The 57671-nt window shown below is 38.2% G+C and carries 48 protein-coding genes and 1 pseudogene (2 of these 49 cut by a window edge); 23 read left to right on the top strand and 26 right to left on the bottom strand.

What is annotated here, in order from left to right:
• A protein-coding gene (locus IGL07_RS00845; RefSeq protein WP_002356164.1) for a substrate-binding domain-containing protein crosses the window boundary here: on the bottom strand, window positions 1-602 show its 5' portion. It extends 406 nt beyond the left edge of the window; the window shows 602 of its 1008 coding nt (coding positions 1-602); the start codon lies at window positions 600-602; the stop codon falls past the left edge of the window.
• Window positions 603-743: 141 nt separating this feature from the next.
• Between IGL07_RS00845 and add the strand changes: the two genes are divergently transcribed.
• The 3 genes from add to IGL07_RS00830 all read left to right on the top strand — a co-directional run bounded on the left by add (window position 744) and on the right by IGL07_RS00830 (window position 2311).
• Window positions 744-1775 carry an adenosine deaminase gene (add, locus tag IGL07_RS00840; protein WP_025189456.1) on the top strand — a complete coding sequence of 344 codons (1032 nt, stop codon included), beginning with the start codon at window positions 744-746 and terminating at the stop codon, window positions 1773-1775.
• 178 nt (window positions 1776-1953) lie between these two features.
• Window positions 1954-2190 carry a DUF4314 domain-containing protein gene (locus tag IGL07_RS00835; protein ID WP_010816976.1) on the top strand — a complete coding sequence of 79 codons (237 nt, stop codon included), beginning with the start codon at window positions 1954-1956 and terminating at the stop codon, window positions 2188-2190.
• A complete protein-coding gene (locus tag IGL07_RS00830) occupies window positions 2180-2311 on the top strand; it encodes a DUF6900 domain-containing protein (protein ID WP_255201671.1) in 132 nt (43 codons plus the stop codon). The genes IGL07_RS00835 and IGL07_RS00830 overlap by 11 nt, the downstream gene beginning before the upstream one ends.
• A gap of 112 nt (window positions 2312-2423) precedes the next feature.
• On the opposite strand, the gene IGL07_RS00825 is transcribed toward IGL07_RS00830, so the two are convergent.
• The 3 genes from IGL07_RS00825 to IGL07_RS00815 form a co-directional block, all read right to left on the bottom strand.
• Window positions 2424-4226 carry an HsdM family class I SAM-dependent methyltransferase gene (locus IGL07_RS00825; protein WP_010816975.1) on the bottom strand — a complete coding sequence of 601 codons (1803 nt, stop codon included), beginning with the start codon at window positions 4224-4226 and terminating at the stop codon, window positions 2424-2426.
• 27 nt (window positions 4227-4253) lie between these two features.
• Window positions 4254-7250 carry an Eco57I restriction-modification methylase domain-containing protein gene (locus IGL07_RS00820; RefSeq protein ID WP_010816974.1) on the bottom strand — a complete coding sequence of 999 codons (2997 nt, stop codon included), beginning with the start codon at window positions 7248-7250 and terminating at the stop codon, window positions 4254-4256.
• A gap of 77 nt (window positions 7251-7327) precedes the next feature.
• Entirely contained in the window at window positions 7328-7531 is a 204-nt protein-coding gene (locus tag IGL07_RS00815) for a helix-turn-helix domain-containing protein (protein ID WP_010816973.1), read from the bottom strand.
• 1226 nt (window positions 7532-8757) lie between these two features.
• Between IGL07_RS00815 and IGL07_RS00810 the strand changes: the two genes are divergently transcribed.
• The 8 genes from IGL07_RS00810 (at window position 8758) to IGL07_RS00775 (ending at window position 14280) form a co-directional block, all read left to right on the top strand.
• Window positions 8758-9990 (top strand): DNA primase family protein, encoded by a 1233-nt coding sequence (locus IGL07_RS00810; protein ID WP_202578060.1) that lies wholly within the window; start codon window positions 8758-8760, stop codon window positions 9988-9990.
• Window positions 9991-10176: 186 nt separating this feature from the next.
• Complete coding sequence (locus IGL07_RS00805) at window positions 10177-10323, top strand: hypothetical protein (RefSeq protein ID WP_202578059.1); 147 nt, start codon at window positions 10177-10179, stop codon at window positions 10321-10323.
• Window positions 10324-10607: 284 nt separating this feature from the next.
• Entirely contained in the window at window positions 10608-10730 is a 123-nt protein-coding gene (locus IGL07_RS00800) for a hypothetical protein (RefSeq protein ID WP_438747237.1), read from the top strand.
• 134 nt (window positions 10731-10864) lie between these two features.
• Window positions 10865-11467 (top strand): hypothetical protein, encoded by a 603-nt coding sequence (locus IGL07_RS00795; protein ID WP_438747236.1) that lies wholly within the window; start codon window positions 10865-10867, stop codon window positions 11465-11467.
• Between the two features lie 61 nt (window positions 11468-11528).
• Window positions 11529-11975: a phage major capsid protein gene (locus IGL07_RS00790; protein ID WP_010816967.1), complete on the top strand. Its 447-nt coding sequence runs from the start codon at window positions 11529-11531 to the stop codon at window positions 11973-11975.
• An 8-nt stretch (window positions 11976-11983) separates the two neighbouring features.
• Window positions 11984-12382 (top strand): phage major capsid protein, encoded by a 399-nt coding sequence (locus tag IGL07_RS00785; protein ID WP_050560573.1) that lies wholly within the window; start codon window positions 11984-11986, stop codon window positions 12380-12382.
• Window positions 12383-12672: 290 nt separating this feature from the next.
• Window positions 12673-13506: a recombinase family protein gene (locus IGL07_RS00780; RefSeq protein WP_218160764.1), complete on the top strand. Its 834-nt coding sequence runs from the start codon at window positions 12673-12675 to the stop codon at window positions 13504-13506.
• 93 nt (window positions 13507-13599) lie between these two features.
• Complete coding sequence (locus tag IGL07_RS00775; RefSeq protein ID WP_202578058.1) at window positions 13600-14280, top strand: DUF4368 domain-containing protein; 681 nt, start codon at window positions 13600-13602, stop codon at window positions 14278-14280.
• Between the two features lie 97 nt (window positions 14281-14377).
• Here the strand turns inward: IGL07_RS00775 and IGL07_RS00770 are convergent, their stop codons facing one another.
• Together IGL07_RS00770 and IGL07_RS00765 are read right to left on the bottom strand one after the other, a co-directional pair.
• Window positions 14378-14986, bottom strand: a complete 609-nt coding sequence (locus IGL07_RS00770) for a class I SAM-dependent methyltransferase (RefSeq protein WP_002356162.1) — start codon at window positions 14984-14986, stop codon at window positions 14378-14380.
• A gap of 14 nt (window positions 14987-15000) precedes the next feature.
• Entirely contained in the window at window positions 15001-15588 is a 588-nt protein-coding gene (locus IGL07_RS00765) for an SGNH/GDSL hydrolase family protein (RefSeq protein WP_002356161.1), read from the bottom strand.
• A gap of 154 nt (window positions 15589-15742) precedes the next feature.
• On the opposite strand from IGL07_RS00765, the gene coaA reads away from it, so the two are divergent.
• The 5 genes from coaA (at window position 15743) to IGL07_RS00740 (ending at window position 20174) form a co-directional block, all read left to right on the top strand.
• Window positions 15743-16666, top strand: coding sequence for a type I pantothenate kinase (coaA, locus tag IGL07_RS00760; RefSeq protein WP_002356160.1), 924 nt, complete (start codon window positions 15743-15745; stop codon window positions 16664-16666).
• Window positions 16667-16977: 311 nt separating this feature from the next.
• Entirely contained in the window at window positions 16978-18540 is a 1563-nt protein-coding gene (guaA, locus tag IGL07_RS00755) for a glutamine-hydrolyzing GMP synthase (protein WP_002356158.1), read from the top strand.
• Between the two features lie 138 nt (window positions 18541-18678).
• On the top strand, window positions 18679-19020 hold the full coding sequence (locus IGL07_RS00750; protein WP_025189454.1) for a hypothetical protein: 342 nt from the start codon (window positions 18679-18681) through the stop codon (window positions 19018-19020).
• A 150-nt stretch (window positions 19021-19170) separates the two neighbouring features.
• Entirely contained in the window at window positions 19171-19716 is a 546-nt protein-coding gene (locus IGL07_RS00745; protein WP_010816962.1) for an ATP:cob(I)alamin adenosyltransferase, read from the top strand.
• 14 nt (window positions 19717-19730) lie between these two features.
• Window positions 19731-20174, top strand: coding sequence for a MepB family protein (locus IGL07_RS00740; protein ID WP_010816961.1), 444 nt, complete (start codon window positions 19731-19733; stop codon window positions 20172-20174).
• A gap of 49 nt (window positions 20175-20223) precedes the next feature.
• Here the strand turns inward: IGL07_RS00740 and IGL07_RS00735 are convergent.
• The 3 genes and pseudogenes from IGL07_RS00735 to IGL07_RS00725 form a co-directional block, all read right to left on the bottom strand.
• Window positions 20224-21492: pseudogene (locus tag IGL07_RS00735) on the bottom strand (RidA family protein).
• 428 nt (window positions 21493-21920) lie between these two features.
• Window positions 21921-24428, bottom strand: a complete 2508-nt coding sequence (locus tag IGL07_RS00730; RefSeq protein ID WP_010816958.1) for an EndoS/ChiA family endoglycosidase — start codon at window positions 24426-24428, stop codon at window positions 21921-21923.
• Between the two features lie 210 nt (window positions 24429-24638).
• Window positions 24639-25655: an NADP-dependent oxidoreductase gene (locus IGL07_RS00725; protein ID WP_002419416.1), complete on the bottom strand. Its 1017-nt coding sequence runs from the start codon at window positions 25653-25655 to the stop codon at window positions 24639-24641.
• Window positions 25656-25834: 179 nt separating this feature from the next.
• On the opposite strand from IGL07_RS00725, the gene IGL07_RS00720 reads away from it, so the two are divergent.
• Window positions 25835-26170, top strand: coding sequence for an ArsR/SmtB family transcription factor (locus tag IGL07_RS00720; RefSeq protein WP_002356136.1), 336 nt, complete (start codon window positions 25835-25837; stop codon window positions 26168-26170).
• A complete protein-coding gene (locus IGL07_RS00715) occupies window positions 26167-26847 on the top strand; it encodes a type 1 glutamine amidotransferase domain-containing protein (RefSeq protein WP_002359260.1) in 681 nt (226 codons plus the stop codon). Before IGL07_RS00720 ends, IGL07_RS00715 begins: the two co-directional genes overlap by 4 nt.
• Before the next feature lie 90 nt (window positions 26848-26937).
• Here IGL07_RS00715 and IGL07_RS00710 read toward each other — a convergent pair whose 3' ends face one another.
• The 6 genes from IGL07_RS00710 to IGL07_RS00685 form a co-directional block, all read right to left on the bottom strand.
• The gene (locus tag IGL07_RS00710; protein WP_002356134.1) at window positions 26938-28389 is read right to left on the bottom strand and encodes a YfcC family protein; all 1452 of its coding nucleotides are present in this window, start codon (window positions 28387-28389) and stop codon (window positions 26938-26940) included.
• A 47-nt stretch (window positions 28390-28436) separates the two neighbouring features.
• The gene (locus IGL07_RS00705) at window positions 28437-29129 is read right to left on the bottom strand and encodes a Crp/Fnr family transcriptional regulator (protein ID WP_002363490.1); all 693 of its coding nucleotides are present in this window, start codon (window positions 29127-29129) and stop codon (window positions 28437-28439) included.
• Window positions 29130-29153: 24 nt separating this feature from the next.
• Window positions 29154-30086, bottom strand: coding sequence for a carbamate kinase (arcC, locus tag IGL07_RS00700; protein ID WP_010816957.1), 933 nt, complete (start codon window positions 30084-30086; stop codon window positions 29154-29156).
• A 105-nt stretch (window positions 30087-30191) separates the two neighbouring features.
• Window positions 30192-31214 (bottom strand): ornithine carbamoyltransferase, encoded by a 1023-nt coding sequence (argF, locus tag IGL07_RS00695; RefSeq protein ID WP_160747730.1) that lies wholly within the window; start codon window positions 31212-31214, stop codon window positions 30192-30194.
• 26 nt (window positions 31215-31240) lie between these two features.
• On the bottom strand, window positions 31241-32467 hold the full coding sequence (arcA, locus tag IGL07_RS00690; RefSeq protein WP_002356129.1) for an arginine deiminase: 1227 nt from the start codon (window positions 32465-32467) through the stop codon (window positions 31241-31243).
• 296 nt (window positions 32468-32763) lie between these two features.
• Window positions 32764-33276, bottom strand: a complete 513-nt coding sequence (locus IGL07_RS00685) for an arginine repressor (RefSeq protein WP_025189452.1) — start codon at window positions 33274-33276, stop codon at window positions 32764-32766.
• A 218-nt stretch (window positions 33277-33494) separates the two neighbouring features.
• Here IGL07_RS00685 and IGL07_RS00680 point away from each other — a divergent pair, with 218 nt between their 5' ends.
• Together IGL07_RS00680 and IGL07_RS00675 are read left to right on the top strand one after the other, a co-directional pair.
• Window positions 33495-33974 carry an arginine repressor gene (locus tag IGL07_RS00680; protein WP_002356125.1) on the top strand — a complete coding sequence of 160 codons (480 nt, stop codon included), beginning with the start codon at window positions 33495-33497 and terminating at the stop codon, window positions 33972-33974.
• 130 nt (window positions 33975-34104) lie between these two features.
• Entirely contained in the window at window positions 34105-35055 is a 951-nt protein-coding gene (locus tag IGL07_RS00675) for an alpha/beta hydrolase (RefSeq protein ID WP_016614437.1), read from the top strand.
• A gap of 176 nt (window positions 35056-35231) precedes the next feature.
• Here the strand turns inward: IGL07_RS00675 and serS are convergent, their stop codons facing one another.
• From serS to IGL07_RS00655, 4 genes are read right to left on the bottom strand one after another with little or no spacing between them, the layout of a single operon-like run.
• On the bottom strand, window positions 35232-36503 hold the full coding sequence (gene serS / locus IGL07_RS00670) for a serine--tRNA ligase (protein ID WP_002356123.1): 1272 nt from the start codon (window positions 36501-36503) through the stop codon (window positions 35232-35234).
• Between the two features lie 26 nt (window positions 36504-36529).
• Complete coding sequence (gene sdaAA / locus IGL07_RS00665; RefSeq protein ID WP_002356122.1) at window positions 36530-37423, bottom strand: L-serine ammonia-lyase, iron-sulfur-dependent, subunit alpha; 894 nt, start codon at window positions 37421-37423, stop codon at window positions 36530-36532.
• A gap of 14 nt (window positions 37424-37437) precedes the next feature.
• Window positions 37438-38133 carry an L-serine ammonia-lyase, iron-sulfur-dependent subunit beta gene (sdaAB, locus tag IGL07_RS00660; RefSeq protein WP_025189275.1) on the bottom strand — a complete coding sequence of 232 codons (696 nt, stop codon included), beginning with the start codon at window positions 38131-38133 and terminating at the stop codon, window positions 37438-37440.
• The gene (locus IGL07_RS00655) at window positions 38120-39226 is read right to left on the bottom strand and encodes a PTS sugar transporter subunit IIC (RefSeq protein WP_010816955.1); all 1107 of its coding nucleotides are present in this window, start codon (window positions 39224-39226) and stop codon (window positions 38120-38122) included. Before IGL07_RS00655 ends, sdaAB begins: the two co-directional genes overlap by 14 nt.
• A gap of 316 nt (window positions 39227-39542) precedes the next feature.
• On the opposite strand from IGL07_RS00655, the gene IGL07_RS00650 reads away from it, so the two are divergent.
• Window positions 39543-40163, top strand: a complete 621-nt coding sequence (locus tag IGL07_RS00650) for a helix-turn-helix transcriptional regulator (RefSeq protein WP_002383467.1) — start codon at window positions 39543-39545, stop codon at window positions 40161-40163.
• A 58-nt stretch (window positions 40164-40221) separates the two neighbouring features.
• Here IGL07_RS00650 and IGL07_RS00645 read toward each other — a convergent pair whose 3' ends face one another.
• The 7 genes from IGL07_RS00645 to fss1 all read right to left on the bottom strand — a co-directional run bounded on the left by IGL07_RS00645 (window position 40222) and on the right by fss1 (window position 54604).
• Complete coding sequence (locus tag IGL07_RS00645; protein ID WP_010816954.1) at window positions 40222-41007, bottom strand: hypothetical protein; 786 nt, start codon at window positions 41005-41007, stop codon at window positions 40222-40224.
• Between the two features lie 152 nt (window positions 41008-41159).
• Window positions 41160-41921 carry a formate/nitrite transporter family protein gene (locus IGL07_RS00640; protein WP_002389593.1) on the bottom strand — a complete coding sequence of 254 codons (762 nt, stop codon included), beginning with the start codon at window positions 41919-41921 and terminating at the stop codon, window positions 41160-41162.
• Between the two features lie 176 nt (window positions 41922-42097).
• On the bottom strand, window positions 42098-45148 hold the full coding sequence (locus IGL07_RS00635; RefSeq protein ID WP_173958999.1) for a glycosyl hydrolase family 28-related protein: 3051 nt from the start codon (window positions 45146-45148) through the stop codon (window positions 42098-42100).
• The gene (locus IGL07_RS00630) at window positions 45145-45384 is read right to left on the bottom strand and encodes a hypothetical protein (RefSeq protein WP_002356115.1); all 240 of its coding nucleotides are present in this window, start codon (window positions 45382-45384) and stop codon (window positions 45145-45147) included. The genes IGL07_RS00635 and IGL07_RS00630 overlap by 4 nt, the downstream gene beginning before the upstream one ends.
• Before the next feature lie 336 nt (window positions 45385-45720).
• The gene (locus IGL07_RS00625; protein WP_010816951.1) at window positions 45721-47226 is read right to left on the bottom strand and encodes a helix-turn-helix domain-containing protein; all 1506 of its coding nucleotides are present in this window, start codon (window positions 47224-47226) and stop codon (window positions 45721-45723) included.
• Window positions 47227-47308: 82 nt separating this feature from the next.
• Window positions 47309-48220 (bottom strand): diacylglycerol/lipid kinase family protein, encoded by a 912-nt coding sequence (locus tag IGL07_RS00620; RefSeq protein WP_002373761.1) that lies wholly within the window; start codon window positions 48218-48220, stop codon window positions 47309-47311.
• A gap of 285 nt (window positions 48221-48505) precedes the next feature.
• The gene (fss1, locus tag IGL07_RS00615) at window positions 48506-54604 is read right to left on the bottom strand and encodes a fibrinogen-binding MSCRAMM adhesin Fss1 (protein WP_010816950.1); all 6099 of its coding nucleotides are present in this window, start codon (window positions 54602-54604) and stop codon (window positions 48506-48508) included.
• 710 nt (window positions 54605-55314) lie between these two features.
• Here fss1 and IGL07_RS00610 point away from each other — a divergent pair.
• Together IGL07_RS00610 and IGL07_RS00605 are read left to right on the top strand one after the other, a co-directional pair.
• Window positions 55315-56802 carry a helix-turn-helix domain-containing protein gene (locus IGL07_RS00610; protein WP_010711885.1) on the top strand — a complete coding sequence of 496 codons (1488 nt, stop codon included), beginning with the start codon at window positions 55315-55317 and terminating at the stop codon, window positions 56800-56802.
• Window positions 56796-57671, top strand: the 5' portion of a protein-coding gene (locus IGL07_RS00605) for a helix-turn-helix domain-containing protein (RefSeq protein WP_010711884.1). 609 nt of this gene lie beyond the right edge of the window; 876 of the gene's 1485 nt are visible here — the first part of the coding sequence; it begins with the start codon at window positions 56796-56798; its stop codon lies off the right edge, out of view. Before IGL07_RS00610 ends, IGL07_RS00605 begins: the two co-directional genes overlap by 7 nt.

Raw genomic sequence — 57671 nt, 5'->3', positions numbered from 1 at the left:
GCCGTCACTCGTTCCGTTAAACGATAATAGCCGGCACTTTCACGCAACATGCCAATATGCTGATGGCCTTGTTGAATCAAATGATGGACCGCTTGATAAGCACCTTCGTACTCTTTAACGATTAATCGTCCACTATCTCGTGGATTAATCCCACGATCGACAAGAATGACAGGAATCGGATGTTCTCGTCGGTCTTTTAAAATATGATTTTCTGGCAAAACATTCGGCGTGGCAAAAATAATGCCATCCACCGACCGATGAATCAACTCGCTAACATATTGCATCGCTTGCTCGGAATCATGCTTTGAATTGCATAACAAAATCATGTAGCCTAACGAATTTAAATATGTTTCTACACCTTCAATCACTTTTGAGAAAAAGAAATCCGTCACATCTGGCACAATCATACCAATGGTTTTGGAATGACGGTTGATTACATTCGAAGCAAAGTAATCTGGTTTGTAATGATTTTCAGCGACTACCGCCAACACCTTGTTGCGGGTTTTTTCACTGAAACGACTCCCTTTATTATTCAGAATTTGTGAGACGGTTGTGACAGAAACACCAGCCATATCAGCAATTTCTTTAATCGTTAGTTTCATCGCGCCCCTCCCAACGTCTCCTTTTGCATTGACAGACATTTGTAGACGTGTTACAGTCTTCAAAATACTTATCGAATCTTTTACATTTTAACAAAAAAAAGACAAAAGAAATAGACTAAAAAGATTAAAAAACAAAAGAAAATGGAGGCTATTTTTTTCATGGAAGAATCCCGTGTCCGTCAATTACCAAAAATCGAGCTGCACTGTCACTTAGATGGGTCGATTCGACCAACCACTTTACGCACCATTGCTGAAAAACAAAACATTCCATTACCCCAAGACGAACAAGCCTTGAAAGAGTTAGTGGTTGCCCCTGAAAAATGCACCGATTTGAATGATTATTTAACTCGGTTTGACTTCGTGCTCACCTGTCTACAAACAGCTGAAGCTTTGCAAGCAGCGGCGTATGACGTGATTAGCCAAGCTGCAGAAGATGGCGTGGCTTACATAGAGGTGCGTTTTGCGCCTTCCCAACATACAGAAAAAGGCTTACGGTTACCTGAAATCGTGACTGCTGTTTTAACTGGCTTAAAACAAGGCGAAGAAGATTTTGGTGTAAAAAGCAATGCACTGTTATGCGGCATGCGACATGACCAACAACAAGCCATAGAAAAAATCGTTCACTTAGCGCATGATTTCAGAGAAACAGGCGTTGTCGGCTTTGATTTAGCTGGCAATGAAGTCGATTTTCCTCCATACACATTTGAAGACGTATTAGCTTTAGCCAACCAATTGTCAATTCCATTAACACTCCACGCTGGGGAATGCGGCTGTGGCAAAAATGTCGCTGACGCTGTCACTTTAGGTGCTACTCGGATTGGTCACGGTATTGCTTTGAAAGATACACCCGAATACTTGGCGCTCTTAAAAGAAAAAAAGGTTCTTTTAGAAATGTGTCCAACTAGCAACTTCCAAACAGGCACCGTCAAAACATTGGCTGAATACCCTTTTCAACAATTTATAGAGGCTGGCTTAGCCGTCTGCATCAATACCGATAATCGCACTGTTTCAGATACTACGTTAACGAAAGAATTCATGAAATTGGCCACTTGGTATCAATTAAGTTATGACGAAATGAAGCATCTCACTAAAAATGCGCTTGCAGGTGCTTTTTTGTCGCCAGACGAAAAAAAACTGTTGGACCAAAAAATTGATCAAGCATATCTATTCTAAAAAAGAACCTCCACTAAAGGGGGCTTCACTTAGGGATTTTTACAGACAGCCTAATAGCGAGCATGAAAAACTATGATTACCTTAATTGGTGGTCGTAGTTTTTTTCGTTGCAATGACTTGCTATTAATGCCCTTTAGAGTGATATATAGACTACCAAAAGAATACGGAGGATAAAATTATGTTTCCAACTCAAAAACAAATCGAGAGCGTGAAAAAACGTTATCCGAAAGGTAGTCGTGTAGAACTCATCAAAAGGGAAGAGGTCCAAGCCCCACCAAAGGGAACACGAGGTACAGTGAAAGGCGTTGATGACATTGGTTCGATCCTTGTGCAATGGGACAACGGCTCAACACTGAACGCCATTTACGGCGAAGATGTGGTGCGCATTATCGGAGGTGGACAAAATGGTAAATAAACGGAAGATTTACAACAGCGACCATAAAGACTTTCTCGACATTGCGGTTTGGTGTTTGGAAGATGCACTAATTGCTGCTTACGAGCAAGGCAAAAAGGATGGAATAATACCAAAAGAATAATTAGAAAAGCTCCGAAACAATTTCAGTAATCGGAGTTTTTCTTTTGTATTTAATTTAACCGCAAATTTTTGACAGTTTATTTAAAATCTGTGCGTTTACAATGCTTACCAAGCTATATAGCCAAAATTCGAGAGATCCATTCTTGTTGAGTTTTTGTGATTCCATATAATTCCTCAACATAATTCTCAGTCATACAAGAAATAGGAATGGATAATAATTCATCCTTACTAGGCAGTGAAAAATATTTAATCATATTTTTGGCGGTTGAATAGTAATTGTTCGAATAGGGTTTTGAAACCATCTTTAGATAATAAGAGAACATATCTGATTCAAGAATTTTTGCTAATCTCAATAAATACTCTGTAGAATCATCAAAAATAGCATATCCTGCAGCAAACACTTCATCAGCCGAGTTAGATATTCTCGTTTTCACTTTGTTTGCCATGTATGGAAGATATAACCTTTTACCATACTGATTTATTCCTTGACTTCGACCATAAGAAAACCAGTTGGGCATATTTTTATCGTGTTTCCTACTATCTAATTCTTCTTTATGTTTATTCAAATAAGCATATGCAAATGGAAATTTAGAAGAAAATTCTTCTTCAGTTATTGAAGTTGATTTTCGTGTATCCTTATCATATATATATGGAAAGATGATACGTAAGTTTGTATACTCCGTTTGTGTATTAGGTAACACAAATGGTCTTGTTATCCCACTTTCAATTTTCTCTTCAGTACCCTTATAAGTAAAGTAATAATATTTATCATCCTCATTTAAGGCGTTGAAACTATAAATATTATTACGTTGAGTAGCAACACCATTTTGAATTGCTAAATCTCCGATTTTGGTTTCAAAGTTACTTTCTAAATTATAAATAATTTCTTTATCAACAGTGTTTAGGGTTCTCCACTCATCCCCTGGAATAAATTCTGTCCATTTTTCATTACTGTCTAAAAAATTGTTATCAAGATGTTCAAATTTAACATCATCTGTTGGTTTAACTTTCTTAGTAAAAATAGTTATAGAAAAATAGTTTTGAATCCCATCGAATAAAGGTTCGCTATCAAAGTTTACTATCGAAATATTTGAAGAGTGTTCTCGTAAATACTTCCTTAAATTTTTACCATTCAAACTTCGTAAAAAAGTATTAGGCGTAATATAGTTTCCAACTCCCCCTTTTTTTAAAAGATTGATTCCAATCTCAAAAAAGGGAATATACAAATCTGACACGCCAAATGATGTTTCAAATGTTTTGATTTTTCTTTTAATCTCATCAGAAAGATGTTTAGCCCGAACATATGGTGGATTACAAATTATGCTATCTACTGAAGATATCCCAAAAAGTTGTTTAAGCTTATCGTTTGATAGCTCTAATGAATTAAATTGAGCGATATTCGTTTTAGTTGGAAATTTATCCCCTTCTTCTAAGCACATAATATCTAACAATAATCTTACGAAAAGAACGTTGTCTTCAATTAAGTCAATGCCAAAAATATTATTTTCAATAATGCTTGATACAGAGCCTTTATTTTTTCTTCTTAGTTCCTCAATTCCGGCAATTAGAAAAATGCCACTCCCTACTGCAGGGTCAAAAAGATAGAACCTTTCTTTATTCTCGGCTTTTGATAGAGAATCCTGAATCATTTTTTTTGCAACTCTTTTTGAGGTATATGCGATTCCATTTTCTTTCTTGGTTTCATCGTCAAAAACAAAAATCGATTGTTCAATTAAATCGTAAACAGAGGGTTCATTACCCTTATATTTTTTTTCTAATTCACTATAAAAATCTGTATCAACGCCGTAAGAAAAAACTTGTTTATAGTTTTCCCTTGATGATAAGATTTCTATATGGAGATTTTTTTTATCAATAAAAAATTGAAATATTGATGCAAGTTTTTTCTTTCTAGTCATGTCTCATTATCCTATTACTTCCCTGAACTATTTGTATTTTTGTACCCAGTCTAAATCTGAATTATAAATATTTACATTAGAAACTATGGTTTCAAGAGATGCAACTTGTTTCTTACTAATGCCGTAGTAAGATTCAACTGTGCTTTCTAATTTTTTTTGCAATCTAAATATATCTTTTTGTGAAATTTTCAAACTTTCTCCGTATCTTTTATTGTACAGACCAATTTCATAAATGATATCATCATAAATTTTAGCTAAGTTATAAATTCTATCTTTAGTTAGTTCTGGTATAATTACTTCTCCCAAAAATTGTTTGTTCAATTTTCTATAATCGCCTGAAGCTTCTCCAGAAACAGGTATGGCAAGAAGAGAGAATATTTTAGAATTCATTAAAGCACACAACGCTTTTAGCTTTTGTGTATTGTCTACTTTTGATACTACGGCATTAACGTTAGAATTATCTCCAAACATTGGAACATTGCAAAACGATGCAACAACCTTTTTGTGGGTCATTGGGATAAAAATTTTTGCCTTACTATAACTATTGTGGTTCTGTTCTCGTGTAAATCGATAAAACTCCCCTTTATCAGCACGCTTCTTGGTTTTCGATTCTCTGAACATATCTTGAAAATACTGATATGCTAATGGAAATTTAACTTTCATTTCGTTTTCAGAAATAAAGGTGCCATCCATCTCATACGGGAAAATCATATAATCAAAATCTTTTACTTTTGTAAAGTCTGTAAAAGATGTTAATTGGTCATTTCTTAGCACTCTACGAACCATGTCCGATTCAATTTCAATGCTTTCATCACGTCTGTTTGTCACAAATACCGTATTCCCATCACTTTTTTCAACATCTTTAACTAAAAAGAACTTACTATCCAACACTTGCGGTCCGACAATTATATCCATGTCTTCTGTTGAATTTAGCGTAAAGAAATTATTACTTTTATTTTCAAGTAATTCTCTATATATTTTACCAGCAGCAAAGTTAGAAAAAGACCATGTGGCCGAATTCATCAACTCATTTTGTTTGAGAGTAATTTGCTGGTTATCCTCTGATATTACATCATACAAGTTGGCTCTAGTCTTATTGATATCGTTTTTTGAATATCCATACCTAATATTTTTTGAAAACATTTTCGAACCAAACATTGTAGCTACGTAAGTTGTTTTCCCTCTAAATAGCCGATTAGATTTATATTCAATTATTTCCGTTAAATATCCTCGTTCGGATAAAAATTTTCGCAATGGCACACCGTAATCTGCTTTAAAAAACCTATTTTGAATCATCGTACCAACTTTACCATTTTCATTAACCAACTCAAAAAATCTCTCTAGGAAAAACATAGATACATCTGATTTTCCCTTATTACTAATATATCGTTCCTTTAAATAAGTTAGTGTCTCTGGAAAATGTTCTTTAAAATGTTTCGGTTCAATATAAGGCGGATTGCTAACCAAATGCGTAAAACCAGAGTCATGTTCAAAAATATCTGGAAATAAATCCGCATAGTTTGTAGGAATTTGATAAATTACTTCTTTAGGTGATAAAAGCTTTGAACGATTATCAATTTCTACAACACTGTTTCCTAGTTTAAAATTACTCGAAAACTCACTTAATAAATTTTTAACTGGTTCGACTTTTTTATAATCACTCGTTACTAGCCTAATCGAAATAGTCATTTTTAATACCTCAAGTGCTACAGGATCTATGTCTACTCCAAATAAATTATTAATAATTATATTTTTTAGTTCATGATAATCAAGTAAGTCAACCATTTTTAATTTTTGAATTTTTTTTGCTATAAGTTCAAAAGCAGATACTAAAAAACTACCACTTCCAACACATGGGTCAATCAACTTAATTTTTTTAATCTCGTCTAAATTCGTGATTTCATCTAAATTTAGGACACGTTCACAAATGAATTTTGAAATATCTGAAGGTGTAGGTACAGAACCAGAAGGCGATAGTAACTTTTGTTGAACGACTATCTTATTACTTTTAATTACAATTTGTTTCCCTAAAAACATGTCATATATTTCTGCAATTATAGACGGACTAATAACGTCGAAACGATAAGGTGTATCGCCATATAATTCATTAATAAAACTAGTAAATGCTTTATCAGATAGAGAATTGATATTCAGTTTTTCTTCAAAGAGTGCACCGTCGTATCTATCAAAAAATTCATTTTGTGATGAAGACTGAAATTGTTTCCAAAACCCTTTGCTATTTTGTACAAAAGATAAAAGCTTTTGGTATGGTTCATATCCCAAATCTTCAAGTATTCGAACAAATACAATTCTATTGGTTATCACTTGAACAAAATAGTTCAAATGTTCAACCGAAATAGTGGGAGCATTTATCAACAATTGATTACCTAAAGAAATTCTGAAATCACTAATTAATTTTAAAAATTCAGAATCAAGACTACGAGAATTTTTATCTTCAATGTTTATCCCAAATTCTTCTAAATTCCAGTTTCCTTTTTGAACAATTGACTTCGAAAGGAACTGGGAATATTTATCAAAATCATTTATTAATTCATCTATTGAAAAGGAAAAAGCTTTAAATGAAGCGTTCATTTTAGGATTTGGCTTAAAAGAGGTGTCATAAACTGAAAAATATTCAAAATTTGACACTATTGAAATTGGTAAATTTGACGACCATCCATAACTTCTAATTTGAAAAGCGATTCCTTTGGATTCCCGAAAATCTTTCGGCGCAGTTTTGGCATCTAAGTACATTCTTAAAACGCCTCTATCCAATAATTGGTAATCCGGTTTAACATGTTTGCTATTTATTTCAATTAGTTTCTTTCTAGCCTCTCCTTGTATCTTTTTTTCTTCTATGATTTCCGTCAGATTCGATAAATCCCATCCGAATAATTCGAGAACTTTATTTAAAAAACCACTCCTAATTTTCTCTTCAGAAATATCCTCAGCACTATTGGAAATCATATCATTATAACTATTCCTTAATTTTTTCAATTCAAGTATAACAAGTTCCTGATTCATAATTATTATCTCCTAAAAAAGAAATCTATTTTATTACATACTATTGTAGCCAATATATTAAACATATGGCCAATGCTTTATTCTCGAACGTATGAAACGATGTCTCCAAAGTCACAATCAAGTTCATCACAAATCTTCATTAAAACGGCAAGGCTCACAATTTGGTCTTGTCGCATTTTTGTCATTGTATTAGGTGCCACGTTAATTGCTTTACGCAAGTCTGCAGCACTCATTTTTTTATCTATGAGCAGTTTCCATAACTTGGCATAAGAAAGTCCCATATTATAAGCCTCCATTACTTTTGACTTCTTATATTATAACATCCGTAGCTCATTTTCTCTATATATTTTCGCAACATCTTACGAATTATAGCTTGGCTCAAAATTGAGCTGAGCTTTTTTTCATTTTCAGGGTTCGAATCAGTAGATTTCATCGCTTATAGCTGAAAGAAGAAAAAATATTTTGAATTAGGGTTTATTTTTGGCGATTTGGTTCGCCTGTAGTTTGTAAGGGAAAATAAAATATTTTTTTGAAAACGTCCTTATTTATGTCCTGCCATGGCCTATGTGTATAAGGAATGACTGAAACGGACACCCCTTATCAAAAAAATGGTTAAGTGAATTTTCTAAAATTTATTTTTCAAAAACGTCCTTTTTCACCCTCTCCCGTGGCCTATATGTAGAGGGTGCGCAACAGGGGTTGACTTTTTCGCCTAGTAGTAGAGGAAAGTTAAAAATTTCTTCACTTCAACAGGTATAATTTTTAGAAATTCCTTTGCCTATGACATGAGGAGATGAATCAAGCATTTTCCCTCTCAACCAGAAAGGAGGTATCCGTCTATCCAAGATTTTATGAAAGGAGTAACGCACACATGCAATTTGACAACATTCCACAGTACTTAAAAGGCCATCAGCGTTTTTGTCTGTGGCGGTATGAAGTGGGCATTGGCGGTCGAGTAATCAAAGTCCCTTACAATGCCAAGACGCACAAAAGGGCTCGAACCAATGACATCAAAACGTTCACCGATTACAACACTGCCATTCAGGAGATGGGTGAGTTATGAGGGGATTGGTATCAAGCTATCATCCGACATTATCGCCATCGACCTTGACCATTGTGTCAATCAAGGAAAGCTGAATAGTACTGCTCAAAAGATTGTGAAGCACTTCCCTACTTCGCATATCGAGATTAGTCCAAGTGGTACAGGTTTGCGGATAGCCATTCTTGCTTCAACCAAAATAATCTTCAATCCAGCTATCCACCATGTGAAGAAGGGTGATGTGGAATTTTACACCGCTAACACCAATAAGTTTGTCACGCTCACAGGTAATGTCTACCAACAAGGGGATGTGGTTGAAAACAACGAGGGTGCCAATTGGTTAATTGAGAATTATCTCATGTGTAAGCTGCCAAAATCATCACCTGTGTCGATATCTCACCGACCCAGCTTACTAACCGATGATGAAGTTTTTCTCAAAGCGAAGCAGACGTGGCTTTGTGTTCAATATTGGGATTTTACAGTAATGGAAACGCAGAGAAGATTGACCGTCTATTTCGTAAGTCAGGCCTGTTCCGTGAAAAGTGGGACTCACTTCGTGGTGGTGATACTTATGACAAGCTTACCATTCTGAAGGCACTCGAAGGTAAGAAGGGGTTCTACACACCTGTGATTGTCTCAAACGCTCAAGAAGACTTTGGGGATGAACTTGCAAGTTTGCCTAACTTCACTCCAGAAGACCCCAGAGCCTATCCCTTTAATGAGATTGGTGCTGGAAAGTTATTTGCGGATTTCTTTAAAGCAACACTGCGATATGTACCTGAACGGAAGTCTTGGTTTTACTACGCCGATGGTATCTGGCAGAAAGATACAGGCGGTGTCCAAGCCAGTAAGCAGTGCATGAAGTTGGCGATGGCGTTATACACACACGCTCTCACTATTCAAGACAGTGATTTACGGCAACGATATATCGAGTATGTAACTCGTTGGCAACGACACACTTTTAGGACCAACTTGCTAAAAAACGCACAGGTTCATTACCCAATTACAACTGGTGAGTTTGATAAAGACCCGTTCATCTTTAATTGCCGTAATGGAACATTAAATCTGCGGACGTTAGCCTTTAACAACCACAGTGTAGATGACCTGTTAACCAAGATGTCGCCAGTGACTTATGACCGAAACATTCATGATGAACGTTGGACTCAGTTTATTGATGAAATTATGAGTGGTGACAAGGATAAAGCCAATTTCCTACAAAAGATATTCGGGTACGGCATTAGTGGTGATACTCGTTACGAATGTTTCTTCATTCTATATGGTTTGCTTACTCGCAATGGTAAGGGAACACTCTGCGAATCAGTTCTACAGGCGGTGGGCAGTTATGGTATCACCGCAAAAGCTGAAGCCATTGCTCAACGGTCTAACTCAAACAGTTCTGTTCCTAGTGAAGATGTGGCGAGACTGGCTGGTGTCCGCTTTGCCAATATCTCTGAGCCGAATAAAGGTTTAGTGCTTGATGCAGCTAAGGTTAAAACGATGACAGGGAATGACACCTTGAATGCTCGCTTCCTTCATGAAAATAGTTTTGACTTCAAGCCACAAATTACAGATATGACAGTATTCACCAGTGGGCGATTAATCATCATTCCCTTTGACCGTCATTTTGAAGAAAACGAACAGGATCGAAATTTGAAGCACTACTTTTCAGGTGAGAAGCAACAGTCAGCAATCCTTAATTGATTGGTGCAAGGTTTTCAATGTCTGAGAAAAGAAGGCTTACATCCGCCAGCAGTAGTCAAAAATGCCGTGAAGCAACATCAAGATGAAAGCGATAAGTTCAAGCAATTCATTGAAGATTGTACTGTCAAGGATAAAGACAGTGAAGAAAGGACTAGCGATGTTTACAGGCGCTATAAAGGTTAGTGCATGGATAATGGCTACTACTGTGAAAACAAAAAGAACTTTAATGCCAGTCTAGCCACCATCGCTACTGTGACGAAAAAACGTCCACGAGGTGGCAATGCAACCACAATGGTTATCGGCTTAAAACTGTTATCAGAGTTCTTGGAATAGCGTTGCAAGTGTAGAAAGTAAAAACAGTGTTTTTTATATTCCTGTAAGAAATTCAAAATACTATTTTTACTTACAACAATTGCTACAAAACTTTAAAGGAGGTGATGCCGTTACTTGTGTTGGCTTAACACCAATAATCTCAACGAAAGGAGGAAATCGAAATGAAAGTATTTGATGTCATCACTGATGAGACTATCAAGCGTTTAACACCACAGGATTTTGATACTGACAACTACCTGTGCGTGAACTTTGCTTTGAAGAAACATTAGCCACCATTCTGTGTCATGAAACGCAAGGATACTGCCTTTGATTACTACAAAGTAATTTATGAAACATCAACATTATTTTATCGTGATTTTGAAGACGTTTTGAAATTCGTTGATGAACACGGTATCACAAAACAATAATGACCCTAGGGGTAACAAATCCCTACACCCTTTGAAACTGTGCAGCGTGCGAGGCAGACACGAAAAAAGTTTTGAAATCAAAAGGGGGGTAGCCCCCATTAACAAATTTAACTAAGAAATGGAGAATTACTTCTATGAAACCTAGCAAAACAACTGCAAAGCTACTTAAAGGTCACAACATCAGCTTTAGTAAGCAAATCGTACTTGACCTGATTCCAAATGGTAATAAGTCGTATGCCTTGCTTGCACCACGTCACACTGAAGATACCCCTTCTCTTCGTTACTTTGTCTTGAGCAAAGGCTATGGTGATAATGAATACTTCACCTCAATTGACGAGTTGGTCTACACCTGTGTGGAAGAAAAGGTTATTTCTAGCCATCATGGAAAGACGCTTATCACAAAATATCACAAAGATAAAAACAACATCGCTTTCTATCTTGATAAAAATTTAGCTGAAGCATTGAATGAAATGCAGATTGATTTCTCACGATATTTCATCTTGGAACTCTTAAAGCCAGCCAGCGCTATTGTGCCAACTAAATTATGGAATGCTTACCTTGCGCCGTATGATACCAATGATTACTTTGTTCGTGTTCAACGCAGTGACCATTCTCGCATTGATACGCTTGACCGAATGCTTGAGATTGCCTTGTGGTATGAATCTATCACCAAAAAGCAAGCCAAACAGATTACTGACACTTACAACAAAGCAATGGAGGAACTAACAAATGAGTAACATTTCAGACAAATTCTATAACTCTAACAAGGGTGCTTACAAAAATAATTTCTGAGATAAAATGCGTGGCAAAACGTATGATGAAACCCTTGTTGAGACAAATAAAGACAAAGTAATCCATGCCCATGTTATCCCACAAGACGGATTGCAAAAATTCACTAAAGCTGTGTACAACGACAGCGTCTTTCGTCAAATTGGCACAACTCATTATGGAACAAATGGTGATTTGATGATGTATGCCTACGACAATGATACAAGTGCATTATGGGGACGTTTACCTGAATTGTTTGATGAGATTGATAGTCCTGTCAAAAAGCCAATTTTTTCCTACCGCTTGTCCCTAATGACTCACTTGCCCGAGGAAGAAGTTTATAATGAGCAGTTCAATTTTGAAACTACCATTATGACTGCGATGGGAAAAGGTTTTGCTAAAGCGGAAAATAATACCTTTATCAACGGAACTGGTGTGGATGAACTACTGGTATTCTGCATGAAACAGCTGGTGTAGAAATCGGTGTGACATCATCTGAAATCACCTATGATACTATCACCCAATTGTTCTTCTCGCTTGACAAGGACTATCGCAAGAATGCCAAGTGGCTTATGAATGATGAAACAGCAATGCAACTTCGGCAATTAAAATCTGATTCAGGAATGCCACTGTGGAATCACAATACGGATACTATCTTCTCGCATGAGGTAGTGATCATGAATGAAATACCATCCACTGGAACACCGATTGCCTTTGGTGATTTCAGACACTATGCCATCGTTATGCGTATTCCATTAACAATGAACGTGTTACGTGAGAAGTTCATCCTAAACGGGCACATTGGCTATGCGGGGTATGAGTTCTTAGATGCCAAACTGCTCCGCCAAGACGCAGTGAAACTTCTCAAACTTGAAACGGTCTAAACTCAATAACAAAACGTTATTGACCTGGCCGAACGAATCGTTCACCCTGCTACTACTTAAATATTGGATGGGGTAACGATTTGCTACCCCATCTTTTGGAAAGGAGAACTTATGAAACCACAAGCAGAAAGCCGTTTGACTGAAACTGTCATTGCAGGAACACTTTATATCGTAGAGTCGATGACTTCTTCAAGGGTATAGAGCTAATATACACTGAGCCAAAGTCTAGGCTTAATTAGCTCGATTGAGGACTGTCGAGAAAGGAGAAAAACATGAATAGATAGTCAACTATCGCCCTTGATACAAAAATCACGGCACTCTATTGCAGATTATCTCGTGATGACGAACTTCAAGGTGATAGCAATTCAATCAAAAACCAAAAAGCAATCTTGCAAAAGTATGCAGATGATAATGGCTTTTCAAACACCGAATTCTTTGTAGATGATGGCTACTCTGGGACTAACTTTGAACCTCCTGACTTCAAACGATTAGTTGAGAAAATCGACAACGATGAGGTCATCACCGTGATTGTGAAGGACATGAGTCGTCTTGGTCGTGATTACTTGAAAGTTGGTTACTATACTGAAATGGCTTTCCTTGAAGCGAAGATTCGCTTCATCGCTATCAACAATGGTGTGGACTCAAACAAGCAACAGGATAGCGATTTTACACCCTTCTTGAATATCATCAATGAATGGTATGCCAAAGATACCTCAAAGAAAATCAAAGCAGTATTCAAGGCTAAAGGCGAATCAGGTAAACCGCTAACAACACGTCCTCCTTATAGCTATTTAAAAGACCCACAAAATGAGAATAATTGGATTGTGGATGAAGCAGCTGCTACAGTGGTTAAAGAAATTTTCCATTTATGCATGAATGGTTATGGACCAACTCAGATAGCGAACGAACTCACCAGTCGCAAAATACTGAATCCAATTGCATATTTCCACTCAATTGGTTTAAGTATTTCGCCAAACGTTCCATCTATCCCATATAATTGGAATGCGCGGACAATATCTAACATACTTGAAAAACAAGAATACTTAGGACACACGGTGAATTTTCGAACAAAGAATAAATCGTATAAGTCTAAAAAGAAAATCCAGAATCACCCTAGTGAATGAAAAATCTTCAAAAACACTCACGAGCCAGTCGTTGATGAAGAAACCTTTGCGATTGTTCAAAAGATACGTGATGGTAGAAGACGGCCAACACCTATGGGAGAAATGCCTGTGCTGTCGGGAATGGTATTCTGTGCTGACTGCGGTAAAAAGCTGTATCAAGTTCGTTGTAAAACTATGAGCCAGAAAGAATACATGGTTTGTTCTACCTACCGCAAAGTCAAAAGCGGATGCAGCTCACACCAGATACGTAATGTTGTGTTTGAAGAACTACTGCTCAAAGATATTCGCAGAGTTACATCATTTGCCAAGGAACATGAAGATGAGTTTGTGGAGATGGTCACTGCTTTATCAGAAAAGGAACTCAACAAATCGCTGCGTGACAATAACAAGGAACTGGCACAAACCACCGCCCATGTTGATAAGCTAGACAGTATAATTCAAAAACTTTATGAGGATAATCTCGAAGGTAAGATTACTGATGACCGCGTTATCAAGCTATCTCGTAATTATGAGCAGGAACAAAAAGACTTTGAAGTTCGAATCAGTGAACTCCAAAGTCTGATTGATAATGCCAAAGAGAAAACGTTGAATGCTGAATCATTTCTCAAGCTAGTCAAGAAATACACTGATATTCAGAAACTGGATGCAGAAATCATCCGTGAATTCATTGAAAAGGTCATTGTGTTTAAGGCTGAGAAAGTGAACGGGCACAGGCAACAACATATTCAAATCATTTATAACTGCATTGGTGCAGTGGAAATTCCAAGTAACTAAAATAAGCAGGTTGCCCATATAAAGATATGAGATACCTACTTTTTTTTAGAAGATTATAAAATCCCTTACTGAACGCTCCTAAAGTGGCGGTTCTTTTTTACTCTGCTTCTTTAACACTTCGTAAAATATAGTAGCCTTTGTCTTTTGTCACAATTTCAACATTGCCAAATACTTCAGCCATTTTCTTTTCTGCACTAGGTGCACCTTGTTTCTTTTGAATAACCACCGTTAGTGTGCCACCAACTTTCAACAACGGAAAAGCCCCTGTTAAAATGCCATGGACAACTTTTTTGCCTGCACGAATGGGCGGATTGCTAACAATCGCCGCGTAGGTCGTTTCGTTTAAGGTTTCATACACATTGGAAGAATGAATATCCACAGTAGTAATTTGGTTGCGTTGGGCGTTCATTTGAGCTAGCCCAACCGCCCGTTGGTTGACATCCACCATTTCCACCAGTCGACCAGTCGCCGCTGCTAAGGACAACCCAATTGGTCCATAGCCACAACCAACATCTAACAAACGGCCTGCTGGTAAATTTTCCCATTCAAAGGCATCAATCAACACACGAGAACCATAATCCACTGTTCCTCTTGAGAAGACCCCGCTATCGGTCGTAAACTGAAAGGTCCGACCACGTAATGGAAAAGACCAGCTTTCTAAATCATGTGCTAATTCTGGATTTTCTGTATAATAATGATTCGCCATTTTGTTCTTCCTATCTATGCTTGTTTTGGTTTTAGTCTACCTTTTATTTCTCGAACAATCAAGGCACCTAATAATTCATAGCCCACTTGTGAAAAATGCAAACCATCTGCTTGTAAAAATTCATCCGTTCCAGGATAAACAGTCATCGCTTTATACAAATCAATAACTGGCAAGTTATGTGCCGCTCCGACTTCTTGTGCAACCTTGACCAATTCCTTGATACGCGTCTGTGGACGTTCTGGACGTCTGCCACTATCCGCATATGGTGGCGTAATTAAAATCACCTTTTCTGAACCAATTTCGTGAATCATTGTTTCAAGGTTTTCTCTAAACGTGGCTACTGTTATATTTCGATCCAGTGACGCATCATTGGCGCCAAAGAAAATCACCACCTCATCAGGTTTCTCAATTAGCACTTCTTTATTTAATCGTTTTAAACCATCTTCTGTTGTATCGCCAGGCATTCCAGCATTAATGACAGCCACTTCTTCTAGACCCATCGCAGCAATATCCCGTTTCACTAAGTCAACAAGAACAGGTGAGACAGCTTCGTCTAAATAACCAGCAGTAATGCTATCACCAAATAATACAATTTTTCTCATGGCTTTTCCCCTCTTTTCTAACAGTTTTCTCTTTTCATGATACCATTTTCATCATAAATTGGCGAAGAAGGGAATTCTTTTGTAAAATCCTGTGTTTCCCTTGTGAAATTATGGTAAAATGTACAAAGATTGAACAGGGTTTGGTGGAGGAACAATGGACGATAAAATGAATTACTACCCAATTTCCAGAGAAGAATGGCATGGGTTTTATCATGACGGCAAAGCACCGTTAACCGAAGCAGAATTGGATAACATTAAAAGTGTGAACGACCAAATTTCACTAAAAGATGTACAAGAAATTTATGTACCCTTAACGCATCTTATTCATTTGTACATGAAAGAATTTGAATCGCTAACACTTAGCAAAGGATTATTCCTACATGAATATGTCTCTGTACCACCATTCATCATTGGAATTGCCGGCAGTGTCGCCGTTGGTAAAAGCACCACCGCTCGTCTTTTGCAAAGAATTCTGGCCCGAACGTTTAAACGAAGAAACGTTCAACTCATTACAACGGATGGGTTTTTGTATCCCAATAAAGTGTTAGAAGAACAGGGAATTATGGACCGAAAAGGGTTTCCTGAAAGTTATGACATGGAGAAGCTAATTAATTTCTTAAACGAAGTCAAAAGCGGCAAAGACGAAATTAAAGCACCCGTCTATTCTCACAGTGTCTACGATGTTATCGAAGGCGAATATGAGTTGATTCAACAACCAGATATTCTGATTGTTGAAGGCATTAACACATTACAGTTACCCGCCAATCAACAAATTTATGTGAGTGATTTTTTTGATTTTTCTATTTTTGTGGATGCCGATCCAGCCTTAATTGAAAAATGGTACCTAGAACGTTTTGGGGCCTTATTAGATACGGCTTTCTTAGATCCTAATAATTATTATTACCAATATGCAATTGGCAAACGAGAAGATGCTTTCGCCATGGCACGGAATGTTTGGAAAACCGTGAACTTGCCGAACTTGGAGGAATATATCTTGCCAACGCGCGGACGTGCGGACATTATTTTGCATAAAACGGAAAATCATTTGATTGACCAAATCTATCTACGTAAATATTAAGGGTTGACGAGCTAAGAAATATCCTGTATCTTTTGTAGAAATATCCTTGAAAATTTTCAGCAGAATGCATGACTTTCAAGGAGTAAAATGTTTTAATAAGTATAGCTAGACAAAGAAGAGTACGGAACAAAAGTGAACCACTTTTTAACCGCCTGATTCTCGGCTGTTTAAAAGTAGCCCCTGCGGAATTAAGCCAAAATTTTCTAAAAATCGTAAAACAATTTTTGAAAATCCTTTCTTAATTCTTGGTGCTGACCACTTTTTAACCGCCTTTTCTTTAGATAAATTTAAATGGATAAGGGGTAATAGACGTGACTAACGTTGCCGATTTGACATCTGTCGAAAAAATTATTGTTTTAGACTTTGGTAGTCAGTTTAACCAATTGATTACTCGTCGTATTCGTGAATTTGGCGTATTCTCTGAGTTATTAAGCCACCGAACTACGGCAGAAGAAATTCGCAAAATCGCGCCTAAAGGAATCATCTTCTCAGGTGGACCAAACAGCGTGTATGACAAAGATGCTTTTAGCATTGATCCAGAAATTTATGAGTTAGGAATTCCCATTCTTGGCATCTGCTACGGTATGCAATTAATGACTCATAACTTAGGCGGAAAAGTAGAACCTGCCGCAAACCGTGAATACGGAAAAGCAGAATTAGAAATCCTTGGTGATGCGACCTTATTCCAAGGAACACCTGCGAAACAAACCGTTTGGATGAGCCACGGTGATTTAGTAACAGAAATCGCTCCTGGATTCGAAAAAGTTGGGACAAGCAATGATTGTCCAATCGCATCTATCGAAGATGCCAACCGCAAATTCTACGGCGTACAATTTCACCCAGAAGTTCGTCATTCAGAATATGGTAACGACTTATTACGTCACTTTGCTTTTGATGTGTGTGGCTGTACTGGTGACTGGAGCATGGAAAACTTCATCGATATGGAAGTCGCTAAAATCCGTGAACAAGTAGGCGATAAAAAAGTCTTACTTGGTTTATCAGGTGGCGTTGACTCAAGTGTTGTCGGCGTGCTTTTACAAAAAGCCATTGGCGACCAATTAACTTGTATCTTCGTTGACCATGGATTATTACGTAAAGGTGAAGCAGAACAAGTAATGGAAAGTTTAGGCGGTAAATTTGGCTTAAACATTATTAAAGTAGATGCGAAAGAACGCTTCTTAAGCAAATTAGCAGGCGTTTCTGACCCTGAACAAAAACGTAAAATCATCGGTAACGAATTTGTGTATGTTTTTGATGACGAAGCAACTAAACTTGCTGGGGAAGAAGGCGTTTCATTCCTAGCACAAGGAACTCTTTACACAGACGTCATCGAATCTGGTACAGAAACTGCGCAAACAATTAAATCACATCACAACGTTGGTGGTCTTCCTGAAGACATGCAATTTGAATTAATTGAACCTTTAAATACATTATTCAAAGACGAAGTTCGTGCCTTAGGAACTGAACTTGGCATGCCTGATGCAATCGTTTGGCGCCAACCATTCCCAGGACCAGGATTAGGTATTCGTGTGCTTGGTGAAATTACAGAAGATAAATTACAAATCGTCCGTGATTCAGATGCTATCCTACGTGAAGAAATCGCAGCAGCTGGCTTAGATCGTGACATTTGGCAGTACTTTACTGTCTTACCTGGCATCCGCTCAGTAGGCGTTATGGGCGATGGCCGTACCTACGATTACACAGTCGGTATCCGTGCTGTGACTTCTATCGACGGCATGACCGCTGACTTTGCTCGTATCCCTTGGGATGTTTTACAAAAAATCTCTGTGCGCATCGTGAACGAAGTTGCACATGTAAACCGTATCGTGTACGATATTACTTCAAAACCACCTGCAACTGTGGAGTGGGAATAGCACCCAACCCGCTAGAAAACCTATTTTATAGGTGTTTCTAGCGGGTTTTCTTTTGTGTTATCACACTTTCCTCCCACCATTCTCCATTTTTCCTTTGCTCCACCGCCCTCAAAGTCCTATAATTTAATCATAAGAATAGTGGCTATTAATAAAATTCATCAATTAAAAGGAAGCGATTTCAACATGTCAAAAGAAACTTTTCTTAAGTATGGTTTTGTTGTCCTCTTCATAGGAATTTTTTTACTTCGTGCCCAAAAATTTATTTCTGAGCCCCTTTCGTACCTTTTTTCGGGTATTCTTTTGCTTATTGTTGCGTATTTAATACTCGTGAAAAAAATGAACTTTTTCTCAAGTTTGCTCACTGTTACCGATCAACCTTCTTCTACCCAACAACGATTAGGTCAAATCTCTGGTCTTGTCAGTTTATTGATTGGTTTACTTTTGGTAATTCTTAGCTTCATTTTCTTTCTCCAACCTTGATTCCCCCTTGACTCTCCCTTCACTCTTGGCTATGATTACCTTAGCAAGTACAATGGTGTACTGTGAACAGTCGAGCAACGGCGCTCAAAAAGATTGGCTTTCGTGCATTCTTTTTGAGGGCTTTTTATTTTTAGAAAGTAGGGAAATTGAATGGAAAAAATGTACCGCAGTCCGTATGAAGCGTACCCGTATCTATCTTCTAAACCAGAAGATTTACGATGTGATTTTGAATTAATGACTGATGAATTAGCCTCGATGACAGGTCTTCTACGAGGATATGTGCAACAATTAGACGTCCCTGAACAGCCTGCACTAACAGAAGAACTAGCCAAAATTTGCGAGTTAATCTACCATGTCAATCCAACGACTCGAACAAAATTAACAGTCACAGAGGAAGAAATAGCCTGGCTTTTGGAACGTGTCAATGCTATGAATGAACTGACATACGAAGAAAATCGTCCTTTTGTTTTACCGATGGGCACAATCTGTTCCTCTTATGCACACATTTTAAGAGCCAAAGCCAAAGATATTGTTCGTTTACTTTATCGCATGGACTATGGTGGTAAAAAAATTGATCCGCAGCTGTATGATGTAGTCAACTTACTCTCAGGTTACTTTTTCATGTTAGCTTTGTATCTAAATAAGCTCGAAAATGGTGAAGAAGTCCCCTTTGTTTCTCGCAACTATTCTATTTAATTTGGAGGAAGATGATGAATTCATTACCGATACTTGAAAAAGCAGTGGGCGCGATCACGCTGCTTTCCGAAGAACAACAAAATGCCGAATATGAAGGCTTTTTATGCCAAGTTAATGAATCGCAACAACTTATCCGCAGTCGCTTAGCCAAAAAAACGCCGAAAAAAGAAGGCTATTTTGTAGCCTTCTGGGAAAAAAATCAACAAAATCAGAACGAAGCCTTTGATGCAACGGAAGCCCCTGAAATGTTAGCAATTGTCATTTCTGATCAAGAAAAGCAAGGTCTCTTTCTTCTGCCGAAAGAATGTTTAATCCAACAAAAAATTCTCAAAACGCACCAACAAAAAGGCAAAATGGCAGCCCGTTTTTATCCTTCTTGGTGCCAAAACCTTAATCAAACCGCCAAAAAAACACAAAAATGGCAACTAGCTTACTTTACTGATTTATCTAAATACTAAAAACGTCAGCTGGCTTCAAAAGCCAGCTGACGTTTGTTTCTTCTACTGTTTAACCAATTGGTGGCGTACCTTCTGCGTTCCCAGCAATCGCTTCGATTTGAATCTGAGCACCTTTTGGTAAATCCGTCACACCAATCACTCTTCTGGCAGGCGTGCCTTCAGGGAAGTACGTTTGGTAGACGTCATCTACTGCCGCTAGCTCTTCAATCTCTTTCACAAAAATGTTCACTTTCACCAGATCAGCTAAGCTGTGATCCACACTTTCAATAATCGCTTTGATGTTTTCTAAACATTGCGTCGTTTGTTCCTTGATTCCGCCAGCGACTAACGCATTTGTTTTAGGGTCCAATGGTAGCTGAGCTGATAGATGGTTGTAATGAGAAAAAGCAACAGTTTGTGTAGAAAATGGACACTTCGGTGCGTAATCTGTATTATTTGCTTCAATAATTAATCCATGTCGATCTTCAATCGCTTGTGGTGGCGTACCATCCCCATGAGAAACCACCGCTTCTACTTGCACCGCTGCGCCCATTGGTAAATCAGCAACAGCAATCACTGTTCGTGCTGGCATGTAATTGACCGTACGCGCAATTCCTGAATCTGGGAAAAAAGCAGCATATACTTGATTGACAGCTTCCAGCTTAGATAAATCTTTTAAATAAATGTTGATCTTCACAATATCATCAAAAGGCACATCAATACTGGTTAAAATGGCTTTTATGTTTTTCAAACATTGTTTTGTTTGCGTTTTAACACAGCCAGCCACAACTCTGCCCGTTTGAGGATCTATAGGCAATTGTGCAGACAGATTGTTATAGTGAGAAAACGCGACCGTTTGACTGGCTAGAGCATCAATTGGTGCCTGAACCGTCTGATTTGTTAATTTAATTAAATCCCCAGCTTGAGGTGCATTAGGGATAGTTCCTTCCCCATTTGAAACAAGTGCCTCCATTTGAACAGAAGCGCCTAACGGCAAATCTGCGACGGCGACCACTGTTTTAGCTGGATAATAATGGGTAAAAAAGGCCGCATAGACCTCCTCAACTGCGGCAGCATCCCGCATATCTTTGACAAAAATGGTCATTCTGACAATGTCACTCATCACATGGTTGATACTTTCAACAACCGCTTGGATATTTTTCAAGCATTGTGTCGCTTGGGCCCGAATGCCACCTTATACCAATTGTCCAGAGGTTGGCTCAATAGGTAACTGTGCCGACAAATGATTATAGTGGGAAAATGCGACTGTTTGGGCTGCGAGAGGATGCTTTGGTGCACGCTCTGTATTTCTTGCTAAGACGATATTTTCATTACTCATAACTCTACTCCCTTTTTTAGCATTCCAACAAAAATGATTCCGCTTACATTTTCAAGCATTAAACTTCCAACAAGCTCCTTTTTATTTTCCTGCTTTTCTATTAATGGTGATAGCTTTCCACCACCACTTCTTTCAGTCTACAATAAGAACAGGAACATTTCAATAAGGCATTCCTAAATTGATTGTTGGCCCTCAAACAAATCTTCTTCCGTTAAAGAAGGCTGAGGTCGGGAAAGAACCGTTTAGCTCCGAGAAATAAGAAGAAATTTCCGAAAATTGCTCTTTAATTTTTGGAGAATTTCGGCTTATTTCCGAAGGAGTTGGTTCTGTTCCCGCCGTTTATCAGGTTTTGATCCTGGGACAAAAATCCAAAGTGATTTTTGTCCCAGGATCAGTCTTTATAGATAACTCGTTAGCTTTAACTAGTTTTATTTAACCACCATATACTCACGATAATTTTCCGAGAACGTATCCATTAGCGTATAAATTCGTTCAAAATCATAGTCACGACTAGGGTCATCATACCAAACACATTGAATACTTCCAATAATTGGAAGATTTGGGCTACCTGCTGGCACATCTGTAAATGCTTTTTTCGACATATTTGCTAAAGCATCGTCATATTGATAAATGCCAGAATCAACATTGCCAGCTACCCAATACCACGCATCATTGGTATTAAAAATTTTGTGTCCTTTTTGAACAAAGTACTCAGGTTTGGCTACGTCATATCCGCTCCAACCGGCTGTCCAATAAGAAATAATAATCTCTGGGTCAAATGTACCGAAAGAATCGTCGCTGTTGTAATAAATGCCATCATTGAAGCTCATTGGCTGCATGCCCGCATCTTTAATTATTTTAGCTAAATCATTCGCATAAGCGACAAAATCTTTGTAGCGCCCAGAAGATTGCAGTTTCGCCCAGCCGCCTGTGTCGACATCATTTGCATACTCATCCCCACCAAAATTGAAAATTTCACTATGCGCGGAAAAATAAGCCACGTACTTACTGATAATCGCCTTTGTGAAATTCACTGCCTTTTGGTTTCCTAAGTCTACTGTTCGTTTTGAGCCATCAAAAGCGGGATTTTTAATCGCTAGTTTTTCCATGGCCACTAACAAGGCATCCATATGTCCTGGACTGTTAATCACGGGAATGATGTTGATGTTGCGCGCTTTCGCAAAAGCCAACAACCGATCCATTTCTTTTTGTGTTAACGCGTTGCCATTAGGATCATTGTAATATGCGTTGTTGCCTCGTTGGATTGCTTTTGAAACCCGGTTGTGGTTGTATTTTTTACCATTCACATTGACCGACATATCATCCAAGATAAACCGTAAGCCATCATTTCCTAAAATTAATTGGACATCTGTGTACCCATTTTGACTGGCTTTGGCCACTAATTCTTCCAGTTGCTCCACGGAAAAATATTTTCTTCCTGCATCAATGGAAAAGACACTTTTTAAAGGTTGTGTTTGTTTCTCTTTTAAATTATCCAAAGCTGTTTGGACCTCCGTTTGCCAAGTAGTCACTTGCGCGGCTGTATACGTTTTTCCCGCAAGTTCTGTTGCGACTGTCTCTTTTGTTGTTTGTAGTGCTTGAATCGTTTCTGGTGTATAGCTTTCTGCCTTTTCAATGGCTGCAACTGCTTGATCCAACGCACGATATAAAGTGGTTAAGTCAATGGCTAACAGGCCTTTTTCTAATTCAGCATCATAGGTATTTGAAAGCCCTTGGCCATAATCGCCACCTAAAATAGCTTTATTCACATCATAAAGCGTCGTTGCTTGTGTCACTGCTTCTGCGGCTTTATTTTGTGCTTCAAGGTCTGTGTTGGCGTAGCTAATTCGTTTTAAATAGTGTTGCGCAGCCGCTTTCATCTCTCCAAGAGAAACGCCTTTACTCTCTGCAATGGCCGTTTTTGTCCAAAGTAAATTAGAAGGTTTTATCTGATTTAAATCGTCTTCATTATAGGTGCGACCATCGCGATCTAAGGCATAGAGGAACATGCCCCCTAAATTATTTTCATAAGAATAACGAGCTACTTTATACATGTTACTTTCCATATACGGCTCTTTTGTGTCATACCAGCGGTTGCGATCTTGCTCTTCTGGGAAAGTTAATCCTGGAACAAATCGTTCCCCATTGAGAACCGGACTTAAATTATTTAATGCTCGTTGCGTGCGTTGGTCATCGCTGCCATACTGTTGATACGCGAGAAAATCGAAACAGTCACTGACATCTTGTAAAGGTGGTAAATATTCTGCATTGGTATCATACAAAAATGGACGATCCGTTCCCGACTTCGGTCCAATGTATTTTGATAATGCACGAATGACACCATTAGATAGAACAATATCTTTTTCACTTGGACGAGTTTCCATGTCAATATCTAACCCATCAATTCCTAAATCATCGACAAATTTGGTTAACAGCTCTTTCGCATAAGCATCAAATTCTGCTTCTGTAGGCGTTGTTCCTGCATAAGGAACTTTTAATAGCTCGCTATAATCAATCCCACGAACTAAACGAACACCTCGTGCATGTAATGCTGGCGCATACTCATTTTTTAACGTATCATAAAATGGCTGTGCAAGTGCTTCTTGTCCTTTTGGCACATAACTAAAGACATTCACAATGTCAATACCATAAGGAATATCGTGCATCGTTAGCCAATTTTCATCTGGCAATGTTGTATTAACTCCTTGCATCGTTTTGTCACGCCAAGCCCGATAATAAACCATAAAATGTTTCTCTTGGGTCGGCTCATTGGCTTGGCTGATCATTGGTTGATGAAACAGACTAAATAAGATAAACGCCAAGCCAACCAATAACGAAAGACCCAGCCAACTGACAATTGTTTCTCTGTTTTCTCCTTTTCTTGTCGATAAATTGTTCCCCACTTTGAACACCATTCCTTTCTGCACTCCGTTCATTTTTGTTTATCCACCTAAAAAGAAAGCGCATACACAACCATCAATAGAATAACAAAAAATAACGAATTTGCAAAATAGAAACTGGAAAAATGAGGATTTTCTATAAAAATCTTTTCCCGCCTAAAATCACTTTTGTTAGACGGCGTTTAAATGGTAAATTTTGAGACTTGCAAGAAAAACAGGCCTATTTTTCTTGCAAGTCTCCTTTACTTAGTCATGATCAACATCGGCGATTTTCACAACAATTTTCCCTTGTGCTCGTCCTGTCAATGAATAATCCACCGCTTCTTGAATTTGGCTAAAAGGAACGACTCGGTCAATTATCGGCTGTAATTTTCCCTGTTCAATGAACTCAGTGAGTAAAGCTAATTGCTCGCCATCGGGACGCATAAACAAAAAATGATAACTAACATCTGTGGCTTGCTCCAATCGATGAATCTTGCGAGTAGCTATTTTAAAGGCCCATTGCTTCCAAAGCGGCAAGCCATACTCTTTAGCAAAACGTTCGTTGGGAATGCCTGACAATGTAACGACTTTTCCCTGAGGTTTAACCACTGAGAAAGCTTTTTCTAAGATTGTCCCCCCCATTGTATCAAACACATAATCGTAGTCGGATAAAACTTCTTCAAAATTTTGTGTCCGATAGTCAATCACTTCATCTGCTCCCAACGCTTGAACCCATTCTTTATTTTTACTACTCGTTGTGGTGGCAACGTAAGCGCCCGCTAGTTTTGCTAATTGAATCGCAATGGTTCCAATCCCTCCTGAACCTGCTTGAATCAGGACTTTCTGGCCTGGCTGTACATTCATAATATCATGTAGCGCTTGATAACTTGTCAAACCGACTAACGGAATGGCCGCAGCTTCTTCAAACGTTAAATTTTTCGGCTTCATAGCTACAGCTGCTTGATCCACAGCAATATATTCAGCAAAAGTTCCCACGCGATTTTTGGGTACTCGTCCGTAAACGGCATCGCCCAGCCTAAAATTTTGAACATTTTTTCCAACAGAGACAACAATCCCAGCAAAATCACTGCCTAAAATCAGTGGCATTTGATAATTTAAAAGCATCTTTACTTTGCCATCTTTTGTTTTTAAATCAATCGGGTTGATACTGGCAGCGATAATTTTGACCAAAACATCATTGTCATGAATGGTGGGTAAGGGCACCTCCTCGATTGCTAGTTCTTTTTGTCCGTATTTATGAATTAAAGCGGCTTTCATCATTGAATCTTTCCTCTCTTTCTATCCCTTTTATCGGTTTAAAAGTTTAAACCTTTAATCAATTAGTATCTTAACGAAGAATGGGATCCACGTCAAGTTTCAGCCCTCAGCGTATTTCATTGACAAAAAACACGAAAAATGGTTTAATCGTTTAAAAATACGAACCAAAGAGGCGAAAAAATATGAAAGAATTAGAAGAAATTCAAACAGAATTTACTGCGCTTAGTGATTTTTTAATCGCATTGGGTGATGAAAAACGCCAAGCAATTATTATTGCACTGTTAGAAGACCAAGCCTGTGTTGGCCGTCGTGTCACTGAGTTAACAGAGGCGACACAGCTCTCACGCCCCGCTGTTTCTCACCACTTAAAAATTTTGAAACAAGCCAAATTAATTGATTGTCGCAGTGAAGGAACTAAAAATTATTACTCTCTTTCTCACGATACCACCAAAATTGAGCAACTCCAACAACTATTGACCCACATTACGTCGATTATGCCAGGGAGGAAGCAAGCATGAAAAAAATTCTCGTGGTCCTCACAAACGTTTCCCGTTATCACGGCACCGAAGAACCAACGGGCCTCTGGCTAGGTGAAGCCACGGAGTTCGTGGAAGAAGTAACCAAAGCAGGATTTTCAGTTGACTATGTTAGTCCCCAAGGAGGCTATGTCCCTTTGGATCCCCGGAGTATGAAATATGTAGATTCATCCATTATGGCAGTTTATGAAAGTGCTGATTTTCAAGAACGAGCGCTAGCGCATTCCCTCTCTCTTGAAGAAATTGAGCCAGATGAATATGCAGCAATTTACTTTACAGGAGGCCATGGCGTTATGTGGGACTTTCCTGATAATCCTCAGTTGCAAGCAATCACTCGTAGCCTTTACGAACAGGGCAAATACCTAACTTCTGTTTGTCACGGAATTGCTGGCCTTTTAAATGTCAAAGATGCGTCAGGAAATTATTTGATTGCAGATAAAACCATTACTGGCTTCACTACTGCAGAAGAAATTTTAGCCATGAAAAAAGCAGTTGTTCCTTTCTTAAACGAAACAATTGCCAAAGAACATGGTGCTACTTTTGCGAAAAAGCGTCCCTATAAAGAATTTGCCTATCAAGATGGCCGTATAATCACTGGGCAAAATCCTTTTTCTGTCCGCGCTGTCGCAAGATTGTTAATTCAACAACTATCAAAATGAAACAACAGCGACTACCTAAAAGTAGTCGCTGTTGTTTCATTGCTTCTTCTTTTTTCCGAAAGCCGAAGCCCTAACATAAAAAATTTTTGATTAGCTAAAGAGTAACATCGCGCCAATTAAGATAATTAGGTTAATTAAGCCTAAGACAATCATTGGTTTGGCCATGAATTTTGTCCAAGTGGCATATTGAACTTTGGAAATTTCCAAACCACCCATTACGACACCAGATGTTGGCGTGATCAAATTAATCAAGCCACAACCTGAAGCAAAAATCATAACCATCACTTCTGGACTTAAACCAATGTTTTTAGCTAACGCACCCATTACAGGAATAGAAACATATGCTAAACCAGAAGTTGAAGGAATTAGGAAAGATAAACCTAAGTATAAAACAAAGGCACCGATGACAAATAAGACTGGGGAGAGTCCTTGTAATAAGCCTGCCGCTTTATCAAGGATAAATGAATCTAAATACGTTTTAGACATCAAAACAGATGCCCCGCGAGCAACTACGATAATTAAAACAACGGATAACATATCTTTGGCACCGTCGATAAATGCTTCAATGGTTTCTTTTTCAGTAAAGCGACCAATCAAGGCAGCAATGATCCCTAAAAGGAAGAACCACATCGCTAAGTCGCCAAAGTACCAGTCACCGAAACTGTTGCCTGTTAAAACAGACGTCCAGCCTTTGAAAATCGTCACTCCAAAGTCGTTCCATGGAATTAAGGAAACAATCATAATGACAAAACAGAAAGCGAATACCATTAAGATTTTTTTATGACGATTCGTAAATGGCATTTCTTTCGACGCTGCTTGTCCATACGTTTTTTCCATATCCTCTTGTTCTTGTAAAGATAAAATTGTTGAACCTTTGTCAGCCTTCACTTTTTTCGCATAACGCATCACAATGAAAATAGAATAGCTGGTAGAGGCCGCCCACAAAATAGCACCGACAATTAAAATAATTCCTGTATTGGGCTGAATGCCAATACCTCGCAACGCATCCATCGCTACCCCTGTGGAGAAAGGGTTAACCGTTGAACCGATAACACCTGATCCTGCACCCAATAGCACAGTACCCACTGCGACAAACGTATCAAACCCAGCGGCGACCATGGTAGCACTCAATAAACCATAAAAAGGAATTGTTTCTTCTGCCATTCCATAAGTCGACCCACCAATAGAAAATAAAATCATTAAAATCGGAATGATTTTCAATTCGTTCCCTTTTAACTTTTTAACGACTGATTGAATCCCTGCTTCAAGAGCCCCAGTTTGCGTCACAATATTTAAAAAGCCACCGAGTACTAAAATAAAAATATTAATTTCAATGGCATCTTTAAACCCATTGAATGGAGCCATGATAATATCCGATAATTTGGCCCCTACCACGTGGTCAACCATTTTGCCATCAATTTCTCTTGGGGTAAATGGCTGGCCATTTAGCAAGACCGTTACGATACCTAAAACAATTAAAATAATAAATAAAATACTAAAAGACGAAAGCTGTTTTTTGTTTTTCTTCTTTTTTTCTGCCATATCCTTTTATACAGGAACCTACTTTCCTGTATCTCCCTTCTCTATGATTAATTACTCAATCGATCAATAAAGAATGGCGTATCTAGAAAAGTTAAGAATTTATGACTGTAGCTAATACGGTTCATTTGGACTAATTTTTTCATAACACTGCTTGCTGTTTCCCGCGTAGTTCCACTCATCCGTGCAATGTCATTAATGGTAATTGGACAAGCAATTGCAACGCGTTCTCTGTTGTCAATTCGTTCTCCTAAATCATTTAATAACATCGCCAGTGATGTCACAATCCGTTCACATGCATCATTGGTTGTTCCTTTTTGGATTTTGATCATGCTTTCTTTTAAAAGGACCGATTGTTCTTGAATCCAATGAATCAATTGCTGGGGATTATTTTGGAGAAAACGCTCAAACAGTTTAACTGGCACAAACACAACCTCAATATCCGTATAGGCAATCGCGGAGTCGTAATGAACCTCATCTTGAAACAGTCCGATTCTCGGAAAAAGAGCCTGCTTTTTCATAAAATGCAGATAGGAAAAATTACCACTGCGATCATTTTTTTCAATTTTAATGACACCTGAAACCAATAAAATTAAATGATTTCTCGGATCACCTGGATAAAAAAGGACTTGGCCTTTTTTATAGGAGCGAACGAAACTCTCGTTGCGCAATTCTGTTAGTTCTGATTCAGAAAAGTATTGAAAATCTTGATTATTTTTAGTGATTATTTTCTCTATCATCATCTTAATTCTCCTAAATACTATACTTTATTTTGTCACAACCGTTCCTACGATTTCATCGCCGCTCATACTTCCTAAGTTTTCCAAAGAAGTGATAATTGCTTGTTTATTGGGCTGGCTTTCTACAAACTGAATAGCGGCTTCAATTTTCGGTAACATACTACCTGGTGCAAAATGACCCGCTTGTTTGTATTCTTCCAACTCTGCTACAGTGACATTGGTTAATTGTTTTTCATCTGGTTTGCCATAATTAATGCACACATAATCCACGCCAGTTAAAATAACTAGTGCATCCGCATCCACTAATTCTGCTAGTTTTTCAGAAGCAAAATCTTTATCGATTACTGCTTCGACACCTTTTAATTCTTGTCCTACGACAGGGATGCCGCCACCACCACATGAAATGGTAATTATATCATTTTTTATTAAGGTATTAATAGTCTCAGCCTCGTGGATGTCAATTGGCTTAGGACTTGGAACGACTTTGCGCCAGCCACGCCCTGCATCTTCTTTAAAAATAGCACCTGCTTGTATTGCTTCTTTGGCCTCAGCTTCTGTTAAAAATGGACCGATCGGTTTTGTTGGATTTTTGAATGCCTCATCTGCTGGATCTACGACCACCTGTGTTAAAACAGTAGCTACTTGTTTCTTGATTCCTGCTTTGTTTAATTCTTGATTAAGCGCATTGGACAACCAGTAGCCGATACTTCCTTGTGTCATAGCAACACACGTATCTAGCGGCATTGCTGGATTTTTTTCAGAATCAGCTGCTTGTTGTTGCAATAATAGATTTCCGACTTGTGGACCATTGCCATGTGAAACAATCAACCGATGCCCTTGTTTAATTAAATGAACTAAATAGGCAGATGTTTGAACTAATGCTTGCTGTTGTGCGTGTGCGCTAGCATCATTTGAAAGGATGGCATTTCCGCCTAGTGCAACGACCATTTTTTTCCCCATTACAAATCCTTCTTTCCTATCATAATAAAGAATAGGCCGCCCTTCAAAAGAATCTCTTAAAGGGCGAAACGACTATTCTTTTTTCAATGTTTTTTCAGTTGCTTCCTACACACGAGGAATGAATAAGTTGCCTAAAGTAGCTGCCATGATCGCTTTAATAGAATGCATTCTGTTTTCTGCTTCTTCAAATTGACGACCATATTTACTGCGGAAGACTTCATCCGTGATTTCCATTTCAGTAATGCCGAATTTTTCAGCAACCATTTCTCCGTATTGTGTTTTCGTATCATGAAAGGCTGGCAAACAGTGTAATACGATTAAATCGCCATCCATGTTTTCGGTTTTTTCTAACATAGCCATATTAATTTGATAAGGTTTCAACAGATTGACACGTTCTTCAAATTTATCTTCTTCACCCATGGACACCCAAACGTCTGTATATAACACGTTGGCTCCTTTAACACCTTTAGCAACGTCGTCTGTAATCATTAATTCTGCACCAGATTCTTTCGCAAATTCTTTTGCATAATTAACGACTTCATCAGAAGGGAACAATTCTTTTGGTGCACAAATGCGAACATTTACGCCTAAAATAGCACCTGTCACTAACAAGCTGTTTGCCATGTTGTTACGGCCATCGCCGACATATACTAAAGTGATTCCTTCTAAACGACCAAAGTTTTCTTTCACTGTCATAAAGTCCGCAATCATTTGTGTTGGATGCCATTGATCCGTTAAACCATTCCAAACAGGAACACCAGAATATTTCGCTAAATCTTCCACTACTTCTTGACTAAACCCACGGAACTCAATCCCGTCAAACATACTACCTAAAACAATCGCTGTATCTTCAACAGATTCTTTTTTACCTAATTGAATATCGTTGGCGCCTAAATACTCAGGATGTGCCCCTAAATCAATCGCTGCTGTCGTGAATGCAGAGCGTGTCCGTGTCGAAGTTTTTTCAAATAAAAGAGCGATATTTTTTCCTTCTAAATAGTGATGTGGAATCCCTTTTTTCTTCAATTCTTTTAAGTGAATACTGAAGTCTACCAAATACTCTAATTCTGCTCTTGTAAAATCTTTTTCTGCTAATAAACTACGTCCTTGAAATACTGAATTCATGATGATTCCTCCTATTTTTGGGTGTTTTTTTAAAGATCTTCACGGTAAAGTGGCATGCTCATACAACGAGGGCCACCACGGCCACGTACTAGTTCACTTCCTGGAATGTAATTCAATTTCACGCCTGCTTCTTCTAGCGCTTTATTCGTAATCGTATTCCGATCGTAAACAACAACTTCCCCAGGGGCAATTGCTAATGTATTTGAACCGTCGTTCCATTGTTCACGGGCTGCTGCTGTTAAATTTCCAGCACCGCAACGGATTAATTGAACATTGTCTAAATGCAAGTATTTGCATAAAATGTTATCTAATGTATCTTTTTCTTTTGTAATTTGGATGTCTCCATCTGCTTTTTCAGTGATCGAGTAAACAACCAAACCACCTTCGATTTCTGGATGAATCGTAAATTTATCATAGTCAATCATGGTAAAAACGGTATCTAAATGCATGAATTTACGATGTTCACCGATATCAAAAGCCAAGATATTTTTGAACCCTAATTTTTGTTCAAAAATATTTCTCGCAATTTTTTCAATTGACGCGGCATCCGTTCTTTGAGAAATCCCAATGGCCACTACTTCTTTTGAAAGAATTAATTCATCGCCACCTTCAATTCTGGTTGATTCTGAACGATCATAGACTCTAGGAACCTCTTTTCCAGCAAAACGAGGATGATAATCAAAAATGTATTGCCCAAAAATGGTTTCCCGTTGTCGAGTTACTGAATACATATGATTTAAAGAAATCCCGTGCCCCATTGTCGCAAAGTTATCACGCGTGAAGTATAAGTTAGGCATTGGATCAATAATGAATGGATAATCCGCTTCAACCATATCTGTTAAAAATTCTTGCTCATATTTAGGTAATTCTTGTTTTTGAATGCCTGCAATCGCTTTTTGAATCAGTTCTTCGTTGTCGTCAATTTCTAACATTAGCTCTCTAACTTTTTCTTTTGCTGATTCGCTGCGAATATTGGCTTCTTCTAAGAATTGGTCAATAAATTGTCGGCGGACCTCTTCATTAATCAACGCTTCAGCAGCTAAGTCCTCTAAATAGACCACTTCGATATCTTTTGATCGTAACAACTCTGCAAATGCATCATGTTCTGCTTGTGCTTTTTCTAAAAACGGAATATCATCAAACAACAATCTCTCCAGATAATCTGGCATTAAATTTTCTAATTCCTTACCTGGACGATGTAACATCACTGTTTTCAATTTCCCGATTTCAGAAAATACATTAATTGGATGACTCATGTGAAATAACCTCCTCAACTTAATTACAAACACAGAATAACAGACCTGATTAACCTAGGACGTGAGCCATTTGCCAAACAAAATACCAAATATACAACGGTATTCTTTCTTATGCATATTTTCAACCTAAAAGAATGCGCTTTCATAGATATTCTAAAAAAATAATGCATAATTAAATAAAAAAAAATGCATTTATTCAAAAAAAATTATTTCTCCATGCATTTCATAAAGTTATAATCTTATAGAGGTAAAAGTAAGGGAGCCAGAAGTCAAAACTACTTCTGGTTCCCTTACTTTTATGCGTTACTTTTTGACAAAAGTGTTGGCTGAATAAATTGTTGAAAATACTGCTCTAGTTCTTGTGCTTTTTCCTCGGATGATGAAACAATAATAACAGTGTCGAAGCCAGCGACAGAACATTTCTTTTCACACAAAGACACTTCATCAAGTACAGCTGAAAACAATGTTGCGTTGTCTGGTAATGTATGAACCACTAGTAAAAAGGCGACACGTTCAACTTTGGTCACTACCTCACGAATTGCTTGTATCAACTGTTCTTTTTTTCGTTCTTCTAAAGAAGTGAATTGTTCAAAAATCGTTAACCGCATCTCGCCAGACTCATCTAATGCTTTGACGACTTTTAATTCCCATAAATCCCTTGAAATCGTTGCTTGTGCGACATTTATCTCGCGCTTTTTTAATTCTCTTAACAACTCATTTTGACTATGAATTACAGTTGTTTGAATGATTTCTTTAATCAAACTTTGGCGTGTTTGCTTATTCACAAATAACACCCTTCCTCCAGACATTTACAAAGCAATACTAGCAGAATCTCTCTTATTAGAATAGAAAAAGGGTCGTTTAGCTAAAAGGTTCTCATTGATTTTGTCGGATATTTCGCATTTAAAAAAGTGAGACTTGCACAATTTAGTAAAACGTTGTACAGTGATTTTAGGGAATTACTGGCACCGTTTTAAATAACAGCAATGATGTTTTTTTGCATGATTAACTGAACTGGAGGAAAGTAATGAACCGATTAAAACGCCAAACGATGATTAAGCGATTGGTCACAGAAAATGAAATCCATACACAAAGTGAATTACTAGCATTATTGGAAAAAGAAAATATTCACACCACACAAGCAACTATTTCTCGTGACATTCGTGAGCTGAATTTAAACAAAGTAGACAATGGTCAAGGAGAAGCCTATTATCGTATCTTGAATAATTCTGCCCTTCGTCCAAAATATAAAACAGATGAAGAACGTCTTGTTGACATTATTATTGAAACTGGTGTTTCTTTAACACAAATAGAGTTCACAAATCTTTTAACCGTCTTACCTGGCAACGGGCAAGCCATTGGGGTTTTAATTGATCGCATACGTATCCACAACCCTCATATCTTGGGCTGCATCGCTGGGGATGATACCATCTTAATTCTTTCAAAAAATAAAGAAGATGCCCTTGAAGTTAACAACTATTTCCAGCAGTATTTGTACCACCCATAATTCGTCACTTAGTAAAATCGACTATTTTTTGACATCATTGCTATTTTTATTAAAGATAAATAAAAAAAGGCGTCTCAGTGAAAGCTGAGGCGTTTTCTCATGAGTTTTTCTTTTGAACACCGTCTTTTTTTTGTATAATAATCAAAAAGCAAAGAAAGGGTTTCTTATGACTGAACAATTCATACTCACTTCAAACGATCAACAAACTCAGCTCAATGTACGTCATTGGCCCTGTCCTTCACCCAAAGCCGTAGTTCAATTGATTCACGGCATGGCAGAGCATATCCAACGTTATGATGAATTTGCTCGTTTTTTAAATCAATTAGGGTTTGCCGTAATTGGTCATGATCATCTAGGTCATGGCGAATCTGTACAACCAAGCGCACCGATCTATGGTTTTTTTGGAGAACAAGGGCCTGAAAATGTCGTTACAGATATTCATCAAGTGAAACAATGGGCTATGAATCACTATCCACAATTGCCCTATTTTATGATGGGTCACAGCATGGGGTCTTTCGCCTTGCGCAACTATCTGCAAGACTATCCTGTGACTATGCAAGGAGTCATTTTCATGGGCACTGGAACAAGTCCGTTACCTTTAACCGCCGCATTGCCTTTTATTAAAAAAATGGCCGAGAAACAGCCGAAAAAACCAGCTCCGTTCATTGATAAGCTGGCATTTGGTTCTTTTAGCAAAAAATTTCCTGAAGCAAGTTCCTTTAATTGGCTTTCTAAAAATCAAGCCAATGTGGCTGACTATGAAAATGACCCATTAATGGGCTTCGTATTTACCAATAATGGTTTTGCTACCCTTTTTTCACTTGTTAAACGAGCCAATCAAAGGAATTGGTACCAAGCGATCCCAAAAGAATTGCCTATTTTAATCATTAGTGGCGCTGAAGACCCAGTTGGTGATTTCAGCAAGGGGCCAGCGAAAATTCAAAAGCAATTAAAGCATGCAGGTTTTCAACACGTGACGTTACGACTATTTCCCACATTGCGTCATGAAATTTTATTAGAAACGGAAAAAGCAACAGTTTTTCAAGAAATTGGGCATTGGTTAACGGATTTAACGAATTAAAAAGAGCGTGGGACAAAAATCACTTTGGATTTTTGCTCCACGCTCAAAAACTGATAAACGGCGGGAATAGAAGCAACTCATTCGGAAATAAGCCGAAATTATCCAAAAATCATAGAACAATTTTCGGAAATTCCTTCTTATTTCTCGGAGTTAAACACTTCTATCCCGACCTCTTTTTAATCTATTTTCGTTAAACCGCCCATATAAGGACGTAGAACTTCTGGAATCGTTACGGTGCCATCTTCATTTTGATAATTTTCCAAAATGGCCGCCACTGTTCGACCAACAGCAAGTCCTGACCCATTAAGAGTATGGGCATATTGAACATGACCTGTTTTATCACGATAACGAATCAACGCCCGACGTGCTTGGAAGTCTTCACAGTTTGAACAAGAACTAATTTCTCGATACGTTTTCTGTGCCGGAATCCAAACTTCTAAATCATAGGTTTTCGCTGCCGAGAAGCCCATGTCACCTGTCGAAAGAGTAATCACTCGATAAGGGAGGCCCAATTTTTCTAAAATGTCTCCAGCATTGTTGGTCATTTTTTCTAATTCTTCATAGGAGTGTTCTGCATCACTAAATTTAACCATTTCTACTTTATGGAACTGGTGTAAACGAATTAATCCTCGGGTATCACGACCTGCACTACCCGCTTCCGAGCGAAAAGAAGGACTTAAAGCAGTAAAATAAATCGGTAACTCTTGCGCATCTAAAATTTCATTATTATAGTAGTTAGTTAACGGGACTTCCGCTGTGGGGATCAGCGTCAAATCACTTTCTGCAACTTGGAAGACATCTTCTTTGAACTTAGGAAACTGACCGGTGCCAAACATTGCTTTGCTATTGACCAAATAAGGAGGAATCACCTCGGTATAACCATGTTCATTAACATGTTGATCTAACATAAAATTATAGACCGCTCGTTCTAAACGAGCCCCTAAGCCTTTGTAATAAAGAAAACGGCTACCAGATACTTTCGCGCCTCTTTCAAAATCTAAAATTCCTAAGGCTTCACCGATTTCCCAATGTGGTTTCGGTTCAAATGAAAAAGTTTTCGGCGTACTCCACCGCCGAACTTCTACGTTGGCGGCTTCGTCTGCGCCAACAGGCACGCTCTCATGAGGTAAGTTAGGCAGACGTTCTGCAATTGCTGTGCATTGTTCTTGCAAATGAACAACTTCTTGGTCTAAAACTTTAATTTGCTCGCTAACTTCTTGCATATTTAGCAACTGTTGTGAAGCATCTTTTTGTGCACGCTTTAATTGTGCAATTTCTCCTGATACCTGATTACGGTGTTTTTTCAGTTCTTCAACTTTAACAAGTAACGCTCTTCGTTCTTCATCTAAAGCCAAAAAGCGTAATAAAACTTCCTCGTCCACACCACGTGTTTTTAACTTTTTCTGCACTACTTCTACATTTTGGCGAATTTTTTTCATATCCAGCATCTTATTTCCCTCTTCATGATTAAATTTTAAACAATGGTGAATTTTACTTTTTCAAAAATTTCATTCTTCATTCGTTGGCCAGTCGCTGTGCCAGCTAAGCCACCTAAACCCGTTTCTCTCAATTCTCGTGGTAATTGACGGCCGACTTTATTCATGGCTTCCACCACTTCATCTGCTGGTATTTTATTTACAATTCCAGCTAAAGCCATATCTGCAGCGATTAACGCATTGCCTGCACCTACTGTATTTCGTTTGACACAAGGAATTTCGACTAACCCAGCCACTGGGTCACAAACTAAACCTAATAAATTCCCTAAAGCCATGGCAAAAGCTTCAGAAGATTGGCGTGGTGTTCCGCCAGCCGCTTCAACAGCTGCAGCGGCGGCCATCGCTGAAGCACTGCCTACTTCGGCTTGACATCCACCAACAGCACCAGCAATCATCGCATTGTTGGCTGTGACCATCCCAAATAAAGAACTGGTAAATAAGAAACGAATTTGTTGATCACGCGTTAAATTCAAGGTATTTTTAATCGCTGTTAAAACCCCTGGTAAGGTGCCACTTGCACCAGCGGTTGGCGTTGCGCAAACGACGCCCATTGCTGCATTGACTTCATTAGTACCTAGTGCGGCTTGAACTGCAGACATCATTAAATCACCTGATAACGTTTTGCCAGCTGCGCGGTATTTTTTTAAACGAGCCGCATCACCGCCCGTTAACCCAGTAGGAGAAAAAACGCCTGCTCCTTCTTGCGAGCGTTTGACAGCAGCATCCATGACATCCAAATTTTGACCCATCTGTGTCCAAATTTCTTCATAGCTTTTTTGGCTACGCTCCATTTCTTGCTCAATCATCAAATCAGAGATTTTTTTTCCTGTTTTTTCAGCTTTATCGATAAATTCTTCAATCGAAAGGTACATATGTCAAACTCCTATCATAATAAGATTATTTTCGATGTGTCATCTAGTGAAAACAGTTGTTCTTTCACCGAGGAAATTGGTGCCGAATCTAAGTCAAAGATGAATAAAATTTGATTCCCTTCCACATAACGAGACACCGCATTCACTTGAATATTATTTTTTTGTAACGTATCTTTAAAAGCTTGCATCGCCTGCTCGTCTTGATTAATGACTAACAAAATAGGTAAAGGACCATGTAGTTGAACATTGAAACCATCTAATTCAATGTATTTCACCTCGATAGTGCCGCCACCTACAGAAATTCCTGTTAAATGAATTTCGTGCGCTGCATCACTGAGTGTCACACATGCTGTATTAGCATGCTTCACTGGACTTTCTTCACTCATTTCTAAAAATTGAATCTCGATTCCTTGTTCTTCCGCAAGTTCAATGGATTGTGTTACGTTGGCATCATCTGCTGCTAGTCCAAGAATTCCGCCAATAATTGCAAAATCAGTTCCATGTCCTTTATGCGTGTCTGCAAAAGATTCATAGTATTTAATCACAATTTTTTCTGGCGTTCCGCCGAATAACTTTCTTGCCGCTAAGCCAATTGCTAAGGCCCCAGCTGTATGCGAACTAGAAGGACCAATCATAATAGGACCAATAATGTCAAAACAACTTTTGTAGTTCATTACTTTGTTCACTTTTTTAGGTTTATTGATGGCCATAGCTGTGTTCATACGTAACTCCTCCTTTGGTTTTTACTGCTTCTTTTTCTTTTTCACTGGTTACTTCCGTCGTTCCTTCAAATTCTGGTGTATTATCCACCGCTTCAATTCTGTAACGTTTAAAGACCAGCGCACCTAAAAATCCAAACATCAGACTGACCACTGTGATAATCGCTACTGCTAGTAAAGTCGTTTGAATGGCATTGTTACCTAATGTCACAAGTAAACCAGCCCACGGCGTTGCCATTCCTGTCACAGGTACTTTTAAGCCAAAGAAAGTCACTACAATACCACTAACCATTCCTGAAAATAAATTCGTTGCGTAAATAGGTATTGGATTGGAGCTGATGATATCGACTTGTGTTAATGGCTCAATTGCCACAGCTAACGGGGTTGAAGCTGTGCCTAGTTTTAACTTTTTAAATAGCGCCGCATTGACAATGGAACTGCCGTAACAAGTCAACGCACCGACAGCCATTGGTACACCAGTCAAACCAATCAAGGCAGTTAAAACCATTGAACTTAACGGTGTCATACCAACAATCGGGATAATAGCACCTAAAATTGCGCCCATCACATATGGATTGCCATCTACTGCACTTAAAATCGTGCCCCCAATAACTTCTAGGACACCTAATACAACGGGTTGAATAAAACCAGCAACTAACGAAGCAGCGACTGGAATGACTAAAATAACGACTAATAAGTCAATCCCTTCTGGAATACGTTTTTGCATCTGCTCAACAATAAAAGATAAAAGATACGCGGTAATAAAAGCTGGTAACAAGCTGACTTTAATCAATGACAGACCTAAAATAATTGAAAAAACTGGACTAATCCCGAAAGCCAGCGGCACAAGAGCTCCAGCTGCTAAACCACCTAGACTACCCATAGTTTCACCAATTTGCGACACATAATCTAAATGAAAAACGCCGCCTACTGCATACCGCAAAAATGCCTCTGGTAGAAAGGTGGCACAAGCTGCACCAGACAAAGCACTTAAAGATTTTTTCCCTCGCGGTGCTTTAAAAGAGAATAGGGACATGCCACATAAAACTAAGACTAACATCAAGATTCCTGATAACGTTTTCATTTTTTTGCCTCCAACTATATTTTTTTATAACGGATGGTACTTCTGAATAAAATTTTTATTGCTCAACAAGTGAAAGAATGAGCGAGCATTCCGATGAACTAAAGTACAATGAGTAATAAAAATTTCATTCCACATTCAGAGTATACGACTAAACAAAAGTTTAGTCAATGTATTTTTTTAACGTAAAGAATCTTATTGCTTTTCCATTAAAAAAGTATTACACTAAAATTAATTTCAGTGTAGGGGAGGATATCACTTGGAGTCATATTTACGTTTAAGTGAAGTAGATAAACAAATCTTACATTCACATGCCTTAATGCTTGATGGATTAGGGAACTTCTTTGGTAGTACCCATGAAGTCATTCTTCATAGTTTAGAAAATTTGGAAAGTTCAGCTATCAAAGTCATCAATGGCCATTTCAGTAACCGCAAGGAAGGTGCCCCCATTACTGATATGGCGTTAAAAATGTTAAGTCAAGTAGAGTCGGAACATGATTACGCTGTGAAACCCTACTACAATAAAAATCAAAAAGGGGTTATTTTAAAATCTTCCACCATTCCAGTTATCGGTGAAAATGATCGTATTATTGGATTGATCTGTATCAATATGCATTTAGAAATGCCATTAATTGATTACTTGCAAGACTTATTACCTTCAGGACAACAAAATGATATGTCCCAAGAGCTTAAAAATTCTGAACATTTTTCTGACAATATTGACGAATTAATCACTACTTCACTGACAAAAGTAAAACAAGCAGTAGAAAGCGATCCAAATGTATCACATTTGAATCAAAATAAAGAAATTGTTATTCGTTTATATGATCAAGGAATTTTTAATCTCAAAGATTCTGTCATAAAGATTGCCGATCGATTAGGTATTTCAAAAAATACCATCTATTTACATATCCGCAATCATAAAAAAGAAGAAGCTTAAAACATCAAAGCCACCAACGCTAACTAGCGTTGGTGGCTTTAATCACTTCTCTTCTATTTTAATTTGGTAAATCAAACAAGTAAGGTGTCCCTATTTCTCCATTTAACGTAACATCTAAGCGATTTTTTGTGCCGGGAACTAAATTACTGGCTGTGAAATTCCCTTGGGCATCCGCAGTAAAACTTGCTAAAATCACCCGCGCATCATCTGCACGTGACACTAAAATAGTTGCATTCGGTGCTGTTTTACCAGAAATTGTCCCTTGTTTCGGATCAATCGTAATATTGCTAAAAGAAAGCGCTGCTTCTTGTCCTGAACTTGGAATATCAATTTGGACAGGTGCACTATTCTGTTGATCAACGGTTGCGATTAATTGAGTAGTCGCTCCCGCTCTGGGACTAATTACTGTAAAATTGCCATTGGCATCCGCATAAAAAACACCTGCTTGTGCAGAAGCATCACCGACTACCGTTGCTGTAATGGTTGCATTAGGTAATGTAGTACCATTAATTTCATTTCTTTCAGGATTGAAAACAACATTGGTAATTGTAATGTTTGTATCAGGTGCTTGGTTTTGAGGGACTTCATTCGTTTCATCAGTTCCTGCAGAAGGCTGCGTGGCATTTTCTGACGGATTTTCCCCTGTCACATTAGAATTTTGACCCGTGACAGACGAATGACTACTTTTCATTTCTTGTTGGCTAGAGGATTTCTGCGTGGCTTTCTTTGTTTCTTGCTTTGGCTTAGAATCATTTGTGCTTGCTGTTTTTTTGTTTCCACATCCTACTAAACTTAAAGACAATACACTGAACGTTAACATACTGAACAAAGCAATTTTTTTCATTTTTCGTTACCTCCAGAAATCTTTTTGTAACATTAATGTAACATTGTTTTAAAAATCTAGCAATAATTTTTCAACCGTTTTCCTTTTTATTTTAAAAAAAAACTGCACAAAGGCATTTAGCCTTTGTATAGGTTTTTATCTGCTAATTGGATTTAATGTTTGCGATAGCTTAAATAGTAAAAGCCAGAAACAAAAATGGCACCACCAATGATATTACCTAAATAAACAAAAATAAAATTACGGAAAAAGTCTCCCCACTGAACGCCGCCTTCAAAAATTGCGGCTGGAATGATGAATGCATTCGCCACACTATGCTGAAAGCCAATTGCAACAAAAATCATTACTGGAAACCAGATGCCTAACAGTTTCCCCGCTGCATCTTTCGCACCATAACAAAGCCATAAGGCCAGCCCTACGAACCAGTTACAGCCAATACCTGAAATAATTGCTTGAAGCCAAGTTGCTGCAACTTTATGTTCTGCAAGAGAAAGAACCTGATTTAAATAGGCGCCGCTACTGGTTAAACCTAAATAATGGCCAAAAAAATAGGCAACAAATAGGGCGCCAACCATATTTGCCAATGTAATTGTGACCCAGTTCACGAGCAATTCTCTGAAAGAAACCTTTTTAGCAAACCAAGCCGTACTCACCGCCATCATGTTTCCTGTGATTAACTCACCACCAGCCATTAAAATAACAATTAGACCAATTGGGAAAACCGCAGCTCCCACTAAAGCTTGAACACTGGCTAAATCTGCTGGAATAGAGGCGGAAACACGCACATAAGCCAAATAGCCGAGGGAAATCATAGCCCCGCCGATAAATCCTAAAATGAGTTTTGCTACCAAAGGCTTTTGAATTTTTTTCTGACCATTTTCAATACTGATACTTAAAATTTCATCTGGTGTATACAAACATTTCACTTCCTTTGTTTTTTGTCCTCCTTTACTTTACCCTTATATCACAGAAATTCAAGTACTTTTGTGTATTTTTTCACTAAAAACTGTAGTTCTTTTAATTTTATATGAAAACATCCTGAAACAAGTCCTATTTCTTGTTTCAGGATGTTTACTTATCCGTTTTTAAAGAGTTATCTTTTCACTTTAAAACAATAGGTTGCTATGGCTAACGATAAAAAGCTCAGGCCTAGGAAGCTCCCAACTGCTGAAGATTGTTCCCCTGTTTTGGGGAATTTTTTCTTGGCAATTTTGGTCGTATTATCCGCTTTTTTAACTGTTCCTGACGATTCTTGATTCGTCTGCATCTGTCTAGTTGTTTGGTTTTCTGCTGCAGATTCCTTTTTTTGACTAGCCTTGGCAGAGGGCTTTGAATTACTTTGAGCGTCATTAGGATCTTGATTCGACTCTTCCGCGTAAATGACAGAATTCTGGCCTTTGTTTTGGCTGCTTTCGTTTACAGTGCTTGGGGTGCTACTCTCACTTGTACCGTTGGTTGCGCTGGTCGTACTTGAAGCACTACTTTCGCTGGTACTACTTGTTTTACTGGTTGTACTTGGTGTGTTGCTTTCATTTGTATTGCTTGTTTCACTTGTCGTACTTGAGGTACTACTTTCGCTGGTACTACTGGTTTCGCTGGTTGTGCTTGGCGTGCTGCTTTCGCTGGTACTACTGCTTTCACTTGTCGTGCTTGAGGTGCTGCTTTCGCTGGTATTACTGGTTTCGCTGGTTGTTCTTGAGGTGCTGCTTTCGCTGGTACTACTGCTTTCACTGGTTGTACTTGGCATGCTGCTTTCGCTGGTACTACTGCTTTCATTTGTCGTGCTTGGCGTGCTGCTTTCACTGGTATTACTGGTTTCACTGGTTGTGCTTGGCGTGCTGCTTTCGCTGGTATTACTGGTTTCACTGGTTGTGCTTGAGGTGCTGCTTTCGCTTGTGTTACTAGTTGTCTCTGTTGATTTTTCAACTAACAGAAGTAACGCCGTTTTTATGGTTTGTGTTAATTGATTAATACGCTTTTGTGCATCTGCAGGCGTTTTAAAGTCACCAAGTGTTGGCTCCAATAATTCTTCATCTGACCAAGCAAGCAATTTTTTTAACTGTTTAGGACTTTCTTCGCCAGTTGTTGTATCTATTAAGGCTTCTTGCATGGCTTGCCAAGAGTCTGTGGTATATACAGATTCGTCTAATTTATGGACGATTGCCAGTTTAGTTTCTGCTTCTGCACGCTCTAGCGTGATATCGGCTTTTTTGACTAATACTTTCATTGCAGATTGCAAATTAGCTGTTAACTGATCCACTTGTTCTTGGGTTTTGTCCCCACTCTCCTGACCTTCTGCTAACAATTGTGTCGCCTGCTGATAATAGGAAGGAACAATCGTTTTAGGCCCAATGGCAGTGAATAACTGCCAAGAGTAAACCGTATATTGGTTTGCTTCACCAATCGAAGCATAAACGGTTTGTAGTTGGGACAAATCAAGCTTTTTTGCCGGGGCCTCTACCGTCACCGGTACGTTCACTGTTACCAATGAACCTGTTTCATAAGTTAATTGAACAGTCACTTTTTGTTGGCCGATTTCATTTAAGACCTCTGGATTGACGATTTTAGCAGTTGGGACTGCTTCATCCGCGTCATTTGTATTAGCAACCAGTTGCTGCGGATCGATCGATTGTCCTTGCACAATCGTTGTAGTCACAGGGGTTGCTAAAGTATTTCTAACCGGAATTGGCGTATTTTTATATTGCTCATAAAGCGTTGGTGAAATTAATGATTCCCATGTTGCTGGCATTAAGCGATAGTCCGCCTCTGTCCAATTTTCTACCAATAATTGGCCGTTTTTAAGGCCATCATCTCGAGTATTGTCTTTCACAAAACTCGTTTCTGGTCGGAACCCACCGCCACTAGCGATTAACAATTCCCGACGTCGATTTTGCGGAATATTATGGTAGTTAACAAACTGATTGTTGATAAATACGCCATTGAACACATTGTTATTTCCTGTATGTCGATTGTATTCCATCCCAATTGCATATTGATTGTCCCAATACTTCCAATCAAAAATGTTATTAGCCACTAACCAGTTAGAGAGTTCTGAAATAGCCCCCTCTGCTTGCGTTTCTGCCAAACCGATCTCTGGTGTTCCATACATAATGAGACCTGTATTTCGCAAATAATTATTCATAATCGTAATATTACGGCCTGATTTAAACTTAAATCCGCCAGCTGGACCATTTTGTAGTCCGCGTAAATGATTCCCTACTACCGTGATGTTTTGGGCGCCACGGAAATAAATTGCATGATCTCCCACTAGACCATTCAAGTTTTCATTATCATAGGGTGAATAGAAAAAATTATGTTGGACAGTTACATCCTTCAGCATATTAAAAGAATTAACCCCGGTGGATAGATAATTTTGTTCATTAGGTACTGAAATAGCACCGGCTTCAATGGCTGTTTGCAAACGTGTAATAGTCGCTGCTAAGTCTGAACGACTGGTACTTTTAATCGCATCTAATTCTGTCACTTTTAAACCAAATAGATTGTCCACGATGTCTACATCTGACATATACTGGAAGCGACTTGGCGTTGAATAACCACCAATGTAAATCGCTCGGTTAAAATCACCTCCCGATTGCATATGTGCCGTGTCTCGCATGAAAATATTACCTGAAATTTTAACGCCAATATCTGCATTTAAATTGACCACGAATCCTTTTAATGGATTATAAAAGATATTGTTTGCTAGCGTTAATTGATTCGTCAATTTTAAGGTCACATTGATGCCGTCAAAAGCAATATTTTGAAGTCGTACATTGGTTTTCGTCCCGTACGTTGTGTCTGTTAGCTGAAGCGGTGCACCTGTAGCATTATGTAAAATAGTGGCTCCTGTTGTATCGCCAATTAATTGATAATTTGAAGAAATCGCAATATCTTTTGACAGAGCATAACTTCCCTGTGGTAAAAATAATGCCCGTCCTTCCTTTGCTGTCTGACTCAGCAACGTCTGTAACTTATCTGTTTGATCCTCTGTGCTATTAGGCACCATCGCTTGCGCACCAAAAATCGTTGTATCTGTTGCGTTAACTGGTTCAACCGCTTCGGTCACCATTGGCAGACCAACCACTGTCAATAAACCAAATAGAAGAATGAGCATTGTTTTCTTCATGTGTTTCCCTCTTTTCATTCCGTTACTTCCAACGGCTTATTTTGTAAAAGTTGATACAGCGTAATAACACGACTGTCTTCGTATGCATAAATTTTTTTGAATTTTGGATTCATATGTAAGATACTTGTTACCTTTAACAAGTTTTGATTTGTGACTTCCAATTCTAAAGCTTCAACCAATTCCTTTAAGCGAACACCGGCACTATTTTCTTCACAACTTAAGATTTCTTCAATTTGTTCCATCCGTTTTTTCATCTTATCCCGCCTTCCTTCCCTTGCTCTTTCTATTATATAGAAAAATTCTTGTGAGAAACCTCAATATTTTTTAACTGACTGTTAAAAAAAGTAGTAGTTCCTTTGCTATCAATAGCTAATCATCTATTATTTACGATAAAAAAAGCAAAAAAAGTACCTTTTTGACATAATTTTCAGAAGAATTGACGCAGTATTTATTAAAAAACAACGAGAAAACGTCAATAAGTAGGTAATCAACACCTACTTATTGACGTTTTCTTCTTGTCTTTTTTTACTTTTTAGAAAAATTTTTTTACAATTTATCAGATATGTGCATCAAAATAGCCTATTTTTTTATTAAAGTGACGTGGTTCTTTTCTCGTTAATTTTTACTATTTTTTGGTTCAAACGATTATATTGCTCAAACGTTAACTCACTTGAAAGTAAAAAGATCTCTGGATGGCCCGTTTCCACATCTGCCAAAGAAGTCACTAATAGTAAATCAATATTTTGCCATTCTTCTTTGCTTGCTTCACTGTATCGTAAAACTTCCAATGCATAAAACCGACGAAAATTATTTTCAATCGAAAGTTTCACCCGTTCTTCTTCCAGTACTGGCAAGCCTGATTTTAATCCTAAAACAATTTTTTGTTCGCGATGAATTAAATCATTGGAAAGCGCCAAAACACTAGAATAACGCAAAGCCAAAAATTCTTTATTTGTAAATAATTCATTGCCTGTTTGTTCGTAAAGTTGATTTAAACCTTGAATTAACTCTGCTAAAAGAACCGGATATTTTTCTTTGATTTTATTCCAAAAGACATTGTACATTTTCACATTTTGGACATAGTAAAGTTTGGCAAATAAATGTGTAGCAAACAAATAATAAAAAATTTGCGGACGAATTTTCTCCAATTGCGGCGTCATGTGTATTTCTTCTAATAAGAAATGTTGGACTAAATGAGTCAACATGTAAACAGGCGCTTCAGACTCATCAAAATGCGCTAAAATAGCTTGTGCAGTGGCTTCGTCTTGATAAAATTGGTCATTGGCCAACAAGAAAAAGTACACAAAGGTCAAGTCGTTTTTATTAAGGAAAAGGGTTGTAGCTGTCATCTCTTCTATAAAAGCTTGGTAATGTTTATTACCTTCTAAATAAGTTTCTTGCTCGGCTGAAGGTCGATATTCGGCGCCTTGCGCACTACGGACTTTTGAGATAGCGACCATATATTTAACTCGGCGTATCACCGTTTCCGCAACTTCTACGTTGAAAAAAGCCATCATTTTTTGGACAGTTTGTGCGACTTCCGTTTCTTGTATATAGTCAAAAGGCCAAGTATCACGGATTAAGTCCATAAAAATAGTGTAAGCAAAATGGCGCAAATACGCTTCATTGCCTTCAATTTTCCAGGTGCTTTTATTAATCACTAACCCCAATGGCGCTAAAATTTCTGTAAACCCTTTAAGCAAGCGCCGAATCGTGGCATCACTGGTATGATATTTTGCTGTCGCTGGCACAATTCCATTAAATCGACCCCAGAATAAATCTTCCATTACTTGATAAGTTAAACTATCCCGAAAAATTGCTGTATAAAGTTTCTGGAACGCTTGGCTAGACGCCAAGTTCAAGCGATAGCCATGCCCCTTTTCAAAAGCCAAAGAAGCATCATTATCCACAGCATAATACGTAATGTCATCTTTTAGAAGTTCTACGTATTTTTTGACTGATTTTTTGTTTAATTGTAATTCTTCTGCTAACTCATTGATGTCAATCCAGCCTTCATTAATTGGCAAGTTTCTTAAAATAATAATTTTAGAAACGACATCTGTATCGAATATATCAACATATTCATCCCATTTCACTGTTCACTCAACTGCCTCTCTTCTGTTCTATTGTACACAAAATGAGAAATCTATTCCACGAAAAAAATAACAGTTGTTTCTTTTATTCTTTCGTAGATGTGGACGTTTCAGGAACAAACACGTTGAGTCCCCCAGCTTCCACCGTTACTTTAATCGGTAAATCATCAGTAGGGTCGCCATCTGTTCGTGTTTGGACTTTCTTGTCTTTTTCGCCACTAATTTTAAATTGACTCCCAGAGAAATACACGACACCAGGAATTTCATTTAATTGTCCTCTGATAATTTTAGGTAAATAATAGACAAACTTGTAAAAAACTAACTTAGGTAAAATGATAATGTGCACTTCACCGTCATCTGGCGTGGCATTGGCATCGAAATTGGTAAAGCCGCCAGCAGAATTCGTCATGGTCATCGTTAATAATTGGGCTTTGCCATGCCAACGTCTTTCATCGCCATCAATTTTTAGTTTGTATTTTTTCTTTTTCATTAATAAGCGGAAAAATTGCTTTGTAAAGGCTAAAGGACCATATTTTTGTTTCTCCTGTTGGGTCACATTTGCTGCTGTATCTGCTAATAGTCCAATCGTTAAGGTCGAAATCATCACATCTTGATTTACCATCCCAAAATCAACTGGTGTGGTCTGTCCTGCCAAAATGGTCTCAAAGGCGTCTTCTTCTTTCAAAGGAATACTTAACACACGTGCAAAATTATTGACTGTTCCACCTGGAATAATCCCTATTTGATAGTCACGAATGGTGTCTTTAAAATTTTGAACGGCATGATGAATGGTCCCGTCACCACCAATGACGACCAAGACACCCACTTGATTTTCTTTGGCATTTTTCCGCATTTCTTCAGGATCAATGTCTGGATTGGAAGGTTGCAAAATAACCGCTTCCCCTTTCGCTTCTGCAGCTTTTTTAAAGCGTTCTGCAATCTCTTTACTTTCACTACTTCCTGAAGTTTCGTTGTATAAAACCATCATCTTTTTCATCACTCTATCCTCATATCTCTAACTAAATTTCTTGCACATGTAAAGTGTACAATATTTTAGCCAAAATACCTAAAGATAGCATCGAAAAACAACGGCTGAGGCACAAGCGGTTATCTCCAAGAATCCAGTAAGTTCTGTTCAAAGGCTAAACTGAGATGAAGGGATACCTGAGAATGTCAATAAGAAGGAGCTACTTTTGTTCAGTTGATTAGCTTAAGATGGAAAAAAATAGGCCATCCGTCCTTTCGACGAATGACCCACTCTCTGTTTTTTTATGGCTTTAGCTTATTTCTTGCTCTTTTTATAAAAGAGCCAACTTGCCAAACCGACCAATAGGAGGCCGATAAAGACAAAGAAGTAATTGACTTGTGTGTTGGTTTTCGGTAAACCAAGCCAACCTGTCTCTCTAGCTGCATGTTTCGTTGTTGGCTGATTTGGTTTTGTTTTTTTGGATACAGGTTGTTTCTCGTTAACAAACGTGCCCGCATCCACGAGTTCAGGTTTGTCTTTCGCTGTTGCCGCAATAGTGAATGCGACAGCTTGTTTAGACAGTTGGTAACCATCCGGTGCTTTTGTTTCCACAAAGGTATATTTTCCTGGTTGTAAGTGGTTCACTTGAACTAACCCTTGGTTGTCAGAACGTAATGAACGAGCGACAGTTTGCCCTGTCTCTGCATCTGTCACTTTAAATTCAGCACCTGCTAAGACATTCTTTTGCTGATCAATTTTCACCAGCTTGGCAGCACCTTGGTAATTAATAAAAGGTGCTTTAAGTACCACAGTGGCTGGTTTGCCTTGGTTGTCTTTCGCAATCGTAAAGCTTGCGCTTGGCGTTTCATTAAGAAGATAGCCCGTTGGCGCTTGTGTCTCCACAAAACGATACGTTCCCGGTGCTAAGTTTTTCGCAATGACTTTGCCTTGCTTGTCAGACATCAGATTGGTTTGTCCAGCTACGGTTTGCCCTGTTTCATCAATGACCTTAAACACCGCACCTGCCAATGCTTCACCTGTTTCGTTTTCTTTGGTTAATTGAGCAGTTCCTTGATAATTGATAAGATCGCCTAAAGCAATTGGCTGCTCTTTTCCTAATTGGGCGGTTACATCAAATGGATGTGGCGTTGTGTCTAACAGATAGCCTGTTGGTGCTTTCGTTTCCACTAAAACGTAATGCCCTTCATTTAGCCCTTTAGCGTAAATTTCGCCAGTCTTATCCGTTGTTATTTCAGAAACTTTTTCTCCTGCACGATTCAAGAATGTTATTGGTGAACCTTGGGGCTGATTCTGATTATCGGCGTTGTAAATTGCAAAAACTGCACCCGCTAAGGTTTGACCTTGCTCGTTGACTTTACGTCCCGTTACTTCCGCTTGATAATTTACAAACTCTAACTCATCTAGTGGTTGTTTATCATTTGAATTCTTTTTCACTACAAAATAAATGGGTTGTTTATTGACGATATAGCCATCCGTTGCATCCAGTTCATCTAATTCATAGCTACCAGCGCCTAAATCGTCCATAGCCAATGAACCATCTTTTTCAGCAGTTACTTCTCTTTCAAAGATTTTTTCCCCGTTTTCGATTCGATACAATTTAAAAATTGTTCCTGGAAGTGGATTCGCATTGGCATCAATTTTCTTAAAGACGGCGCGTCCTTTGAAATTGGCGAAGGCTCCTAATTGGAAGATCTCCGGATCACCTTTGAAATCACCACGAATTTCTACTTTTACTAATTCAGGATAAATAATATAATCTGCGCCATCTGGTAATTTTGGTGCTTTGATTTCTTTGTAATAATAGGTACCTGGCGCCAAGTCTCTAAAGATAATTTTGCCATCTTTGCCACTCGTTGCTGTAATCCCTAATGATTGTTTATTGTGATCATATAATTCAAAAACAGCACCTGCTAATGGTTGGTCTGCGCTATTCGTTTTCACGATTTGGAAAGCCCCTTTGTAATTCACAAAGTTGTCACTAGCAACAACGACCGCTGGTTTACCAGCATTTTTCTCAGCAATTTCAAATGGGACTGGCGTGGTATTTAATAAATAGCCTGTTGGCGCTTTGGTTTCTACAAAGCGATATTTGCCTGGGGCTAAGTGCTCTGCAACAATTTCCCCTTGATTATTTGTCGTCAAGCCTATTTGAATCGTTTGTCCCTTCGCATCAAGCACTTTAAATGTCGCACCACTCAACAAGTGTCCATTCACATCTTTTTTGATTAATTTAGCTGCGCCTTGATAGTTAACAAAGTTAGCCGTTGCTATAACTGTTGCTGGTTTGCCCCGATCGCTTGCTGCAATCGTGAAAGCACTTGGTTCAGTGTTTAAAAGGTACCCTGCTGGCGCTTTAGTTTCCACAAATTGATATTTGCCTGGGGCTAAATCCGTTACTGTGACTTTTCCGTCTGCATCCGAAACTAAGTGTTCTCGAACCACTTGTCCTGTGGCATCAAGGACTGAAAATTCAGCACCTGCTAATGGATTACCTGCTTGATCTTTTTTAATTAGTTCAGCAGAACCTTGGTAATTAAGCATTTTAACATGAACATCACGAATTTGTCCGCTCGTGTTTTGTGTCACAATGAATCGTTTGGGTGTCGTGTCTAAAAGATAGCCTGTCGGTGCTTCGATTTCTGTGAACTGATAAAGCCCTGGTTTTAAACTATCCACCTCTAACTGGCCATTTGCGTTGGTTCGATCCGGCGCAAGGGAAACTTCTTCCCAATGAGTAAACGGCGTGGTTACGGCATGCTCTAATTTAAAGCGTGCATTGACTAATTTTTTGCCCTTCTCATCTGTTTTTTCTATAATTACTTTATTGACATCGTTTTTAATAATGGTTGGCTGTGCATCATCTGCTGAAGTTTCTTCATCAATAGTAATGACTTGGCCTTTAGCTAGTTCGTCCGAAACTGTATAACCTTCTGGTGCTTTTGTCTCCACCAAAATGTATTGCCCTTGCGGCAACCCACCAAATGTGATAACCCCAGTGGCGTCTACTGTACCTTCACGTAGGACTTGTGTTTTAGCTTGGTCCCAAATTTGGAAATGAGCGCCTGCTAAAATAGTCGTCCCATCCATGGCTGTTTTCTTCAGCTGAATTTTGCCTTTGGTCCCTGTGGCATGCCCGCCACTGTGATCAATGTCAACGACCACATCGCCATTGTCATCCCCATGAACGACTTCTGAACCATTTCCAGTAATTGACACTTGGTTTGATACCGTGTCTGTACTCCCCGCCGCTGAAGAAGTCACTAAACTACGATATTCCATATAATAAGGTGCTTCAATATGAGCCATTTTAACGACAATTTTTTGTTGTCCTGTTTCATTATCGGTGGTAACTTCCAGTGTGTAATCTTTTCCTTCTTCTAAAATAACAGATTTATCTGGCGTAATCGTTCCGTCTTCTGTTACATTGGTACCGTAAATCACCAATGACTCGGGATCTAACACTTGGTTTGGTGAGGGTGTATCAGTAATAACCACATCGTCTAAAACCGATTGGGCGCCATTGATCATTACATGCCAGTACACATGATCTGGATCATCTTTGTGGTATTCGCCACCTTTTTTCACTGATTCGCCACCATGTTGAATGGAAACTTTTCCTGTCACATCACGTGAAGAACCTTGGTTTGTATAAGATGCAGTATTGTCATAGCTAGCCGAACCTTCGATAACTTTTTCATCAACAGACGTCTTAAATTCAATCACATACGTACGACTATCATTAGGAAAATCAACACGCCAAGTATTTTGGTTTTTCTCGCTTGGTTCTTCCATTGTGATATCCGTCAACGGTTGCGTTGGTTTCACTTTTTCAACCGAACCATCTGGCTTCGTATTGCCTTCATAGACCTTCAAACTCCCAGCCAAATAGGTTTGATTGGCTAAAATTGGATCCGTTAAAAAGGCGTCAACTAAACGATTATTACTTAAATTAACCGCAATCGTCCAAGTGATTTCTTTGGTGACGGCATTGTAAACACCGCTTTTTTGCGCATTTAAATCAAAAGCAGGTAAAGGTTTAAACGGTTTACTATCTTCTGAATGATGATTGTTTCCCGCTTCATCCGTCCAATCAATGGCAGCGGTATTTCGATAATGGTCCAACGCGGGATCATTAGCGTCTAACTCGGTAACATCGAAAAAGGTAGTATAGGTTACGTAAAAGGCATCACTTGTTTTGGCATACGCCCCCATGAAACTTAACTTAAAGCCTGTTTCACCTTCTGCATTACGAGTTATTTCTACCATGTAATCTTTACCTAACGTCAACTGAGCACCAGTGGTTGTATCTTTAACAACCAACGAATTGGGTACCATGGTTAAGCCAGGAACTGGTTCGTATGTGTCCGTAATCACGGCATTTTCCATCAAATAATTATTTTGATTCACAGCTAACGTCCAACCAATCGTTGAATTTTGATAATCCACTGCACCAGTGTTTTTAATAATATTTTGTTGACTGGCTGTGCCATCACCTTCTGAATGCTGACCAGTGCCAACATCCACACGATTATTCACGGCAACATCGCCTTCGACAATTCCATCAACTTTGGTTTTATAATCAATCTTGACTGCACCAGTCACATCATGTAAAAAGTCAATTGCAAAGGAACCGTCTCCGTTGATTACCACTTTGTAATCTTTTCCTTCCACAAGTTCTGCTCCAACGACTTCATTTCCTTTGTCATCAAACGTCACTGAATATAAATGTAAAGAATCTGGTTCAAAAGTTAAATTATCCCCCATTGTGTCTGTAATGACTGCTTGGTCTTTTGGAATGGTTTGTTCACCATAGTTGTAGTTAATTTCCCAAGTGAATTCTTGATTGGCTTCGTCGTAATCTATATTGCGCTTGTCTAACATTTTGCCATAGGTTGCTGTCACAGTTGCTTCAGCATCTAACCCATTTGGATTATTATCACTTGTTAACGTCGCGTGATTTTTAAAAGGCACATCGCCGCCGCCATCTGGAATAACCGCCTCGTCAATCGTCGTTTGATACTCAAGACGATACGCTTTGTTGGTGTCACCTTTAATCGTCACATTGCCATTTTTATCAACGGTATATTCATCTGGACTAAGTTCACGACCCACTTCTTTAATTGTTCCATCAAGATTCATCACTAACTCATAGACTTTCACTGACTTAAAGGTATTCCCTGTTGGCCATGTTTCCGTCACAGTTGGATTTGTTTGATCTTTCATCGCTTGATTGATATCTACCGTCCAAGTAATCGCACTAGGATTGGGCGTTCGATCAAAATGGCCTTGTTTATCAATTTGTTGTTCGGTATCTGGGACAATCGGAATCACTACAGGCGGCAAATCTTCTTGTGTAGGAATATCAATCACCCAATCTCCTGGGCCCCGCCCATCTGAATCATTCAAATGAGTATCTAAAGAAAAGTCCCCGTGAATGTCACTTTCAGACGTGATTCGCTCATTAAAGGTAAAACGAACCGTACCATCTTCACTAATTGTGTAGGTTCCATAGACATTGCCTTCTGCATCAACTAAATCACCTGAACCTGGTTTATTAGGTTTCAAATTGCCAGGTAATTGAAACTCGAAGTAATCGCCTGCTTTCATTTGTTCTCGCACATCTTCTGGAATCGACCAGTTAAAGTTCCAATGAATGGTCACATCTTCTTTATACGGCGGTGTTGCTGGTGTGCCATCAGGATTTAAATAAATCGGATCTTCAAAATTATCGATAATCGTTGTTTCATCACCTGTAAAATAGTCACTGATATCTGTTGGTCCTGCTACGCGCGGTTTGACAGTCGTCGATTCAGTTGTTTTACTTTCTATCGCTTTTGTCGTGCTGGCGACAGTTTCTTCGGACGAACGAGGAACAGAGGAGTTTATAGATGCTTCTTCTGTTGAACCTTCATTCGCTGATGCGGCTGGCGAACTCGTGATTGCCGTTGATTCTGTCGGATCAGTACCAGTATTTAACGTCAACGCTCGTTGCTGTTGTCCATAAGAAAACGTCACATCTTCTGTAGCTGTAGGGTTCAACGTTAAGACTAACGTATCTGCTAACGCTTGCTGATTCAATTCAATTTGAATCTGTTTCTTCTGGTCATCCACTTGAATCTTGCGCGTATTATTGGGCGCTGCCCAATGTGCAGCTTTGAGTGACACATTGGCACTATAATGCACTACAACCTCTTGTGTTGCTGGTTGTGCTTTTCCTTGAAGCGCTAAGGTCATTTCTTGCTGGCTGGTTTGCTTCACTTCTCCTAACGTTAACTGGCCATCGCTGTTAACATCTTCCGCCAAAGCCATGAGTGGTGTGCCATAATTTAGAACAAGTAACAAACACATCAACCCGTAGAGCCAACGGTTTACCATTGGACCATTCTTTCTCATTTCTTTCATCCTTCCTCTACTAACGACACATAGAAGAGAACGTTCACTTCGTACCAATTTTTTATTTTAAACCAAATAAGTGAGTGCTCTTCTGTTGTCTTTCTTCCTTGCTAAAACAGACAGCCAACACACCTTTTCTTTTTATCTCCTCAAAACGCACTCTTGCTTCGAATGCGGATTCATTTTCTGCTTATTCCTATAGACCCTTCTATAAGAATAAGAAGAGTATAACGGGATTTTTCAGCAAAAATTATCAACAACTTCTCCTCCAAATAGAAAAAGTTGATAAAACGCTAGAAACCCTTTTCACCTTTATAAAAACACTCCCTTAATCCTTTTTTATTTGTACTAGTCCTTCTTCCACTATACCGTTTTTTTTAAACTTTTTCACAAGAACGAACTAGACAAAAAAGCCTGTTTGTATAAGCTATTTAAGCTAAAAAATCAACAGATTGAAATTATCATTTTTGTTATTTAAATGTTTTATATAAACCATTTGTTTTTCTTAATAATTTTTTGCTCTATCATTTTTTATCCGCATTTTCTTCTATTTAACACATTTAGTTCTTCTTGATTTTTAAGAATAGATACAGTAGCATAAGAACAACTAGTTCTTTCATTGGCAATTGTCAATGTCGCTTAGAAAAGAATGCTCTATCTGTATTATCTGAAAAATCAAACAAGCGTAACCAATTAGAAAGGTGGTTATTATGCATAACTTATTAACCAAACAGGAAATTCAGTTACTTTCCCTAATTGAATACTTGTATGACAGTAAAGAAAAAGTCCCCATGCAAGTACTCCGGCGAAAATATGAATTTTCCCATTACAATATCAACAATTTATTGAATCAATTAACTTTATTAATTTCTCGAGTCAATACACATGAAAATGTACATATTCGCATTATTAATAATCAACAGTCCATAGAATTAGTCGCCGATGAAAATATCCCGATTGAGTTAATGAAAGAAGCCGTAGTCCGCGGGTCATTAACCTATATGTTAGCCTTAGATTTACTTTTAAAACGCTACACTTCAGCCAAAGATTTTTGTGAAGAGCATTTCATTAACTTTTCTATCTTTAAACAAGTCAGTGACCGTTTAAACAATTATCTAGCTAGATTTAATTGTTATTTAAATTTAAAAAGGCGAGAAAAAATTTGTGGCAAAGAGAAAGATTTTCGTAGTTTCTTTTACTCCTTATTTTTCATTTCAGGAACTTCTCTCGTTCCTTTTTTATCTAAAACCAATCAAGCGCAATTGCAGAATTTTATTGAAATCATCAAAAACCGTTATCCTTACTTTACATATACCGATTTACGCAAATTAAAATTAATTATGTCCATAGGTTTACTCCGTTACCAATCTGATTTTACAATCAGCGATTATCCTGAAATTGCTACGATCAATTTAGCCTTTCCTTATTCAGAATTTCAATTATTAGTGAATGATTGTTTTATTAATGAACAAAAAGAACCCGACACATGGCGGGCTGAAATTCGTTTCTACTATGATTTTTTCAGTACATTAACGATGTATTCACTTGAACAAATAGAAACGGTCAACTTTGCCAACTTAGCGATTATGGGCATGGATGAAAGTCCCCATGTCACCTGGATTTTTGAAAAATGTACGCAATTACAGTTGGATTTAAGCGCAATAGAAGTTGTCTTTTTGTTGGTTAATTTATCCAATGCCAGTGAACGACTAATTCATTTTCCTGTGGAAGAGGAATTAAGCTATGAGGTTGCTAACGTCTCTTTGTATGAAAAGCAATATCCAAACGTTTCGCGAACAACCAACTACTTCTTAAAGCGTTTGCCTTTTGACAAAGAGCACCCACTAGATGCATTATTTAAAGAAACCATTTTTTTAATTATTCGGAGTGTTTTATTAAACAAACAAATTCCGGTTAAAATTTTGCTTCATTCATCTATTAATCAGATACAAGAAAATTGGTTAGCAAAGGAAATCAATAATTATTGTGATGTTCCTTTGAAATTCGTCAATCATATTCAAGAAGTGCCTGACCTAGTCATTACTGACAAAAATAATCCGCTTTTTCACGCCAGTAAAACTTTTTATTGGCATCCCGTTCCTTATTTAGACGAATACTATAACCTAAAACAAGTAGTTCGCAAAATTTATTTTGCCAAATTACGTGGGGAAAACAGTTTGGAGGGAATCGGATGTTAACAGGATTACTTGATGTACCTTATCGTAAAAGTTTTGCTCTTTTAGAAGAGTTACTCGAACGTCGTGAAGCAGAAGAACAAACATTGGCGATTTCTACTTTAGCGACTCAATTAAAAATGCAACAAAATACCATTCTACAATCTGTAGCTTTGCTCCAAACAGAAATTGAAAAAAACGGCTGGGAGAACTTATTTTCTTTGTCGGCAAACGCCAAAGAAATCACATTTTGGTTTGCACCCTATTTCCAACTATCGTTCTTGATGCCTTACTTTGTCAAAAAAAGTTTCGCATATCAAGTGTTGACCTACGCCTTTAATCATAATGCAATTGATAGCAAACATTTTGAAAAAGTCCTAGAAATTTCTTCGTCAACCTTTACACGAAAAATTGGTCAACTAAATCAATGGCTTCAAAAATATCAGATTGAAATCAATTTAAAACGTACCAATGTGTTGGTGGGCAAAGAAAAAGATATCCGGATTTTCTTTATGATGCTTTTTTGGAACAATTATTCTGAAGGAGACTGGCCGTTGCACACGATCACTAAAAAAGAAGTCCATAGTCTCTTTCGACGTTTAAAACATTCTGTTTCCTTCAATACAACACAAGATTTTACAAAAGACTTGATTTTTTCTGCGGTGATTTTAGCGCGTTGGAAAGAGGGCTTTTTTATCAAAGAAACTTTCGTAGAGGAAGAAGCGATTGTTAATCCCTTTGTTAATCTGAGTGAATTTGAATTATTTTTTAAAGAAGAAGCTTTACACCAAGTTCCAACAAAATTTATACAAAAAGAAGGGCTTTTTGCCTTTTTCTTATTAACGATTAGTGTCAGTTACGCCACACAAGAGGTCTTGGAAATTCCAGCAGCT

It is taken from the genome of Enterococcus sp. DIV1368f, assembly GCF_051712245.1.
GTDB lineage: Bacteria > Bacillota > Bacilli > Lactobacillales > Enterococcaceae > Enterococcus > Enterococcus faecalis.
The sequence above is the reverse complement of the archived record's forward strand: the minus strand, read 5'-3'. Positions and strand labels throughout refer to the sequence as shown.

What these genes read in the sequence shown, in the direction of transcription:
- add (WP_025189456.1), top strand. Translation starts at nt 744, where the DNA reads ATGGAGGCTATTTTTTTCATGGAAGAATCCCGTGTCCGTCAATTACCA.
- IGL07_RS00835 (WP_010816976.1), top strand. Translation starts at nt 1,954, where the DNA reads ATGTTTCCAACTCAAAAACAAATCGAGAGCGTGAAAAAACGTTATCCG.
- IGL07_RS00830 (WP_255201671.1), top strand. Translation starts at nt 2,180, where the DNA reads ATGGTAAATAAACGGAAGATTTACAACAGCGACCATAAAGACTTTCTC.
- IGL07_RS00825 (WP_010816975.1), bottom strand. Translation starts at nt 4,226, where the DNA reads ATGACTAGAAAGAAAAAACTTGCATCAATATTTCAATTTTTTATTGAT.
- IGL07_RS00820 (WP_010816974.1), bottom strand. Translation starts at nt 7,250, where the DNA reads ATGAATCAGGAACTTGTTATACTTGAATTGAAAAAATTAAGGAATAGT.
- IGL07_RS00815 (WP_010816973.1), bottom strand. Translation starts at nt 7,531, where the DNA reads ATGGGACTTTCTTATGCCAAGTTATGGAAACTGCTCATAGATAAAAAA.
- IGL07_RS00805 (WP_202578059.1), top strand. Translation starts at nt 10,177, where the DNA reads ATGGATAATGGCTACTACTGTGAAAACAAAAAGAACTTTAATGCCAGT.
- IGL07_RS00800 (WP_438747237.1), top strand. Translation starts at nt 10,608, where the DNA reads ATGAAACGCAAGGATACTGCCTTTGATTACTACAAAGTAATTTATGAA.
- IGL07_RS00795 (WP_438747236.1), top strand. Translation starts at nt 10,865, where the DNA reads ATGAAACCTAGCAAAACAACTGCAAAGCTACTTAAAGGTCACAACATC.
- IGL07_RS00790 (WP_010816967.1), top strand. Translation starts at nt 11,529, where the DNA reads ATGCGTGGCAAAACGTATGATGAAACCCTTGTTGAGACAAATAAAGAC.
- IGL07_RS00775 (WP_202578058.1), top strand. Translation starts at nt 13,600, where the DNA reads ATGGGAGAAATGCCTGTGCTGTCGGGAATGGTATTCTGTGCTGACTGC.
- IGL07_RS00770 (WP_002356162.1), bottom strand. Translation starts at nt 14,986, where the DNA reads ATGGCGAATCATTATTATACAGAAAATCCAGAATTAGCACATGATTTA.
- IGL07_RS00765 (WP_002356161.1), bottom strand. Translation starts at nt 15,588, where the DNA reads ATGAGAAAAATTGTATTATTTGGTGATAGCATTACTGCTGGTTATTTA.
- coaA (WP_002356160.1), top strand. Translation starts at nt 15,743, where the DNA reads ATGGACGATAAAATGAATTACTACCCAATTTCCAGAGAAGAATGGCAT.
- IGL07_RS00745 (WP_010816962.1), top strand. Translation starts at nt 19,171, where the DNA reads ATGGAAAAAATGTACCGCAGTCCGTATGAAGCGTACCCGTATCTATCT.
- IGL07_RS00740 (WP_010816961.1), top strand. Translation starts at nt 19,731, where the DNA reads ATGAATTCATTACCGATACTTGAAAAAGCAGTGGGCGCGATCACGCTG.
- IGL07_RS00730 (WP_010816958.1), bottom strand. Translation starts at nt 24,428, where the DNA reads ATGAACGGAGTGCAGAAAGGAATGGTGTTCAAAGTGGGGAACAATTTA.
- IGL07_RS00725 (WP_002419416.1), bottom strand. Translation starts at nt 25,655, where the DNA reads ATGATGAAAGCCGCTTTAATTCATAAATACGGACAAAAAGAACTAGCA.
- IGL07_RS00720 (WP_002356136.1), top strand. Translation starts at nt 25,835, where the DNA reads ATGAAAGAATTAGAAGAAATTCAAACAGAATTTACTGCGCTTAGTGAT.
- IGL07_RS00715 (WP_002359260.1), top strand. Translation starts at nt 26,167, where the DNA reads ATGAAAAAAATTCTCGTGGTCCTCACAAACGTTTCCCGTTATCACGGC.
- IGL07_RS00710 (WP_002356134.1), bottom strand. Translation starts at nt 28,389, where the DNA reads ATGGCAGAAAAAAAGAAGAAAAACAAAAAACAGCTTTCGTCTTTTAGT.
- IGL07_RS00705 (WP_002363490.1), bottom strand. Translation starts at nt 29,129, where the DNA reads ATGATGATAGAGAAAATAATCACTAAAAATAATCAAGATTTTCAATAC.
- arcC (WP_010816957.1), bottom strand. Translation starts at nt 30,086, where the DNA reads ATGGGGAAAAAAATGGTCGTTGCACTAGGCGGAAATGCCATCCTTTCA.
- arcA (WP_002356129.1), bottom strand. Translation starts at nt 32,467, where the DNA reads ATGAGTCATCCAATTAATGTATTTTCTGAAATCGGGAAATTGAAAACA.
- IGL07_RS00685 (WP_025189452.1), bottom strand. Translation starts at nt 33,276, where the DNA reads ATGTCTGGAGGAAGGGTGTTATTTGTGAATAAGCAAACACGCCAAAGT.
- IGL07_RS00680 (WP_002356125.1), top strand. Translation starts at nt 33,495, where the DNA reads ATGAACCGATTAAAACGCCAAACGATGATTAAGCGATTGGTCACAGAA.
- serS (WP_002356123.1), bottom strand. Translation starts at nt 36,503, where the DNA reads ATGCTGGATATGAAAAAAATTCGCCAAAATGTAGAAGTAGTGCAGAAA.
- sdaAA (WP_002356122.1), bottom strand. Translation starts at nt 37,423, where the DNA reads ATGTACCTTTCGATTGAAGAATTTATCGATAAAGCTGAAAAAACAGGA.
- sdaAB (WP_025189275.1), bottom strand. Translation starts at nt 38,133, where the DNA reads ATGGCCATCAATAAACCTAAAAAAGTGAACAAAGTAATGAACTACAAA.
- IGL07_RS00655 (WP_010816955.1), bottom strand. Translation starts at nt 39,226, where the DNA reads ATGAAAACGTTATCAGGAATCTTGATGTTAGTCTTAGTTTTATGTGGC.
- IGL07_RS00650 (WP_002383467.1), top strand. Translation starts at nt 39,543, where the DNA reads ATGCTTGATGGATTAGGGAACTTCTTTGGTAGTACCCATGAAGTCATT.
- IGL07_RS00645 (WP_010816954.1), bottom strand. Translation starts at nt 41,007, where the DNA reads ATGAAAAAAATTGCTTTGTTCAGTATGTTAACGTTCAGTGTATTGTCT.
- IGL07_RS00635 (WP_173958999.1), bottom strand. Translation starts at nt 45,148, where the DNA reads ATGAAAAGAGGGAAACACATGAAGAAAACAATGCTCATTCTTCTATTT.
- IGL07_RS00630 (WP_002356115.1), bottom strand. Translation starts at nt 45,384, where the DNA reads ATGAAAAAACGGATGGAACAAATTGAAGAAATCTTAAGTTGTGAAGAA.
- IGL07_RS00620 (WP_002373761.1), bottom strand. Translation starts at nt 48,220, where the DNA reads ATGAAAAAGATGATGGTTTTATACAACGAAACTTCAGGAAGTAGTGAA.
- fss1 (WP_010816950.1), bottom strand. Translation starts at nt 54,604, where the DNA reads ATGAGAAAGAATGGTCCAATGGTAAACCGTTGGCTCTACGGGTTGATG.
- IGL07_RS00610 (WP_010711885.1), top strand. Translation starts at nt 55,315, where the DNA reads ATGCATAACTTATTAACCAAACAGGAAATTCAGTTACTTTCCCTAATT.